Annotated in this window: 50 protein-coding genes (1 of these 50 running past the window's edge); 30 read left to right on the forward strand and 20 right to left on the reverse strand. The window is 69.3% G+C overall.

What is annotated here, in order from left to right; all coding sequences use genetic code 11:
* Positions 1-474 precede the first annotated feature (474 nt).
* On the forward strand, positions 475-2436 hold the full coding sequence (locus tag EIZ44_RS04035) for a S53 family peptidase (RefSeq protein WP_276323722.1): 1962 nt from the start codon (positions 475-477) through the stop codon (positions 2434-2436).
* Between the two features lie 54 nt (positions 2437-2490).
* On the opposite strand, the gene EIZ44_RS04040 is transcribed toward EIZ44_RS04035, so the two are convergent.
* Complete coding sequence (locus EIZ44_RS04040) at positions 2491-3711, reverse strand: MFS transporter (RefSeq protein ID WP_134727771.1); 1221 nt, start codon at positions 3709-3711, stop codon at positions 2491-2493.
* A gap of 101 nt (positions 3712-3812) precedes the next feature.
* Here EIZ44_RS04040 and EIZ44_RS04045 point away from each other — a divergent pair, with 101 nt between their 5' ends.
* The 7 genes from EIZ44_RS04045 to EIZ44_RS04075 all read left to right on the forward strand — a co-directional run bounded on the left by EIZ44_RS04045 (position 3813) and on the right by EIZ44_RS04075 (position 10806).
* A complete protein-coding gene (locus tag EIZ44_RS04045) occupies positions 3813-5186 on the forward strand; it encodes a purine-cytosine permease family protein (protein WP_043839263.1) in 1374 nt (457 codons plus the stop codon).
* Positions 5187-5229: 43 nt separating this feature from the next.
* Entirely contained in the window at positions 5230-5904 is a 675-nt protein-coding gene (locus EIZ44_RS04050) for an SDR family NAD(P)-dependent oxidoreductase (RefSeq protein ID WP_043839261.1), read from the forward strand.
* Complete coding sequence (locus tag EIZ44_RS04055) at positions 5901-6926, forward strand: S-adenosylmethionine:tRNA ribosyltransferase-isomerase (protein ID WP_134727772.1); 1026 nt, start codon at positions 5901-5903, stop codon at positions 6924-6926. The genes EIZ44_RS04050 and EIZ44_RS04055 overlap by 4 nt, the downstream gene beginning before the upstream one ends.
* A 114-nt stretch (positions 6927-7040) precedes the next feature.
* On the forward strand, positions 7041-8096 hold the full coding sequence (locus tag EIZ44_RS04060) for an ABC transporter substrate-binding protein (protein WP_134727773.1): 1056 nt from the start codon (positions 7041-7043) through the stop codon (positions 8094-8096).
* 25 nt (positions 8097-8121) lie between these two features.
* Positions 8122-8898 carry an ABC transporter ATP-binding protein gene (locus EIZ44_RS04065; RefSeq protein ID WP_037811954.1) on the forward strand — a complete coding sequence of 259 codons (777 nt, stop codon included), beginning with the start codon at positions 8122-8124 and terminating at the stop codon, positions 8896-8898.
* Positions 8885-9769 carry an ABC transporter permease gene (locus EIZ44_RS04070; protein WP_134727774.1) on the forward strand — a complete coding sequence of 295 codons (885 nt, stop codon included), beginning with the start codon at positions 8885-8887 and terminating at the stop codon, positions 9767-9769. Before EIZ44_RS04065 ends, EIZ44_RS04070 begins: the two co-directional genes overlap by 14 nt.
* 47 nt (positions 9770-9816) lie before the next feature.
* On the forward strand, positions 9817-10806 hold the full coding sequence (locus EIZ44_RS04075; RefSeq protein ID WP_134663214.1) for a YdcF family protein: 990 nt from the start codon (positions 9817-9819) through the stop codon (positions 10804-10806).
* Here EIZ44_RS04075 and EIZ44_RS04080 read toward each other — a convergent pair whose 3' ends face one another.
* The 3 genes from EIZ44_RS04080 to EIZ44_RS04090 form a co-directional block, all read right to left on the reverse strand.
* Positions 10807-11022, reverse strand: coding sequence for a cold-shock protein (locus EIZ44_RS04080; RefSeq protein ID WP_134727775.1), 216 nt, complete (start codon positions 11020-11022; stop codon positions 10807-10809).
* Between the two features lie 62 nt (positions 11023-11084).
* Positions 11085-12539, reverse strand: coding sequence for a tachylectin-related carbohydrate-binding protein (locus tag EIZ44_RS04085; protein ID WP_134727776.1), 1455 nt, complete (start codon positions 12537-12539; stop codon positions 11085-11087).
* Between the two features lie 127 nt (positions 12540-12666).
* Positions 12667-13203, reverse strand: a complete 537-nt coding sequence (locus EIZ44_RS04090; protein WP_051728879.1) for a hypothetical protein — start codon at positions 13201-13203, stop codon at positions 12667-12669.
* A 347-nt stretch (positions 13204-13550) separates the two neighbouring features.
* Between EIZ44_RS04090 and EIZ44_RS04095 the strand changes: the two genes are divergently transcribed.
* The 4 genes from EIZ44_RS04095 to EIZ44_RS04110 are packed head-to-tail and all read left to right on the forward strand — an operon-like array spanning position 13551 to position 18944.
* Positions 13551-17783: a Hint domain-containing protein gene (locus tag EIZ44_RS04095; protein WP_205673044.1), complete on the forward strand. Its 4233-nt coding sequence runs from the start codon at positions 13551-13553 to the stop codon at positions 17781-17783.
* Positions 17784-17830: 47 nt separating this feature from the next.
* Complete coding sequence (locus EIZ44_RS04100; protein WP_134663211.1) at positions 17831-18232, forward strand: hypothetical protein; 402 nt, start codon at positions 17831-17833, stop codon at positions 18230-18232.
* Positions 18229-18621, forward strand: coding sequence for a hypothetical protein (locus EIZ44_RS04105; RefSeq protein WP_134727778.1), 393 nt, complete (start codon positions 18229-18231; stop codon positions 18619-18621). The genes EIZ44_RS04100 and EIZ44_RS04105 overlap by 4 nt, the downstream gene beginning before the upstream one ends.
* A 41-nt stretch (positions 18622-18662) precedes the next feature.
* On the forward strand, positions 18663-18944 hold the full coding sequence (locus EIZ44_RS04110) for a hypothetical protein (RefSeq protein WP_134663209.1): 282 nt from the start codon (positions 18663-18665) through the stop codon (positions 18942-18944).
* Positions 18945-19011: 67 nt separating this feature from the next.
* Here EIZ44_RS04110 and EIZ44_RS04115 read toward each other — a convergent pair whose 3' ends face one another.
* Complete coding sequence (locus EIZ44_RS04115; protein ID WP_134663208.1) at positions 19012-20544, reverse strand: DEAD/DEAH box helicase; 1533 nt, start codon at positions 20542-20544, stop codon at positions 19012-19014.
* A 278-nt stretch (positions 20545-20822) separates the two neighbouring features.
* On the opposite strand from EIZ44_RS04115, the gene EIZ44_RS04120 reads away from it, so the two are divergent.
* Together EIZ44_RS04120 and EIZ44_RS04125 are read left to right on the forward strand one after the other, a co-directional pair.
* The gene (locus tag EIZ44_RS04120) at positions 20823-22151 is read left to right on the forward strand and encodes a serine hydrolase domain-containing protein (RefSeq protein WP_167753963.1); all 1329 of its coding nucleotides are present in this window, start codon (positions 20823-20825) and stop codon (positions 22149-22151) included.
* A gap of 12 nt (positions 22152-22163) precedes the next feature.
* Entirely contained in the window at positions 22164-23891 is a 1728-nt protein-coding gene (locus EIZ44_RS04125; protein ID WP_134727780.1) for an acyl-CoA dehydrogenase family protein, read from the forward strand.
* 55 nt (positions 23892-23946) lie between these two features.
* Here the strand turns inward: EIZ44_RS04125 and EIZ44_RS04130 are convergent, their stop codons facing one another.
* Positions 23947-26373: a Tex family protein gene (locus tag EIZ44_RS04130; RefSeq protein WP_439098581.1), complete on the reverse strand. Its 2427-nt coding sequence runs from the start codon at positions 26371-26373 to the stop codon at positions 23947-23949.
* Positions 26374-26498: 125 nt separating this feature from the next.
* Between EIZ44_RS04130 and EIZ44_RS04135 the strand changes: the two genes are divergently transcribed.
* Positions 26499-27986, forward strand: coding sequence for a chitinase (locus EIZ44_RS04135; protein ID WP_205673045.1), 1488 nt, complete (start codon positions 26499-26501; stop codon positions 27984-27986).
* Positions 27987-28032: 46 nt separating this feature from the next.
* Here the strand turns inward: EIZ44_RS04135 and EIZ44_RS04140 are convergent, their stop codons facing one another.
* The gene (locus EIZ44_RS04140; protein WP_134727782.1) at positions 28033-29481 is read right to left on the reverse strand and encodes a flavin-containing monooxygenase; all 1449 of its coding nucleotides are present in this window, start codon (positions 29479-29481) and stop codon (positions 28033-28035) included.
* 80 nt (positions 29482-29561) lie between these two features.
* Entirely contained in the window at positions 29562-30653 is a 1092-nt protein-coding gene (locus tag EIZ44_RS04145) for a winged helix DNA-binding domain-containing protein (protein ID WP_134727783.1), read from the reverse strand.
* Positions 30654-30732: 79 nt separating this feature from the next.
* Here EIZ44_RS04145 and EIZ44_RS04150 point away from each other — a divergent pair, with 79 nt between their 5' ends.
* Positions 30733-31749, forward strand: a complete 1017-nt coding sequence (locus EIZ44_RS04150; RefSeq protein WP_134727784.1) for an AraC family transcriptional regulator — start codon at positions 30733-30735, stop codon at positions 31747-31749.
* On the opposite strand, the gene EIZ44_RS04155 is transcribed toward EIZ44_RS04150, so the two are convergent.
* Positions 31746-32348, reverse strand: a complete 603-nt coding sequence (locus tag EIZ44_RS04155) for a TetR/AcrR family transcriptional regulator (protein WP_200864558.1) — start codon at positions 32346-32348, stop codon at positions 31746-31748. The genes EIZ44_RS04150 and EIZ44_RS04155 overlap by 4 nt on opposite strands.
* A 163-nt stretch (positions 32349-32511) precedes the next feature.
* Here EIZ44_RS04155 and EIZ44_RS04160 point away from each other — a divergent pair, with 163 nt between their 5' ends.
* Entirely contained in the window at positions 32512-32802 is a 291-nt protein-coding gene (locus EIZ44_RS04160; protein ID WP_134727785.1) for a hypothetical protein, read from the forward strand.
* 78 nt (positions 32803-32880) lie between these two features.
* Here the strand turns inward: EIZ44_RS04160 and EIZ44_RS04165 are convergent, their stop codons facing one another.
* Positions 32881-34194 carry an MFS transporter gene (locus EIZ44_RS04165; RefSeq protein WP_134727786.1) on the reverse strand — a complete coding sequence of 438 codons (1314 nt, stop codon included), beginning with the start codon at positions 34192-34194 and terminating at the stop codon, positions 32881-32883.
* Positions 34191-35417: a M20 metallopeptidase family protein gene (locus EIZ44_RS04170; protein ID WP_134727787.1), complete on the reverse strand. Its 1227-nt coding sequence runs from the start codon at positions 35415-35417 to the stop codon at positions 34191-34193. Before EIZ44_RS04170 ends, EIZ44_RS04165 begins: the two co-directional genes overlap by 4 nt.
* A gap of 119 nt (positions 35418-35536) precedes the next feature.
* Here EIZ44_RS04170 and EIZ44_RS04175 point away from each other — a divergent pair, with 119 nt between their 5' ends.
* Positions 35537-36568, forward strand: a complete 1032-nt coding sequence (locus EIZ44_RS04175; protein WP_134663200.1) for an Lrp/AsnC family transcriptional regulator — start codon at positions 35537-35539, stop codon at positions 36566-36568.
* Here the strand turns inward: EIZ44_RS04175 and EIZ44_RS04180 are convergent.
* Genes EIZ44_RS04180 through paaI form a run of 4 tightly spaced genes read right to left on the reverse strand, consistent with a single transcriptional unit; the run spans position 36537 to position 40431 of the window.
* A complete protein-coding gene (locus EIZ44_RS04180) occupies positions 36537-38132 on the reverse strand; it encodes an SMI1/KNR4 family protein (protein WP_134727788.1) in 1596 nt (531 codons plus the stop codon). The two genes, EIZ44_RS04175 and EIZ44_RS04180, sit on opposite strands and share 32 nt — an antisense overlap.
* Before the next feature lie 39 nt (positions 38133-38171).
* Entirely contained in the window at positions 38172-38762 is a 591-nt protein-coding gene (locus tag EIZ44_RS04185; RefSeq protein WP_037811921.1) for a TetR/AcrR family transcriptional regulator, read from the reverse strand.
* A complete protein-coding gene (paaK, locus tag EIZ44_RS04190) occupies positions 38759-40039 on the reverse strand; it encodes a phenylacetate--CoA ligase PaaK (protein ID WP_043839224.1) in 1281 nt (426 codons plus the stop codon). Before paaK ends, EIZ44_RS04185 begins: the two co-directional genes overlap by 4 nt.
* Positions 40036-40431, reverse strand: coding sequence for a hydroxyphenylacetyl-CoA thioesterase PaaI (gene paaI, locus EIZ44_RS04195; RefSeq protein WP_043839594.1), 396 nt, complete (start codon positions 40429-40431; stop codon positions 40036-40038). The genes paaK and paaI overlap by 4 nt, the downstream gene beginning before the upstream one ends.
* Before the next feature lie 200 nt (positions 40432-40631).
* Between paaI and paaZ the strand changes: the two genes are divergently transcribed.
* The 6 genes from paaZ to paaE are packed head-to-tail and all read left to right on the forward strand — an operon-like array spanning position 40632 to position 46306.
* Complete coding sequence (paaZ, locus tag EIZ44_RS04200) at positions 40632-42659, forward strand: phenylacetic acid degradation bifunctional protein PaaZ (RefSeq protein WP_134727789.1); 2028 nt, start codon at positions 40632-40634, stop codon at positions 42657-42659.
* On the forward strand, positions 42656-43597 hold the full coding sequence (paaA, locus tag EIZ44_RS04205) for a 1,2-phenylacetyl-CoA epoxidase subunit PaaA (protein WP_043839221.1): 942 nt from the start codon (positions 42656-42658) through the stop codon (positions 43595-43597). The genes paaZ and paaA overlap by 4 nt, the downstream gene beginning before the upstream one ends.
* A complete protein-coding gene (gene paaB / locus EIZ44_RS04210) occupies positions 43594-43878 on the forward strand; it encodes a 1,2-phenylacetyl-CoA epoxidase subunit PaaB (RefSeq protein ID WP_009073848.1) in 285 nt (94 codons plus the stop codon). The genes paaA and paaB overlap by 4 nt, the downstream gene beginning before the upstream one ends.
* Positions 43879-43886: 8 nt before the next feature.
* Positions 43887-44744, forward strand: coding sequence for a 1,2-phenylacetyl-CoA epoxidase subunit PaaC (paaC, locus tag EIZ44_RS04215; protein WP_043839219.1), 858 nt, complete (start codon positions 43887-43889; stop codon positions 44742-44744).
* The gene (gene paaD, locus EIZ44_RS04220; protein WP_037811915.1) at positions 44738-45229 is read left to right on the forward strand and encodes a 1,2-phenylacetyl-CoA epoxidase subunit PaaD; all 492 of its coding nucleotides are present in this window, start codon (positions 44738-44740) and stop codon (positions 45227-45229) included. Before paaC ends, paaD begins: the two co-directional genes overlap by 7 nt.
* Positions 45230-46306, forward strand: a complete 1077-nt coding sequence (gene paaE, locus EIZ44_RS04225; RefSeq protein ID WP_134727790.1) for a 1,2-phenylacetyl-CoA epoxidase subunit PaaE — start codon at positions 45230-45232, stop codon at positions 46304-46306.
* Between the two features lie 520 nt (positions 46307-46826).
* Here paaE and EIZ44_RS04235 read toward each other — a convergent pair.
* The 4 genes from EIZ44_RS04235 to ccrA all read right to left on the reverse strand — a co-directional run bounded on the left by EIZ44_RS04235 (position 46827) and on the right by ccrA (position 51204).
* Complete coding sequence (locus EIZ44_RS04235; RefSeq protein WP_134727792.1) at positions 46827-47942, reverse strand: adenylate/guanylate cyclase domain-containing protein; 1116 nt, start codon at positions 47940-47942, stop codon at positions 46827-46829.
* A 4-nt stretch (positions 47943-47946) separates the two neighbouring features.
* The gene (locus tag EIZ44_RS04240) at positions 47947-48396 is read right to left on the reverse strand and encodes a universal stress protein (protein ID WP_037811913.1); all 450 of its coding nucleotides are present in this window, start codon (positions 48394-48396) and stop codon (positions 47947-47949) included.
* Between the two features lie 57 nt (positions 48397-48453).
* On the reverse strand, positions 48454-49734 hold the full coding sequence (locus EIZ44_RS04245) for a chromosome segregation protein (protein ID WP_134663402.1): 1281 nt from the start codon (positions 49732-49734) through the stop codon (positions 48454-48456).
* A gap of 129 nt (positions 49735-49863) precedes the next feature.
* Positions 49864-51204, reverse strand: a complete 1341-nt coding sequence (gene ccrA, locus EIZ44_RS04250; RefSeq protein ID WP_037811912.1) for a crotonyl-CoA carboxylase/reductase — start codon at positions 51202-51204, stop codon at positions 49864-49866.
* Positions 51205-51403: 199 nt separating this feature from the next.
* On the opposite strand from ccrA, the gene EIZ44_RS04255 reads away from it, so the two are divergent.
* Complete coding sequence (locus EIZ44_RS04255; protein ID WP_051173160.1) at positions 51404-51772, forward strand: SPW repeat domain-containing protein; 369 nt, start codon at positions 51404-51406, stop codon at positions 51770-51772.
* Positions 51773-51806: 34 nt separating this feature from the next.
* Positions 51807-52400: a TetR/AcrR family transcriptional regulator gene (locus EIZ44_RS04260; protein ID WP_037811911.1), complete on the forward strand. Its 594-nt coding sequence runs from the start codon at positions 51807-51809 to the stop codon at positions 52398-52400.
* A 554-nt stretch (positions 52401-52954) separates the two neighbouring features.
* Here the strand turns inward: EIZ44_RS04260 and mce are convergent.
* Positions 52955-53416: a methylmalonyl-CoA epimerase gene (gene mce, locus EIZ44_RS04265; RefSeq protein WP_037811910.1), complete on the reverse strand. Its 462-nt coding sequence runs from the start codon at positions 53414-53416 to the stop codon at positions 52955-52957.
* Positions 53417-53556: 140 nt separating this feature from the next.
* Here mce and EIZ44_RS04270 point away from each other — a divergent pair, with 140 nt between their 5' ends.
* The 4 genes from EIZ44_RS04270 to EIZ44_RS04285 form a co-directional block, all read left to right on the forward strand.
* On the forward strand, positions 53557-54744 hold the full coding sequence (locus tag EIZ44_RS04270) for an acetyl-CoA C-acetyltransferase (protein ID WP_037812139.1): 1188 nt from the start codon (positions 53557-53559) through the stop codon (positions 54742-54744).
* A 1-nt stretch (position 54745) separates the two neighbouring features.
* Complete coding sequence (gene meaB, locus EIZ44_RS04275; RefSeq protein WP_043839213.1) at positions 54746-55708, forward strand: methylmalonyl Co-A mutase-associated GTPase MeaB; 963 nt, start codon at positions 54746-54748, stop codon at positions 55706-55708.
* Between the two features lie 110 nt (positions 55709-55818).
* Positions 55819-56556, forward strand: coding sequence for a peptidylprolyl isomerase (locus EIZ44_RS04280; protein ID WP_043839211.1), 738 nt, complete (start codon positions 55819-55821; stop codon positions 56554-56556).
* Between the two features lie 366 nt (positions 56557-56922).
* Positions 56923-57002 carry the 5' end (the start) of a carboxymuconolactone decarboxylase family protein gene (locus EIZ44_RS04285; RefSeq protein WP_043839588.1) on the forward strand. 379 nt of this gene lie beyond the right edge of the window, so the window shows 80 of its 459 coding nt (coding positions 1-80); its start codon is at positions 56923-56925; its stop codon lies off the right edge, out of view.

A 57002-nucleotide genomic window follows, 5' to 3' on the forward strand; every position in this document is an offset into this window, starting at 1 on the left:
ACCCGCCCGAACACAACCCATTAGGGCTCCTTGAGGGAATCCAGGTCCGGGAAGGGGCCCCTCACGGACCGCGGAAGGGTCGTGAGGGGAACCCTCACGGAATCAGAGTCAATGAGGGTGGCCCTCACGGACGCGTCGGGGCATGCGCTCGGCAGATGGGTGAGGTTCTGGTGTTGCTGAATGGGATTGTGCGACCTTCGTAGGTGGTGTTGCTGGCCGTCTAGTGCTGGGAGGGGGTTGTGGGGGAACGGGCATTCTTCTGATTTCTGGACATTCCGCTGTGGACAGTGCGGATGAAACGGACTTTGGTCGCAGTTGTCCCTTTGGTCGCGATGAGGGGAGCAGATAACGGTTCCGCACCGGGGAGCCGGACGCTTCCCTGGCGGGCCGGGCAGTCCTAATCTCGTTCCGGCGGCAGGCGGGGGTCGAGGGGCCGCGCAACACGAGGGAGTTGCTGTGCGTAGAAGCGTCACCATGTTTCTTTCGCTTGCGGTGGTGGGCGGTTTAGCCGCTTCGCCTGCCGTGGCGTCGGCTCAGGGGCGGGCGGACATTCCGCAATCGCACCCGGTTTGGGCCAATCCGCAGTCCAAGGTGGCCGACACGGCCGGGTCGTCCACTATGGACTTTCGGGTTTACTTGAACCTCAAGGACCAGGGCGCGGCCGAGGCCGCCGCGCAGTCGGTGTCCGATCCGAACAGTCGCAACTACCGGCACTACCTGTCGCCGGACCAGGTGCGGGACCGGTTCGCGGCTACCGACCAGACCGTGTCCGCCGTGAAGAACTGGCTGTCCGCAAGCGGATTCGGCATCGGCGAGGTGCCGTCCAACCGGGCGTACGTCGAGGCGACCGGTACCGCCGATCAGGTGCAGCGCGCGTTCGCCGTCACCCTGGGCAAGTACCAGGTCAAGGGGCAGACGTTGCGGGCGGCGGACAAGGACCTGTCCGTCCCGGCTTCGCTGGCGAACGACGTGCTCGGCGTCGTCGGCGTCGACCAGGCGACGAACCTCTTCAAGCCGGACCACACCGACGGTGCGGACCCGACCGCGAAGAAGCAGTCCCGGGCGCAGGCCAGCCCGTCGACCGCGCCGCCAAGCAACGGGTTCCGCAATTCGGGTCCGTGCAGCGCCTACTACGGCGAGAAGACCGACACGACTGACCCGGCGTACAACGGCAAGCAGCTTCCGTACGCGCCGTGCGGCTACACGCCCGCGCAGTTGCGTTCGGCGTACGGGCTGGACCAGGTCGCGAAGTTCGGTGCGGACGGCCGCGGCACCACGATCGCCATCGTGGACGCCTTCGCGTCGCCGACGATCTACGCCGACGCCTCGGAGTACGCCAAGCGCAACGACCCGGCGCACCCGCTTACCCAGCAGCAGTTCAAGCAGCACATCTTCCCGCCGAACCCGGTGCTCGAGCCGCCGGACCAGTGCGACGCTTCCGGCTGGTACGGCGAGGAAACCCTGGACGTCGAGGCCGCGCACGGGCTCGCGCCGGGCGCGAACATCCTGTACGTCGGCGGGCAGGACTGCGAGGACCTCTCGCTCGACACCGCGCTGAACTACGTCGTCGCGGGCCACAAGGCCGACATCATCTCCAACTCCTACGGCGACACCGGCGAGGACATCCCGGCCGCCGAGGTCAAGGTGTTCAACCACATCTCGCTGCAGGCGGTGCTCGAGGGCATCGGCGTGTACTTCTCCTCCGGCGACAACGGCGACGAGGTCGCGCGCCTCGGCACGCCGTCGCCGGACTTCTCCGCCTCGGCTCCGTGGGTGACCGCGGTCGGCGGCACGTCGCTGGCGGTCGGCAAGGACGGCAAGCGGATCTTCGAAACCGGCTGGGAGACCGGCAAGTCGACGCTGACCGACGGCACGTACACCCCGGCGTTCCCGGGCGCGTTCAACGGCGGCGCGGGCGGCGGCACCAGCCGGCTGTTCGGCCAGCCCTTCTACCAGAAGGGAATCGTGCCGGACGCGCTGTCCACGAAGAACCAGACCGGCGGCGCGAAGGGCCGGGTCGTCCCGGACATCTCCGCGATCGCCGACCCCAACACCGGCTTCCTGGTCGGCCAGACGCAGACCTTCCCGGACGGCGTCTACTACGACCAGTACCGGATCGGCGGCACGAGCCTCGCGTCGCCGGTGTTCGCGGGCGTGATGGCGGTGGCCGACAGCCTCGACCACTACCACCACGGGTTCATCAACCCGGTGCTGTACCAGCTGACGTCGCGCACGTCGGCGATCCACGACGTGCAGCACGTCGACGGCGCGGTGCAGCGCGTGGACTTCGCCAACGGGGTCGACGCCACGGAGGGTCTGAAGACCTCCGCCCGGGTGCTCGACTACCCGAACCTGACGATCCACACGACCAAGGGCTACGACGACGTGACGGGCCTCGGCTCGCCCAACGGAGTGGCGTTCCTGTTGCTGGTGTGACCGAGGGGTGAAGGAAGGGCCTGCCGGGATTCCCTGGCAGGCCCTTCCTTGCGTTCACGGCACGCGGACCGGCGGATGCCGCAGCGCGCGGACCGCGGGCGAGCGCAGCGGGGACAGCGCGGCGACGGCGATGACGATCCCGCCGACCAGCACCACCTGCGGCGCGCCGAACGCCGCGCCGAGCGGTCCGGCCAGCAGTTCGCCGAGCGGGATGCCCGCGTAGGAACCGAAATCGTCGAAGGCGGCCATCCGCGACAGCAGATGCCCGGGGATGTTCTCCTGCATCGTCGTGTCCCAGGCGACGCCCATGACGCCCGCGCAGAACCCGGCGACGAAGGTCGACCCCGCCAGCACCGCGAACCCCGCGTGCAGGCCGAGCGCGAGCAGCGGCAGCACGGTCAGGGCGGCACTCGCGAGCCCCAGCGGCAGCAGCCGGCGCGGCGCGAGCCGGTACATCACCAGGCCCGACAGCAGTGCGCCCACCGCGCGCACGCTCAGCACCACGCCCCAGCCGGCCGCGCCGATCGTGTCCTGCGCGATTCCCGGCCCGAGCACCAGCCAGCCGCCGGTGAACACGATGTTGTAGACGGTGAAGGCACTGACCACCCGCCACAGCCACGGGATCCGCCAGAACTGCCGCCAGCCGGTTCGCACGCTGTGCAAGACGCTGTCCGGCTCGGAGTGCTCCGCCGGGGGCAGCGTGATCGCCTGGTAGAGCAAGGCGGCGAGCACGAACGACACCCCGTCGGCGGCGATCGCCCAGCCGCCGCCGACCGTGCCGACCAGGACCCCCGCGACGGCCGGACCGGCCACCTTGGTGAGGTTCCGCCCGGTGGCCAGCAGCGAGTTCGCCTGCCGCAGCGATTCCGCCGGGACGATCTGCGGCACGATCCCGCGCAGCACCGGCGTGGTGAACGCGGTGCAGACCCCGCCGAGGAACTCGGTGACGGCGAGCGCGGCCAGCGAGTAATTGCCGGTGAGCAGGATGGCCGCGGCGACCAGCTGCGCCGCGCCCGCGCCGAGGTTCGACAGCCGCAGCACCCGGTTGCGCGGGAACCGGTCGCCGACCGCGCCGCCGACGAGCAGGAACGCCAGCCGCGGCACGATCCCGGCGGCGAGCACGACGCCGAGGTCGGTCGGGCTGCGGCTGCTGCCCAGCACCGCGAACGCCAGCGCGACCGGGGTCATGGCGCTGCCCAGCAGCGAGACCAGTCGTCCGGTGTAGAAAACAGCGAATGCGCGATGGCGCAGCGGAGTGCGCGGTCTTTCCCCCACCCCGCGATCTTGGCGAGAACGGGTCGGGAACGCCACAGAGTATTGGCGAGGCTGGGTACTCCGGTTCAGACTCACGGGTCAGCCGGGAGAAAGGGCACGAAATGAGCGGGATCGACGCCGAGGTCTTCGGGGGCCGAATGCCGTCTGGAGCAGGGGATTTCGCGATCGAAACGCACGGAATCACCCCGATCCCGCACGCGAACCGGTTCGGGCGGCCGTGGCGGCTCGCGGGCGTGTGGTTCGCCCCGAACCTCACCATGACCGCCGTCTTCACCGGCACCCTCGGCGCGACGCTCGGGCTCGGTTTCACCACCGGGTTCGTCATCGCGCTGATCGGCACCGTGCTCGGTTCGCTGCCGGTCGCGTGGCTGTCCACCTGGGGGCCGCGCACCGGAACCGGTCAGCTGCCGCTCGCGCGGCTCCCCTTCGGCCGCGGCGTCGTGCTGCCCGGTCTGGTGCAATGGCTCGGCTCGATCGCGTGGGACGCGCTGGTCGGGCTGTTCGGCGGCGAGGCGCTGGCGCAGCTGACCGGGCTGCCGTTCTGGGCGGCGGTGCTGGTGGTGCTGGTGTTGCAGTGCACGCTCGGCGTGTTCGGCTACGCGGTGATCCACCGGGTCCAGGCCGTGATGAGTGTGGTGCTGGTTGTCGCATTTGTCGCGCTCGCGGTAAAGGTGGTGCTTGATCATCCGATCACGTTCGCCGATTCCGCGACGGGCGGCGATTTCGCCGGAGCCGTCGTGCTGTTTTCCACCATTACGCTCAGCCTCGCTATTTCGTGGGCTCCTTATGCGTCGGATTTCAGCCGTTACTTGCCCGCCACGACCCGGTCGAGCGGCGTCTTTTGGTACACGCTGCTGGGGCTGACCGCGTCGTACGCGATCGGCGAGGGCATCGGTCTCGCCCTCGGCACGGCATTGGGCGACCAGACCGCCGCCGGCGTGTCGACGCTGCTCGGCGGCGGCGTGCTGGGTGCGGTGGCGCTGCTGGTGATCGCGCTGGCGGCGGTGTCGTCCAACGCGATGAACGACTACAGCGGCTCGCTCGCGTTGCAGACTGTCGGCGTGCGGGTGCGTCGTCCGGTGTCGGCGGTGGTCGTGACGGTGCTGGCGTTCGCGTTGATCCTCTGGATGCACAGCGGCGATCTGGCGGCGAAATTCCAGAACGTGCTGCTGGTGGTGAGTTACTGGATCCCGCCGTTCCTCGGTGTCGTCGTGCCGGACTGGCTGCGGCGCACGCGTCGCGGCCGGGAGGTCGACGTGCTGGCTGAGCTGCGCCGACCGGTCCGGGGCTGGGCCGCGCTGGTGGCGTTCGTGGTGGGCTTCGCGGCGGCGGTGCCGTTCATGAACACGACTGTCTACACCGGACCGGTCGCCGCGGCGCTGCACGGGGCGGATCTGGCCTACTACGCCGGGTTCGTGGTTTCGCTCGTGGCGTATCTGGCGCTCCGCGGCCGCCGACCGGTTGACCTCCAGTAAGGTAGAGGTCGCACGCTGGCAGGTGCCTACTTCTGGAGGGACCATGCCAGTAGCTGTTGTCACCGGCGCTTCCGCCGGTCTGGGCCGGGCGCTCGCCTCGGCTCTCGTCCGTCGCGATTGGACAGTGCTGGGCACCGGACGCGACCCGGGGACGCTGCGTGCGGCCGCCGCGGACCTCGGGTTCACCCCGGTGCCCGGCGACGTCACCGATCCCGCGCACCGCGCCCAGCTCGCCGAAGCCGCCGGACCCCGGCTCGACCTGCTCGTCAACAACGCCAGCACGCTCGGCGCCAGCCCGCTGCCGCCGCTGGCCGAGTATCCGCCGGACGAGCTGGAAACTGTCTTCCGCACCAACGTTTTCGCGCCGCTCGCGCTCGCCCGGCTGCTGTTGCCCGCGCTCGCCGCGGCAAAGGGAGTGCTGGTGAACATCAGCTCCGACGCCGCCGTGGAGGCGTACGAGGGCTGGGGCGGCTACGGTTCGGCGAAAGCCGCGTTGGACCACGTGAGCGCGGTGCTGGGCGTGGAAAACCCGGACATCGCGGTGTATGCCGTCGATCCCGGGGATCTGCGCACCGCCATGCACCAGGCCGCTTTCCCCGGCGAGGACATCTCGGACCGGCCGTTGCCGGAGACCGCGGTACCGGCTTTCCTGCGACTGCTGGAGGAACGTCCGGCGAGCGGCCGCTTCCGGGCAGCGGATCTGCAGGTGCAGTCATGACCGCACCGCGCACCAGGTTCGACCTGGCCGAGGACCGCAGCGCGTCCGCGCCGCCCGAAGCGCGCGGCCTCGCCCGGGACGAAGTGCGGCTGCTCGCAGCCGGTCCGGAAGGCGTGCAGCATGCCGTTTTCCGTGAACTGGCAGCGTTCTTGAATCCCGGCGATCTGCTGTTGGTCAACACTTCCGGCACGCTGGCCGCCGCAGTCGACGCTGTCCGGGACGACCACGTCATCACCATCCATTTCTCCACCGAGCTGGATGACGGCACCTGGGTGGTCGAGCTTCGCGCTCCCGGCGGCCCGCTCCTCGACGGACGCGCGGGGGAGCGGCTCAGGCTGCCCGCCGGCGCCGTCGTCACCTTGCGCGAGCCGCACGTCGCCGGGGCGCAGCGGTTGTGGCGCGCGAAGATCGAATTAGAAGGCGAGGTCCCGCGGTATCTCGCGAAGGTCGGGCGGCCGATCCGCTACGGCTATGTCCCGCGCGCGTGGCCGTTGCCGAATTACCAGACGGTGTTCGCGCTCGATCCGGGTTCGGCGGAGATGCCGAGCGCGGCGCGGCCGTTCACTGCGGAATTGGTCACACAACTCGTCTCGCGCGGTGTGCTGTTCGCACCGATCTTGTTGCACACCGGCGTCTCGTCGCCGGAAGCCGGGGAACCGCCGTACGGTGAGCGATTTCGCGTTCCGGCCACGACTGCGGCGTTGGTCAATTGGGTGCGTGACCAGGGTGGACGCGTTATCGCAGTAGGGACAACGGCGGTGCGCGCGATCGAATCCGCCGCGAATCCCGGGGGACTCGTCACCGCGGCGGCGGGCTGGACCGAACTGGTTCTCGGCCCGGACCGGCCGGCGCGTGCCGTCGACGGTTTGCTCACCGGCCTGCACACGCCGGAGGCTTCCCACCTGCTGCTTCTCGAAGCGGTGGTGGGTCCGGAGCTGGTGCAGCGGGCTTACGACTCGGCGGTGCGTCGGGAGTATCTGTGGCACGAGTTCGGCGATGTCTCGCTCCTGACAAGCAGGTGAGGCCCAGGCCTGTCAAGTAATCCCGCACAATTTCCCGGGATGCGGATGCATATGCAGTCTCGCGGGTGAACGTGTCATTCTCGCCCCGTTCCGCTGACCGCGAAAGGGCCATTTGTGCGTACATTTCCGCGAACCCGATTGCTCGCTTCCGCACTCGCCGCTGTGACGGTGCTCGGGGCGCTCGCCGGGTGCACCCGCGCGGACCGCACCGAGGCCGCGACCAACCAGGGCGCCGCCGGGGAGGTGCGCGTCGGCTTCTTCCCGAACGTGACGCACATGCCCGCGCTGATCGGGGTCAAGAAGAACTTCTTCGCGCAGAACCTCGGCGGCACCAAGCTCACGACACAGACGTTCAACGCCGGTCCGTCCGAAGTGAACGCGTTGCTCGGCGGTTCGCTCGACGTCGCGTTCATCGGCTCCGGGCCGGCGATCAACGCCTTCACCAAGTCCAAGGGCGCGATCCAGCTGGTGTCCGGCGCGGTCACCGGCGGCGCGCAGCTGGTGGTCAAGCCCGGGATCACCTCGGTCGACCAGCTCAAGGGCAAGACGATCGCGACGCCGCAGCTGGCCAACACCCAGGACGTCGCGCTCAAGAAGTTCCTCGCCGAGAAGCACCTGACCGGTCAGGTCAACGTGACCAACCTGGACAACCCGAAGACGCTCGACGCGTTCCGCAAGGGCGAGGTCGACGGCGGCTGGCTGCCCGAACCGTGGTCGTCGCGGCTGATCGCCGACGCGGGCGCGAAGGTGCTGGTCGACGAGAAGTCGCTGTGGCCGCAAGGCCGGTTCCCGACGACAGTCGCGATCGTGCGCAGCGAATTCCTCAAGCAGCACCCGGACACCGTGCGCGCGCTGCTGAAGGGCGAGCTGCAGGCGATCGACTGGGCGAAGAAGAACCCGGCTGAGGCGAAGACCGTGGTCAACGGGGCGCTCAAGGAGCTGTCCGGCAGCTCGCTCAGCCCGGCCGTGCTCGACCGCGCGTTCGCGAACATCGAACTGACCACCGATCCGGTGCCCGCGCAGTTCCCGCAGCTGGCGAAGGACTCGGTGACCGCGGGCGTGGTCGGCCAGGTGGTGGACCTCAAGGGGTTCGCCGACTTCGGCCCGCTCAACGAGGTCCTCAAGGCGCAGCAGCTGCCCGCCGTCAACGCGCCCGAACTGGCCAAGTGACGTCCCGACCGGAAGGCGATCCGCGATGACCACCACCCTGGCCCGGCCAGTGACCGCCGCCGTCCACCTCGACCGCGTGGGCAAGGTGTTCGGCTCCGCCGGCAACGCCGTGACCGCACTCGACGGGGTCGACCTCACCGTCGAACCGGGCGAGTTCGTCTGCCTGCTCGGCGCGTCCGGCTGCGGCAAGAGCACGCTGCTGAACCTCGTCGCGGGCCTCGACCAGCCGTCCGCCGGCGAGATCACTCTCACCACCTCACGGCCTGCGGTGATGTTCCAGGAAGCCGCGCTGATGCCGTGGCTGACCGCGTCCCGGAACGTGGAACTGCCGCTGCGGCTGGCTGGCTTCGGCCGTTCCGAGCGGCGCGAAAAGGCCGCTGAGCTGCTGGACCTGGTGCGGCTGAGCGACGCGGCACGCAAGCGTCCGCACGAGCTGTCGGGCGGGATGCGGCAGCGGGTAGCGCTGGCCCGTGCACTGGCCGCGACCCACCGCGTCGGCGGTGACGACGGCAACGCGCTGCTGCTCATGGACGAACCGTTCGCGGCGCTCGACGCGATCACCCGCGACGTGCTGCAGAGCGAGTTGCTGCGGGTGTGGCGCAGCACCGGTACGTCGGTGCTGTTCGTGACGCACGACGTGCGCGAAGCCGTCCGGCTCGGACAGCGCGTGGTGCTGCTGTCGTCGCGTCCGGGCCGCGTGGTCCGCGAGTGGGACGACGTGCCGTCCGCCGACGCCGAACTGCTGGCCGAGGAGATCACGGCCGATCTGCGAAAGGTGATCAGCACCCATGCCGCAGCCTGATCAGGCGGCCCCCGAGCTCGACGAAGCCGTCGGCGCCGGCCTGGACCGGCTCGACACCCCCACCGGCGCGCGGCCGGCTTCGCTGCGCCGCCGGTTCGTGCGCGGATTCCTGCCGCCCGTGGGCGCACTCGTGCTGCTGGTGATCCTCTGGCAGATCCTGTGGGCCGCCGCGTTCTGGCCGGAGACCACGCTGCCCGCGCCACTGGACGTCTGGGCCGAGTTCTGGAGCACGGTCACCGACGGTTCGGTCTTCGGCTTCATCTGGACCTCCGTGCACCGCGCCGCCTTGGGTTTCGCCGCCGGAGTCGTGCTCGGCACGCCGCTGGGCATCCTGGTGGCGAAGGTCCGCGTGGTGCGCGCCGCGATCGGGCCGCTGCTGAGCGGATTGCAGAGCCTGCCGTCGGTGGCGTGGGTGCCCGCCGCGGTGATCTGGTTCGGCATCAACGACGCGGCGATCTACTTCGTCGTGCTGCTGGGCTCGGTCCCGTCGATCGCGAACGGCCTCGTGTCCGGCATCGACCAGATCCCGCCGATCCTGCCGCGCGTCGGCAAGGTGATGGGCGCCGGCCGCCTCGCCGCGGCCCGGCACATCCTGCTGCCCGCCGCGCTGCCCGGGTTCCTGGCCGGGCTCAAGCAGGGCTGGGCGTTCTCGTGGCGTTCGCTGATGGCCGCGGAACTGATCGCGCGCTCGCCGAGCCTCGGCGTCGGGCTGGGGACGTATCTCAACGACGGGTCCTCGTACAACTCGATGCCCAAGGTGATCGCGGCGATTTTCCTGATTCTGTTCGTCGGGGTGGCGATCGAGCTGATCGTGTTCCGTCCGCTGGAACGGTCGGTGCTGCGTGCGCGGGGCCTGACGACGTCACTCTGAGTACCTGCCCGAGCGCCGCTCGCGGGTGCCAGACAGAATGCTGGACCATGACTTCCGGGCTGTTCGCGCTGGCTTCCGTGCTCGTGTTCGTCGTACGGTTCGCGCGCGAGCCGCGGCGGGTCGGCAACGCGGTGTGGTTCCTGATCGCGCTCGGCTTCACCGGATTGTGGCTGCTGTCGTTTTTCAACCACGTCGAATGGGCGCAGACCGCGATCATCGTGGTGGTGGCGCTCGTCGGCGGGCTCGGCGCTTTGGCACTGCCGTGGGCACTGATCGCGAACGGCGTCGTAATGCTGCGCCGGGAAGGCCGGCGGCTCGCGAACCTGTTGTCGCTGCTGGCCGGGCTCGGTCTGCTCGCGGTGTTCGCTCTCGCGGTGAGCTCGCTCATCTTCGACGATCAGCCGTTGCTGCGCGTGGCCGCGATGGCGGTGCTGCTCGTGACCGGTTATCTGGCGTTCCTGTTCACGGCGCTGCTGCTGTACTCGATCCTCTACAGCCGGGTCACCCGCCGCGCCAGTGCCGGAGCGGTGATCGTCCTCGGCTCCGGGCTGCAGGGCGACCGGGTGCCGCCGCTGCTGGCCAGCAGGCTCGACCGCGCGGTGCAGGTGCAGCAGCGGTCGCCGGGAGCGTTGCTGGTGGTGTCCGGTGGGCAAGGCGCGGACGAACTGACGTCGGAAGCGGACGCGATGGCGCGGTATCTCCTCGCGGCGGGGGTTCCGGCGGAGCAGATCGTGCTGGAGGACCGGGCGACGACCACGAGCGAGAACCTGCGGTTCAGCGTCGCTTTGCTTGCGCAGCGGGGGTTTTCCGGGCCGATCCTGGCGGTGACGAACAACTACCACGTGTTCCGGACCGCGGTGCTGGCGCGGCAGCTGGGATTGCGGCTCAACGTGATCGGCGCGAAGACGGCGTCGTATTTCGTGCCGAGCGCGTTCTTGCGGGAGTTCGTCGCGCTGCTGCTGGAGTACCGGAAGACGAACGCGGCGGCGTTGCTGTTCTTGGGCGTGGGGCCGTTTTTGCTGTACCTGATGAGCTGATCAGACGGTGCGCACCCGGATCGCGCGCCAGTGGCAGCCGTCCTGCTCAGCCCGTTCGACGGTGAACCGCACCTGGTCCCCCGCGGTCAGGAACCGGAACCCCTCCGCCTCGATCATGGAGTAATGCGCCCACACCGGCCCGTCGACGGTCGCCGATTCGAGGATGCCCCAGCCCTCGTCGACTTCCCAGCGCACGACCTTCCCGAGATGTTCCACGACGGCCAGCTTAGGCAAGGACCGCCGTGCCGCACAGGGAATTACGGCACGGCGATCCTGTTCTAACGAACCAAGGTGCAGGAATTGCGTTGCGCCTCGACGTCGGAGAACTGCTGCCACCCGCCGTCGCCGATCACGGTCGGGCCGGGGGACCAGGTATCGCTGTAGGGCAGATAGCGGTACCAGCGCAGTTCGCCCTTGCCGGTGACGGTGTAGAGGACATCCGCGCCCGCGGAGGTGATGCGGGTGAACGCGTTCCAGCCGCCGTTGCCGACGAGCTTCTTTTCCTGTGCCCACTTGTGCCCGGCCTCGTCCCAGGCGTAGCGGTACAGGAAGCCGTCGGTGCTGCGGGCGTAGAGCACGCCGTCGCCGCCGCCGGTGATGAGGTTGTAGGAATTCCAGCCGGTCCCGAGGGTTTCGGACGACCAGGTCTTGGCGGCGTTGTCGTAGCGGCGGCGGGAGAGCGAGCCGTCCGCGTTGACGACGTAGATGTCGCCGCGGCTGTCGATGGTGATGCGGTTGTGGTTGGCCGTGTTGTCGAACCCGGTCCAGCCGGTGGCGACGACGGTGCGCGAGTCGGGCGTCCAGCCGGTGCCGTTCCACTGGTAGCGGTAGACGTCGCCGTGCGCGCGGATGCCGTAGAGCAGCCCGTCGGGTCCGGCGAGGAGCCGGACGTAGCCGTTCCAGCCGCCGGTGCCGATCGTGGACTGGCGGGGATCCATCGGACCGCCGTCAGCCGGGTTCGGATTCGGGTAGAGCTGCAGGTCGCTGGTGACGGCGAAGAGCGGAACCGTTGTCCGGCACTGGATGGCCAGCTCGGGCGCCTGCGCGCGGATCCAGTCGACGAGGTCGTCGGTGCGGGTTTCGACGCTGCCCTGGCGGGTTTCGGTGACGGCGAGGCAGCCGTGCTGCCACGACCGCGAGCTGATCCCGACGAGCTCGGGAGTGTTGTTCGCCGTGGTGCGGATCGCGGGACCGCCCGCGTCGCCGAGGCAGGTGTCGTGCCCGTCGGCGTTGGTGAGGCCGAAGGCGGTGGCAGCGACCGACGAGGTGGTGAACGGCGAGGTCGTGGCTTTGTCCGGAACCCAAGTGTCGGAGGTGCGGCCGAACCCGGCGACGGTGAGCGTTTCGCCCGTTGTCGGCGCGGTCCGTCCCAAGGAGATCGGGGTGACGTTGGCGATCGGGGTGGCGAGCTTGGCCAGCACCAGATCCCGATCCGGTCGCGGAATCAGGGTTGCGACCTTCGCCGTGGCAGCGCCTGCCGTGACGGTGACCGGGCTTGCCGGTGTCCCGGAACCGGCTGGCACGCAACCGCTGGCGGTGACGATCCACTGCGGTCCGAGGAGAACGCCGCTGCAGCCGTGCCCATCGGCAGCGACGCGAACGACGAAGTCGAAAGCCTTGTCGGGGGCGGGAGTTCCGCCGCTGATGGCGTCCGCGGGCGGGACGATCAACAGGCCTGCCGCGACTGCGGCCGAGGCAGCGACGGCCAGCCTGAGGCGTAGGGGAGTAGTCACGGCAACGCTATCGATCTTGGGACCGCGGCATTACCGGATGTGCCGGTGAGCGGGAGTGCTATTCCCGGCTGCCGGGACCGTCGAACGGAAACTGCCGGAGAAACAGTTTCCGCTCGACGGTGCTCAATCACGAGGACGCGTCCAATTGGAGCAAGGTGGTCGGCGCGCCGGGCGGGTTGGTCCCGACTCCGACCTGAGTCGTTCCGCTCGGATTCACGTCGACGGTGCTGTGCTGCCCGCTGTCGGTGGTCAGTTCCGCCCGCACCTTGTGGCCCGCGCCGGAATTGATCCCGTCGCCGCGGATGGAATAGACGGCCGGGATTTTCATCGTGAGATGACCGGTCGGCGCGATCACGTGGAAGCACACGCGCCCGTCGCTGCCCTGCCCGACCGGATCGCTGGTCCGGACCTGGATCAGGCCGACCGTGTCCGGGCCGGAGGGGCAGGCGGCGAACAGGATGTGCCCGTCGCCGGAGAGCAGCTGGACGTGGTAGTCGGCGAGGATCTGGTCCGCACCGGGGTAATGGAAGTCCTCGACGATCGCGGGCTGCTGGTCCTCCGCGGTGGCGGCGGACCCGGTGCCCAGGGTCAAGGTCGTGGCCGCGGCGGCGCAGACCGCTGCCGCGGCGGTGGCCGCGATGCCGGACTTCGTTCGGGTCGACAAGCTCAAAGGTTCCCCCTTGCGGACTAATAAACCGTGGCAAAGCGAGTAGTGAACCCGGTTCGGCGTACTGGTTCCGGCGATCCTGGCGCGCGTTTTTCGGTGGAATCGGTCCCGGTGTTAGCAAGAATGTGATGCGGTTCACTTCTATTATTTTGGAAAAGGAATCGTAAAGTGTTCTTGACCGGGTTTCGGTTGGTAACTTTATGAATTCGAAATCGCTCGCGGGTGCTCGCGGCTGGCTAGTCTCGGGCGGAGACGCGTGGTGATCGGACGGTCACCGGGGATCGCGTGGCATTTCACAGGGGGAATCGATGCGTACGGCGAAAGCCCGCTTTCGTGCTGCTCTGATGACGTTCTTGACCGCCTCCTTGGCCGCGGGAACGGTGCAGGCCCCGGCCGTCGCGGCCGAGGCGCCGCGAGCAGCGGCTTCCGCCGCGCCGGCGGGCAGCACGGATACCGATCGGGCCAAGACCTGGCGGTTGTGGCAGTTCGGCGGTCCGGCGACCAAACGGGACGCGGCGGTCGCGCTGGTCGGTTCCGACGCGGACGTCACGCGATTCCTCACCGCGCAAAAGGATGTCGACGCGTCCATCGACCGGAGCATCCACGTCAACCAGCTGATGTCCTCCGGCGGTGTCGCGACCCGGACGGCCGCGCAGAAGGCACTGGACGCCAACAGCGACGACGCACTCGAAACCTTCCTCGACACCGGCTGGGAAGGCGCGCACGAGAACGACCTCGCGCTGCGCGTCAACCAGATGATGGCCGCGGGCGGGCCGCAGCTGAAGCAGGCCGCTCAGAAAGCCTTGGACGCCAACAGCGAAGAGGCGTTGCGGACCTTCCTCTCCACCGGCTGGAAGGTTCCGTTCGGGACCGATCAGGCGGTCCAGGTCAACCAGGAAATGGCGGCTGGCGGGCCGGAGGTGAAGAAGGCCGCGCAGCAGGCGCTGGACGCCAACACCAACGACGCCCTCACCCAGTTCCTGGCCATCGATCTTCCGGTCGCGCAAGCTCGCGACGCTGAAACAGCGACCATCGCCGACCTCGTCGCCACCGCCAACTCGGCTTCGGCGCAGGCAGCGACCCAAACTGAGCTGGCGAAACAGGAATCCGACCGCGCAGTCGCCGAAGCTGCTGCGGCGGCGAAGGCCGCGCAAGCCGCCAAGGACGCTGCTGCGGCCGCGCAGGGACATGCCGGTCAGGCGACCGAAGCTGCTTCGCAGGCTGCGTACGCCGCAAACCAGGCCGCGATCACCGCTCGAGAGGCGATCGGGGCCGCGAACGCTGCTTCGCGCGCCGCACACACTGCGGCCGCGGCGGCGTCTCGTGCTGCCGCGGCGGCTTCCCGCGCGGGACAAGCTGCGTCGAATGCGTACGACGCAGCTGCGCAGGCATCGCTCGATAAGGAGCACGCGGACGTCGCGCGCAATGCCGCGCAGACCGCGCGCGATGCCGCTGTAGGTGCGGAGAAAGCAGCTGGTGCTGCCCGCGCGGCGCGGACGGCGTCGCAGCAGGCGGAGAACGCGGGTGCCGCTGCACACGATGCTGCACTGCAGTCAAGCAACGCTGCCGCTGCCGCCACGGATGCCGCTAACAACGCTGCTGCCGCAGGCGCGGACGCACGTCAGGCGCAAGCCGCGGCCGCGACGGCTCGCGCGCAGGCGGCCCGCGCCGTCTCGGCGGCGAACGCGAGCCAGTCGTGGGCACACCAGGCGAGCGATGCCGCTGATCAGTCTGCGAACGCAGCGCACGCGGCTGCCCTCGACGCGAACGCCGCTGCGCAAGCGGCCGACGACGCGGCGGCACACGCGGGCGAGGCAGCGGACGCGGCGAAGAAAGCCACCGAGCACGCGAACGCCGCGACAGCCGCCGCGAACTCGGCGGTCACCGCGGCGAACCAGGCCATCCACATCGCGCAAGCCGCGCGCAAGGCGGACGACGACCGGATCGCGCAGGCCAGCCAAACGGCTGACGACGCCGCCAAATCAGCGTTGGCCGCTTACGCCGCACAGCCGAAACCGAAGCGGTGGGACGTCGACCAAGTCAGTACCTGGGACGCGGAAACCACCCGGTTGATCGCCGAAGCGACGGCGGCAGGCGCTCCGCGGGCCACAGTGCTCGCCGACGCGCGCAAGGTCGCGCTGACCCTGGCCGACACCGGAGGACAGTGGACGAAGGCGGCCGCGCAGGCGGCGCTCGCCGCGATCGACGACGAGGCGATCGACTTCGTCACCACCGGTGTGCAGGCCGCCGCCGGACAGGACGACCGGTCGATCCTCCGGCAACTGTGCGAAACAGCGACGACCGGTTTCCAGAACGCGGCGAACACCGCGCTCGCCGGCAGCGACGCTCAGGTGCGCGAATTCCTGCGCAGCCGGGATTACGCGGGCCGGGAGCAGGACGACGCGCTGCAGGTCAACCAGATCATGTCGGGCGCTCGCACGGCCGGGCGCACGATCGTCGTCCAGTACGCGCAGAAGGCGCTGGACGCGAACACCGACAAGGCTCTGCGCGACTTCCTCGATGCCGGCCAGTACACGGCTCTCGGAATCGACGACCAGGTCAAGGTCAACCAGGTCCTCTCCGGTGCCCGGAACGCCGGGCAGCGCGAGGTGGCCGCCGGAGCGCAGGCCGCGCTGGACGGACCGCCGACCCTGGCCCACGAGTTCTTGGCCGTCGGGCAGTACAGCGCGGCGCGGCGCGACCAGAACACTGCCGCGCACAACGCTGCGATCGATTCCTTGCTGGCCCAAGCGTCCCGCGCGGCCGCGAACGCGACTCACGACGCCAATGAAGCGCAGGCCGCAGCCGCCCGCGCCCGCAACGCGGCGGACGACGCGAACAGGTACGCACAAGAGGCCAACGCGGCCGCCGCCCAAGCCGCGGACTACGCGAAGACCGCGCAGGCGGCCGCCGACCGCGCAGCCGCGTCCGCCAAGCAGGCGCAGGATTCCGCGAACGCCGCCGCCCGGGCAGCGGCCTCCGCGGTCGCTTCCGCGGACGCGGCCGGCCGCTCGGCGGCCTGGGCGCAGCATTCCGCGCAGGTAGCCGCGAACTATGCCCGCGAGGCAGCGGATTCAGCCGCGACCGCGCATCAGATGGCGGTCGACGCGGGCAAGGACGCCCACGATGCCGCGGTCGCCGCTCAGCAGGCCTGGGAGGCCGTCGCCACCAAGGCGAAGGCGGAGAAACAGCAAGCGATCCAGGACCGGCAAGCGTCCTGCCGAGACCAGTACCGGTCGCACGACTCGCTGCTCTACCTGAACAACCAGGACTGCAACCTGCTGTTCTCCGGCAGCAAGGCCGACCAGGAGCGCATTCTCGCGCACCTGCAAGAGGTCTGCCGGAACATGAACCCGGCAGGCAGCGCCGACACCGCGCGCTGCCTCGACCCGCACAACCTGCTGAGCTCCAACTTCGCGGCCCGGCCGTTCGACGGCTCCGGTCAGGAACTCTCCGAGTACGGCGGCTTCGTCCTGATGGGCTTGGTCGCACTGGCCTGCCCGGAATGCGACCTGGTCGAACTCCTGGGCGGGGCGGTCGCCGACCTGGCGGACGGGGTCGGACTCGGCGAAATCTTCGCCGGGGACCTGCTCGACGCGGCCATGGGCAGCGCGCTGGACACGGTGACCTCGCGGGCCATCGCCGCGGCCGGCGAGGCCGGTGACCTAGCCGCTGAGGCGGTCGCGGAAGCGGCGCAAATGGCCAGGGTGGCGCAAGAGCTGTCGGAAAACCCGTTGCTGTGCGGGCTGAACAGCTTCACGCCCGAGACGCGGGTCTTGATGGCCGACGGGTCGGCGAAGCCGATCAAGGACGTCCGCGTCGGGGACGCGATCACCAACGCCCGCCCCGACGACGCGACGCGGCAGCAGCACACGGTGGCGCACATCAGCGTCACCGACACGGACACTGATTTCGTCGACCTGCGCATCGACACCCCGGCCGGCCCTCGGACGATCACGTCGACCGCGCACCATCTGATCTGGAACACCGGTGCCCATGCGTGGACCGCCGCGGCCGACCTGCGTCCCGGCGACCAACTCGACACGCCGGGGGACGGCCATGCCCGGCTGATCGACAGCCGCCGGTACACGGCGAACAGCCGGACGTACAACCTGGCGATCAACACCACGCACACGTTCTACGTGCTGGCCGGCGAGACGCCGATTCTGGTGCACAACGGGGCCAAGTGCATCGAAGAAGTCGAACCGGGAATCTTCCGCTACGACGACGGCTCGATCCGGACGTCGGACGGCAAGTTCGCGGGAACCGACGGGACGAACGTCGGGGCGGACGCGGAGAAGGCGGTGTGGGACGCACTCGAGGCGGATGGATTCAAGGTTGTCCGTGGCCGGGTGTACACCAAGGGGAACGGCGACCAAATCCGGGTCTACGACGGTGCGGTCGATCTCGGGAACGGCCGCTATCGCGGGCTGGAAATCAAGAGCGGCAACGCGAAAAAGACTACTGCGCAGAAGCGGTTCGACAATTGGGTCACAGCGGGCAATGTCGCGAGAGGCATCGGAAATTCGATTGGCTTTGCTATCGTCGACGTCGAGTTGAAGCAGGTCGGCGGCTGACCCGGTAGGACCGGGCGGCCGCGGCGGATTCGGGCAAGGTGGGCAGCATGTTTTCGACGAGTCGGGCCCTGGTCTCGAGAGGGTTGGCCGAGTACGGCGAAGAGGCGGTGGCCGAGTGGGTTTCCGGATGCGATGACGACGACTTCCATCGGGTGTGCGGCGTCGCGGACTGGCTCCTGTCAGACCCCTCCGGCTGTCTGCCCGAGGCCGGGTTCACGCCGGTGGCCGCCTCTTCGATCGCCGCGGTTTTCGTGCATGACGGGCATCCGAGGAAGCTCGCCAGGTCCCGGAGGCGGAAGCTCCCGGAGCTGTCCAGGGAGGAAGCTCTGAAACTGTCTTTTTCCGGTTCTCCGAGTTCGCATGACTTGGCGGTAAAAGGCAATTTTTACGGGGTGACCGAGGAATTCAAGTCGTTTTGGCAGCAGGCGCGGCGTCCGGGGCGTGCATGATCTCGGCAACAAGAGGCCTTATTCGACGAGACCTGCTCGAGTACGGCGAGGACGCCGCGGCCGAGTGGGTCGTCTCGTGTACCGACGACGAACTGCTTCGGCTGGGCTGCATCGCTGGCTGGGTCTCGCACAACGGCCCGTCGACGCCTTCCGGCGCGGGAATGATGTTCAGCAAGGCGTTGGCGATCGGCGCGGTGTGCGTGCACGAGGGGAAGCCGCGCAAATTGGCGCGGGCTCGGCGGAAGAAGCTGCCGGAGTTGTCGGAGGAGGAGCGTCGCCGCATTCGTGCGGAAGACTATCCGTACGCTTTGTCGTTGGAAATCCCGCAGGATTACGGCATGACGGACGAAATCAAGGAATTCTGGGCTGATCCCGGGCCCGTGGAGTGAAGGCGACGTTGCGGGCGTCCAACGGCGTCCAGGTGAAAGGCGTGTCCGAGGACAACGTCGTCGCCGTGCTGGAAGCCATGGCACGGGATGGAAACGCGGTCATCTCCAGCGACGCCGATCCGGACAACGTCTTCATCCAGGTGTGGCTTCGCGACAACGGCGTGTACCAGCTGGAATACCGGGACGGAAAGCCGACCAGTCACTACCAGACGCTGACTGTCTCGCGGGACAAGGTCGCCGCCGCCATCGTTGGTTGGCTTGCTGACGACGACTCCTGGAAAGAAGCCTTCCAGTGGAAGGACATCGGCGACTGGTTCGCCTGATTTCCTCCGCACAGCAAGGCGGGCCGGAGACTGAACAAGCTCATCTCCGACCCGCCCGGTGCACATCTCAGGACTCTGACTGACGCCGTCCGCTCGAGCCGTTGCGGCGGTTTCGCGGCGGCTGGCCCGATCCGCGACGGTCAGCGCCAGCAGCGCGACGCCCAGCGCCCTCCGCGCCGCGGCGACCGGCACCCGTACCGCGACGCTGGTCTTCCCGGCGGGCCTGACCTGGCTGCCGCTCCGTGGAACGGGCTTCACTGCCCTGTCGAGGTCCGCCGCGGCCGCCGGAGCGGCGGGGCTGCGAACCAGTCCGCGCGCCGAGTCCGCCGCGGTTTTCCGAGGGGGCGCCGCGGCGGCGGCCGGTGCCCGGTGCGGCACCGGAGGCGGTGACGGTCTTCGGGCGGTTGTCCACCACGGGGCGACGCGGCGAAGCGGTGAACGAGCGGTCCCCGGGGGCGAGCTCGGCCAGCAGCGGGTGTGTCGGCGAGATCCGCGTGGTGGTCGGCGAGATCCCGGCCTTCCGGGTCAGCGCACGGACGTCCGAGACCTGCTCGTCGGTCATCAGGGTCACCACGGTGCCCGACGCGCCCGCCCGTGCGGTGCGGCCGGAGCGGTGCAGGTACGCCTTGTGCTCGACCGGCGGGTCGGCGTGGATTACCAGCGTGACGTCGTCCACGTGGATGCCGCGGGCGGCGATGTCGGTGGCCACCAGGGTTTTCGCGGTGCCCGACGAGAAGGCTTCCAGGTTGCGCGTGCGCGCGTTCTGGCCGAGGTTGCCGTGCAGTTCGACCGCGGGGACGCCGCTCGCGACGAGTTTGCGGGTAAGGGCCTTCGCGCGGTGCTTCGTGCGGGTGAAGACCAGGGTGCGGCCGGGAGCCGCGGTCAGGTCGACCAGTACCGGCAGGCGGTGGGTTTCCTCGAGGTGCAGCACGTGGTGCGTCATCGTCGAGACCGGGGACTGCGCCGAGTCGACGCTGTGCAGCATCGGGTCGTTCATGAAGCGCTTCGCGAGCACGTCGATGCCGTTGTCGAGGGTCGCGGAGAACAGCAGGCGCTGGCCGCGCTCGGGGGTGGCCGCCATGATGCGGCGGACCTCGGGCAGGAAGCCCAGGTCGGCCATGTGGTCGGCCTCGTCGAGGACGGTGATCTCGATCTTGTCCAGCTTCGCTTCGCCGGAGCGCATGTGGTCGGCGAGCCGGCCGGGGCAGGCGACGACGATGTCGACGCCGTCGCGCAGGCGGGTGATCTGCGGGTTCGCGCTCACGCCGCCGAAGATCGTGGTGGCCTTGAGGCCGAGCGGGCGCGCCAGCGGCACGATCGCGGCCTCGATCTGGGTGGCCAGTTCGCGCGTCGGGGCGAGGATCAGCGCCCGCGGACGGCCGGGGCGGCGCCGCGTGGGCCCGGCGGCGAGGCGGGCCAGCACGGGCAGCACGAAGCCGTAGGTCTTGCCGGAGCCGGTGCGGCCGCGGCCGAGCACGTCACGGCCCGCGAGCGTGTGCGGGAGCGTGGCGGCCTGGATCGGGAAGGGCTCGGTGACGCCCTGTGCGGCGAGCGCGTCGACAAGAGTCTTGGGCAGGCCGAGTTCGGTGAAAGTCGTCATGGGTTGGTGCGGACGCGACAGCGTCCCGTATCTCCGTACGTAGCGCGGTTGTCCTGCCCGGCGCGGCCTCGGGTGGCTGCGGCGCGTGGTCGTCGACAACAGTGAAACGCGGTCCGAGGCAGAACTGAGCGGACCGCATCGCCCACTATACCGTCCCAAGATCCAGCGGGCTACGTGATATCGCCCGCAGGCCGCCACGCGCGAACCGACGAAGCGGGCGCGCGATGTTCGTCCGTTTCCACCATCGCCGCCGCGCACGCGGGTGCGAGGCTGGCCGCATGAGCACAGACGAACTCCGGGGACTGCTGGCGGAATGGGCGCGAGAAGCGAAAGTTCCCGGCGTCTCGGCCGGAATTTTCCACGAGGGCACGGAAACCCTGCTGACCGCGGGAGTGTCCAGTGTGGACACGGGAGCGCCGGTCGACGACGGCACCCTGTTCATGATCGGCTCCACCAGCAAGACGTTCGCCGCCGCCGCGGTGCTCGTGCTGGTCGAGGACGGCGTGCTCGAACTGGACCGGCCGGTGGTCGAGTACCTCCCGGAGCTGAGGCTCGCCGACCCGCTCGCCACCAAGACGGTGACGCTGCGCCACCTCCTCACGCATTCGTCCGGCTTCCTCGGCGACATCGAGGTCGACACCGGATGGGGCGACGACGCGCTCGCCCGCGCCGTGGAGCAGTTCGCCGAGCTGCCGCAGGTGTTCCCGGTCGGCGAGGTGTTCTCCTACTGCAACGCTGGCTTCCTGCTGGCCGGCCGCGTCGCCGAGGCGGTGTCTGGGGGCACTTACGAGGACCTGGTCCGCACCCGGCTGCTCGAACCGCTCGGGATGACCGACTCGTACTTCCAGCCCTGGGAGGTGCTGACCCGGCGGCACGCGGTCGGGCACGCGCTGCGCGAGGACGGTCCGGCGGTCGCGCACACCGTCGGCATCTCGCGGGCCGAAGCCGCGGCCGGCGGCCTCTGGTCGACCGCCCGCGACCAGCTGAAATGGGCTCGATTCCAGCTGACCGGCGCGGACGTGCTGAGCGACGAGACCCGCCGCCTCATGCACGCCGCGCAGCGCACGGGCGCGCTGCCGTTCGAGGAGGTCGGGCTGTCCTGGCTGCGGCTGAGCCACGGCGACGCCCAGGTGGTGCGGCACGGCGGCAACATCAGCAACCTGCAGCTGTCGGAGTTCGTGATGGTGCCGAGCGAGAACCTCGCGGTCACCGTCCTCACCAACAGCGCGGGCGGCGGCGCGCTCGGCCCGCGGATCGTCGACTGGTGCCTGGAGAACGTGGCTGACCTGCCGAAACCGGGCGGTCGTCCGACCCGGGCAGTCGACCCGGGCGACTGCCCTGGACGGTATCGGACCGGCTCGCTGATCTTCGAAATCACCGAACGCGACGGCTCGCTCTGGGCGCAGATGATCCTCGACACCGAGGATCCGGACATCCTCTCCGCGCCGCCGTTCGAGGTCGTCTTCGTCGACGACGACGTGCTCGCCCGCGCCGCCGACACCAGCAGGCCGAGCGCCCGTTTCCGGCGCGACGGCCACGGCCGGGTGGACGCGGTGGAGTTCGGCGGCCGCACCGCGCTAAAGTTACCGGGCAGTAATATCGGCTGACCTGGAGATGCGATGAGCGAAACGGCGACAGCGCTGCTGAACCCGCGCGACTACGACGCCCGGAAGTTCGACCCGGAGACCCAGCGGCTGCTGCGGGCGACGATCGACTGGTTCGAAGCGCGCGGCAAACGCCGTCTCGCGCAGGCGTATCACGACCGCGAGTTCTACGCCGACTTCCTGGAGTTCGCGGGCAAGGAAGGCCTGTTCGCCACGTTCCTCACCCCGGCCGCGGATTCCGCGGGCGACCCGGACAAGCGCTGGGACACCAGCCGGATCGCCGCGCTGGCGGAAATCCTCGGCTTCTACGGCCTCAACTACTGGTACCCGTTCCAGGTCACCGTCCTCGGCCTCGGACCGGTGTGGCAGAGCGGGAACGCGGCCGCGCGCAAGCGTGCCGCGGAGGCGCTGGCCGAGGGCGGCGTCGGCGCGTTCGGACTGTCCGAAAAGGAGCACGGCGCGGACATCTACTCGTCCGACCTCGTGCTCACCCCGGACGGTGAGGGCGGCTACCGCGCGAACGGGTCGAAGTACTACATCGGCAACGGGAACTGCGCGCGCACGGTTTCGGTGTTCGGCCGGATCGACGGCGTTGAAGGACCCGAGCAGTACGTGTTCTTCTACGCCGATTCCGAGCACCCGAACTACCACGTCGTGAAGAACATCGTGCCGTCGCAGATGTACGTCGCGGAGTTCCGGCTCGAGGACTACCCGGTGCGCGCCGAGGACATCCTCCACACCGGAGCGGAGGCCTTCAGCGCCGCGCTCAACACGGTCAACATCGGCAAGTTCAACCTGTGCTTCGGCGGCATCGGGATGGCGACGCATTCGCTGTACGAGGCGATCACGCACGCGCAGAACCGGATCCTGTACGGCAACCCGGTCACCGATTTCCCGCACGTGCGCCGCGAATTCGTCGAGGCCTACGCGCGGCTGACCGGGATGAAGCTGTTCTCCGACCGCGCGATCGACTACTTCCGCTCGGCGAACCAGCAGGACCGCCGCTACCTGCTGTACAACCCGATCACCAAGATGAAGGTGACCACCGAGGCGCAGAAGGTGATCGGGCTGGTCGCGGATGTCGTGGCGGCCAAGGGTTTCGAGGCCGACACCTACCTCGCGATGGCCAAGAACGACATCGACGGCCTGCCCAAGCTGGAGGGCACGGTCGCGGTGAACCTCGCGCTGATCGCGAAGTTCATGCCCGCGTACCTGTTCGCGCCGCAGGAATACCCGGCGGTGCCGACCCGCGACGACGCCTCCGACGACGATTTCCTGTTCCGCCAAGGCCCGGCGCGCGGGCTGTCGAAGATCCGGTTCCACGACTGGAAACCGGCGTACGAGAACGCGAAGCACCTGCCGAACGTCGCCCGCTTCACCGAACAGGCCAACGTGCTGGTGCGGCTGCTTTCCGAGGCGACGCCGGACGAGGCGCAGCAGAAGGATCTGGACTTCGGCCTCGCGCTGACCGAACTGTTCACGCTCGTCGTGTACGGGCAGCTGATCCTGGAGCAGGCTGAGCTGACCGGCGTGGCAGACGATGTGCTGGACCAGCTGTTCGCGGTGCTGGTGCAGGACTTCAGCGTCGCCGCGGTCGATCTGCACGGCAAGTCGAGCTCCACGGAGAAGCAGCAGGAGCTGGCGCTGGCCGGGCTGCGGAAGCCGGTTGTGGACGACGAGCGGTTCGGTCGCGTGTGGGAAAAGGTGCGCGAGCTTTCCGGCGCGTACGAGATGAATCCCTGAGCCAAGACAACGAAAACGGCCTCCCGGGCAGTTCGGGAGGCCGTTTTCCGTTGAGCTACTTGCCGAATCCGGCGCGCCGCAGCGCGTCCGCCATCGCGCCGCCGCCTCCGGAGTCACGACGATCCCGGCCGCCGCCGCGCTGCTGCGGCTGGTTCCGGCGCTGACCGCCGCCGCCGCCCTGACCGCCGCCACCGCCGCCCTGGCCGCGATCACGTCCGCCGCCACCGCCGCGGTTGTTGCCCGCACCCGGCTCGTCGTCCAGGCGCAGCGTCAGCGAGATCCGCTTGCGCGGCACGTCGACGTCCAGCACCTTCACCTTGACGATGTCGCCCGGCTTCACGACGTCGCGCGGGTCCTTCACGAAGTTCTTCGACAGCGCGGAAACGTGCGCGAGACCGTCCTGGTGGACACCGACGTCGATGAACGCGCCGAACGCGGCCACGTTCGTCACCACGCCCTCCAGGCGCATGCCCGGCTTGAGGTCGCCGATCTTCTCGACGCCCTCGGCGAAGGTCGCGGTCTTGAACGCCGGACGCGGGTCGCGGCCCGGCTTCTCCAGCTCGGACAGGATGTCGGTGACCGTCGGGAGCCCGAAGGTGTCGTCGACGAACTCCGTGGGCTTCAGCGCCTGCAGGGTCCGCGCGTTGCCGATCAGCTCGCGGATGCCGGTGCCGGTGCGGTCGAGGATCCGCCGCACCACCGGGTACGCCTCCGGGTGCACCGAGGACGCGTCGAGCGGGTCGTCGCCGTCCGGGATCCGGAGGAAGCCCGCGCACTGCTCGAACGCCTTCGGGCCGAGCCGCGCGACGTCCTTGAGCGCGGTCCGCGAGCGGAACGGGCCGTTGGAGTCGCGGTGCGCCACGATGTTCTCCGCGAGCGAGGTCGTGATGCCCGAAACCCGGGTGAGCAGCGGGGCGGACGCGGTGTTCACGTCCACGCCGACCGCGTTCACGCAGTCCTCGACCACTGCGTCCAGCGAACGCGACAGCGACACCTCGGACAGGTCGTGCTGGTACTGGCCGACGCCGATCGACTTCGGGTCGATCTTCACGAGCTCGGCCAGCGGGTCCTGCAGCCGGCGCGCGATCGAGACCGCGCCGCGCAGCGAGACGTCCATGCCCGGCAGTTCCTGCGAAGCGAACGCCGACGCCGAGTACACCGACGCGCCCGCCTCGGAGACGACGGCCTTGGTGAGCTTCAGCTCCGGGTGCTTCTTGATCAGCTCGATCGCCAGCTTGTCGGTCTCGCGCGAGGCGGTGCCGTTGCCGATCGAGATCAGGTCGACGTTGTGCTTCCCGGCCAGCACGGCCAGCTCCGCGATCGACTGGTCCCACTTGTTCGCCGGCTGGTGCGGGTAGATCACGTGGGTGTCGACGACCTTGCCGGTCGCGTCGACCACGGCCACCTTCACGCCGGTGCGGAAGCCGGGGTCGAGGCCCATCGTCGCGCGGGTGCCCGCCGGGGCGGCCAGCAGCAGGTCGCGCAGGTTCGCGGCGAACACGCGCACGGCGTCGTCCTCGGCCGACTGGCGCAGCCGCATCCGCAGGTCGATGCCAAGGTGCAGCAGGATCTTCGTGCGCCAGGCCCAGCGCACGGTGTCGCCGAGCCACTTGTCGGCCGGGCGGTCCTGCTGGCTGATGCCGAACCGCGCGGCGATGCGCTGCTCGTACTCGGTCGGGCCGACGCGGACCGGAGCGTCCTCGGCGACTGGCTCGGAAGGCTCCATCGACAGGTCGAGGATCTCTTCCTTCTCGCCTCGCAGCATCGCGAGGATCCGGTGCGAGGGGAGCTTGGTGTAAGGCTCGGAGAAGTCGAAGTAGTCGGAGAACTTGGCCCCGTCGGTCTCCTTGCCCGCGCGGACCTTCGAAGCCAGATGGCCCTCGGTCCACATCTTCTCGCGCAGCTCGCCGATCAGGTCGGCGTCCTCGGCGAAGCGCTCGACCAGGATGGCGCGCGCGCCGTCGAGGGCGGCCTGCGCGTCCGCGACGCCTTTGTCCGCGTCGACGAACACCGCGGCGGCCGCCTGCGGATCGGTCGACGGGTCGTTCAGCAGGCCGTCGGCCAGCGGCTCCAGACCGGCCTCGCGGGCGATCTGCGCCTTGGTCCGCCGCTTGGGCTTGTAGGGCAGGTAGATGTCCTCCAGCCGCGACTTCGTGTCTGCGGCGAGGATCTGCGCCTCGAGCGCCTCGTCCAGCTTGCCCTGGCTCCGGATGGACTCCAGGACCGCGCCGCGGCGCTCGTCCAGCTCCCGCAGGTAGCGCAGCCGCTCCTCGAGCGTGCGCAGCTGCGCGTCGTCCAGCTCTCCGGTGACTTCCTTGCGGTACCGGGCGATGAACGGCACCGTGGACCCCTCGTCGAGGAGCCCGACGGCGGCCTTGACCTGCCCTTCGCGCACCCCCAGCTCTTCGGCGATCCGCTGCTCGACCGACTGCACGCTCAAAACCAGGCTCCTGCTTCGTCTCGGGTTGCTCCGAGCCTGCATTGTGCCGCTGCCCGCCCGGCGCGGCGCGCATGGCCCGCCGAAGCACCTCCGGAAGTTCCTTGACATCCGTATTGGTCTAGTCCATTTTGAGGTGACCTGGCTCACTGTCGTGCGGAGGTCTGCCCGTGTCCCCACACCCGTCCCCCCGGCGGCTGCCCGCCCTGGTGTCCCTGCTGGCCTCGGTCGCGCTCGCGCTCGGAGTCACGCTGGCCCTCGGCACCACCAGCGCGTCGGCCGCGAACATCCTCGCCAATCCCGGCTTCGAGAGCGGCTCGCTCTCCGGCTGGACCTGCACCGGCACCTCGTCGGTCGTCTCGACCCAGGCACACGACGGCAGCCACTCGCTGAGCGCGGCGCCCTCCGGTTCCGACACCGGGCAGTGCTCCCAGCAGGTCACCGTGCAGCCCAACACCGCGTACAAGCTCTCCGCGTGGGTCCAGGGCAGCTACGTCTACCTCGGCGTCTCCGGTTCGGCCGTGCAGAACACCTGGACGCCCGGAGCGACCGGCTGGCAGCAGCTCAGCCTGAGCTTCACCACCGGCTCGTCCACGAGCCTCACGGTGTACCTGCACGGCTGGTACGGCCAGCCCGCCTACCTCGCCGACGACGTCAGCCTCGACGGCCCGGGCACCCCGCCCACGACCTCCACTTCGCCGACGACGCCCACGACCCCGACCACGCCGCCGACGACCACCACGACCAGCACCCCGCCGCACAACGGCGACCTGCCGAAGCACATCCTCACCGGCTACTGGCAGAACTTCGACAACGGCGCGAAGACCCTGAAACTCGCTGACGTGCCCACGACGTACAACGTCATCGCGATCGCCTTCGCCGACGCGACCACGACACCCGGCGCGGTGAGCTTCACGCTCGACCCGGCGTTGTCGTCGAAGCTCGGCGGCTACACCGACGCGCAGTTCCGCGCGGACATCAAGACCGTGCAGGCACGCGGCCAGAAGGTGATCATCTCGGTCGGCGGCGAGAAGGGCACGATCAGCGTCGGCGACAGCCAGTCGGCGAGCAACTTCGCCAACTCGGTGAAGCAGCTGATCTCGACCTACGGCTTCGACGGCGTCGACATCGACCTGGAGAACGGCATCAACGCCACCTACATGGGCCAGGCGCTGCGCAGCATCCACGACGGCGGCGGCTCGGTGATCACCATGGCGCCGCAGACGATCGACATGCAGTCCACCCAGGGCGGCTACTTCCAGCTGGCGCTGAACGTCAAGGACATCCTCACCGTCGTCAACATGCAGTACTACAACTCGGGCGCGATGAACGGCTGCAACGGGAACGTCTACTCCCAGGGCACCGTCGACTTCCTCACCGCGCTCTCGTGCATCCAGCTGCAGGGCGGACTGCGGGCCGACCAGGTCGCGTTCGGGCTGCCGTCGTCGGGCTCGGCGGCGGGCGGCGGGTACCAGTCGCCGTCGAACGTCGTGTCGGCGATGAACTGCATGGCCAAGGGCACCGGCTGCGCTTCCTTCAAGCCGTCGACGACGTATCCGGAGTTCCGCGGCGCGATGACCTGGTCCATCAACTGGGACGCGTCGAACGGCTACTCCTTCGCCACCACGGTCAGCGCGGGCCTGAAGAACCTGCCCTGAGTGGGAGCTCGTGAGTGTTTATGCCGGTTAGAACCGGCATAAACACTCACGAGCGCACCAGGTAGTCGGCCGGGTCGAGTGCCCTGGTCCGGCGGTCGTATTCGGTGACCAGCCCGGGCCAGTTGGTGCTCACCCGGCCGTTCTCCTGCCGGTACCAGCTGGTGCACCCGCTCCAGACGCTGTGCGAGAGCCGCGCCTGCACCTCGCGGTCGTAGCGCTCCTCGACCTCGGCGCGCACCTCCAGCGACGCCACGTCCGGCCGGGCGAGGTGCTCGACAGCCTGGCGGAGGTAGCGGGCTTGCCGTTCGATCATGTAGATGATCGAACCCGCGCCGAGGTTGGTGTTGGGGCCGTAGACGCAGAACAGGTTCGGGAATCCCGGCACCGTCATGCCGAGGTACGCCCGCGCGCCGCCGCTCCACGCCTCGGCCAGCGACCGTCCGTCGCGGCCGAACACCTTCATCGGACCGAGGAATTCCGTCGCCTTGAACCCGGTGCCGTAGATCAGCACGTCCGCCTCGTGCTCGACGCCGTCCGCGGTGCGCACGCCGCGCGGGGTGATCTCCTTGATCGAGGACGTTTCGACCGACACGTTCGGCTGGGCGAGGGCGGGCAGGTAGTCGTTGGTGAACAAGATCCGCTTGCAGCCCAGCGGATAGTCCGGCTTGACCTTGCGGCGCAGCGTGGGGTCCTTGAGATGACGGCGGCGCAGTTGAGCGGTGCGCAGTTCGAAAGCCTTGGTCAGCACCGGGTGCCGCGTCATGCCGTACGTCGCGTACTCGGCGAGCAGGAAGATCCGCGCGCGGCCGAACAGCTGCGTCTTCGGCAGGCGGCGGAAAAGCCGCTTCTGCCAGGCTTTGTAGCGGCCGTCGTTCTTGGCCATGATGTAGGGCGGCGTGCGCTGGAAGACCGTGACGTGCGCGGCTTCCTTGCGGATCTCCGGCACGAACTGGATCGCGCTCGCGCCGGTGCCGATCACCGCGATCCGCTTGCCCGCCAACGGGATTTCGTGATTCCACTCCGCGGAGTGGAACGCCGCTCCCGCGAAGGTTTCGCGGCCGGGGATCGACGGCAAGGCCGGCCGGGAAAGCTGGCCGACGGCGGGCACGAAGACGTCTGCCTCGAAGGTTTCGCCCTGTGCGGTCTCGACGCGCCAGCGGCCGTTGTCGTAGGTCGCGGACGTGACCTCGCGGCCGTACCGGATGTGCGGTTCGATGCCGTACTTCGCGATCACGCGCTTGAGGTAGGCGTGGATGTCCGGCTGCATCGCGTACCGCTTCGGCCAGTCCGGATTGGGCTCGAAGGAGAACGAGTACAGCGGCGACGGGATGTCGCAGGCCGCGCCGGGGTAGGTGTTCTCGCGCCACACGCCGCCCGGTTCGGCCGCCCGCTCGAGGATCGTGACGTTCGGGAAACCGGCGCGCTTCAGCTCGATCGCGGCGCCGATTCCGCCGAACCCGGTGCCGACGATCAGCACCGACGGGGTGTCGTCCATAGGCCGAAGTTACGCAGGCGGTCGCCGGTGCGGAAGGCACGAACGGCCACTCGATCGAGAATTCCGGCCAGCGGACGCGGCTACCCGGGCACGACCTGGACCACGTGCGTCTTGCCGGGCTCGGCCCACGCGAGCAGCTTCCGCGCGGAGCTCTCCAGCGCGGCGATGTCGCGTTTCGCGAGCCGTTCGAACGGGGTGAGGACCATCGTCGCCGACGCGCGGTTGGCGGTGGTCTCCCAGATTCCCCGGACCCGGCCGTCGACCAGCAGGGTGCCTTTGACCAGGCCGTTGATGGTGATCACGCGTTTGCGGTGCTCGTCGCTGATCATCCGGGTGCGGTCGGCGTAGGACAGCAGCGTCTGGTCGAACGGGCCGAGCAGCCTCGTCGGCGCGGGCGTGTCCTCGTCGGGCAGCGTCGCGTCCGGCAGGTCGTAGATCGTGCGTCCTTCGGGGTCGAGGTACGTGCGCAGGTCCATCTCCTCGACCACCTCGCCGAGCTTCGTGACGCCAGCCCAAGCCTGCACGTCGGCCACCGTCGCCGGGCCGAACGCGGCGAGATAGCGGCGGACCAGTTCGGCGGCGGATTGCGCCGGCGCGTCGACGCCGTCGAGCCAGTGGTCCGCGACTTGATAGGTGGGCTGCCCGGCCTTGCCCCACACGCCGCGCGGCGGGATCTGCACGAGCGGCAGGATGGCGCGGACCAGGAACATCAGCGACCCGGCCGGCGTCTCCGGATAGTGCTCGACCAGCGCTTTGCCGAGCTGATCGCTCGAGTACGGCCGCTCGCGCAGCAGTTCGCTGGTCGTCTTCGCCACCGCGTCGTGGTCGAGTTTGGACAGCGGTTCCCGATGCTGGTTGGCCGCGGTCAGGGCGCGGTCCATGACGATCTGCACCAGCGGCCGCCACGCGAGCGCGTCTGCGGCCGGGACGAGGTGCACCGTGCCGCGCATCAGCACCATCCGCACCACGCTGCGGTCGAGCAGCAGGCTCGCGAGATCGTCCGGCTGGAAGTCCTGCAACCGGCACCACAGCGCGTAGTACGGCGGGAACGGCGCTTGCGCTTGCAGCCCGGCGAGGTGGGTGACGGCGTCGAGCACCGGCATCTTGGCGGGCTTCAGGAGCAGTTGCCGGTGGAGGGTGGCGCGGTTGAGGACGCGGTGGGAAAGGTGCACGGCGGGAGCTTAACGAGCAACCCGGACAGTTTTGGCCCTCGAACGCACGCGGGCGGGCGGTTGATCCATAATTCCGGCCATGGCCGAGCTAGCCGCACCCGCCATCCGCGACTGGGACTACCCGCGCGGCACGGCGAGTGTGCTGCTCATGCACCGCTTCGCCGAGGAACGCGGCGTCTCGCTGCCCGGAGTGCCGGTCGAGGAACTGCGCGCGCCGGATCGGCAGCTCGACGCGCGGCAGGAGCTGGCCGTCGTGCGGGCATTGCTGACCACGGTCGGCTCGGGGGACGACGTCGCGCTCAGCCTCGGCTGCCGGTACCGCGCGACGACGTTCGGCATCTTCGGTTTCGCCTGCATCAGCAGCCCGACGATGCGCGACGCGATGGTGTTCGCGTTGCGCTACCTGGATTTGTCCTTCACCTTCTGTATTCCGCACGTCGAGCTGGACGCCGCCGGACTCCGCCTGGTGCTGGACGATTCGCGGGTGCCGGACGACGTCGCCCGGTTCCTCGCGCTGCGCGACCTGTCCGCGATCTGCACGGTCATGCGGGACCTGCTGCCGGAGATCTCCTTGGAACGCCTGGAGTTCCGCTTCCCATCGTCGTCCTTTGTGGACTCTTATCGGACGGCCTTCGGCGTCGCCCCGATCTTCGGCGCGGCCGAACACCGGGTCACCCTCGATCCGGAGCTGTTGAACCTTCCGCTGCCGCAGGCCAACGAGCAAACCGTCGCGTTGTGCGCCGCGCAGTGCGACGCTCTCGTCGCCCGCCGCCGCACGCGATCGGGCGTCCCGCAGCTGGTGCGCGAACGACTGGTGCGGCTCGGCGGCGCGGACGCCGGGATGGACGAGATCGCCCGTCAGCTCACCCTCAGCACGCGAACCCTGCGACGGCGGCTGACCGAGGCGGGTACCGGCTACCGGCAACTGCTGGACGAAGTCCGGCAGACGCTCGCGGAAGAAATGCTCGACACCGGCGTGCTGTCCGTCGACGACGTCGCCCTGCGCCTGGGCTACGCCGAAGCGTCGAGCTTCATCTACGCCTTCAAACGCTGGACCGGGACGACTCCGGCCGCGTACGCCCGCCGCAACCGTTAGTTCTTTTGCGCCAGTACCGCCGGATAGGTGACTTCCAGCAGCTGCACCAGCGATTCCACCAGGAACGCGCGCAGTTCGGCCCGCTCCAGCGTGCCGCGGACGAGCCATTCCCGGGACGCGGCGCGCAACATCCCGCCGTACGCGCGGATCATCGCCCGCAGCTGCGGATGCCCGTTCTCGGGCAGCTGGGCGGCGGCGAGGACGCGGTCGGCGGCGATCTCGTCCGCCTCGCGCATGATCCGCTCGACCTCCGGGTCGTGCGCCGCGTCGATCACGGTCAGCCAGGCGTCGCGGTTGCGCTCCACGACGTCGATCCACCGGTCGATGCCGACCTCGAGGCGCAACCGGGGCGGGCCGTCCGGCAGCGCGTCGACGACCGGGGCGGGCACGATCGTCATCTGCCGCACCACTTCGAGGTACAGCTCGCGTTTGCCGCCGAAATAGTGGTTGATCAGCGGCCGGGCGACTCCCGCGGCGGCCGCGATGTCCGAAGTGGACACCGAGGAGTAGCTGCCGGCGCCGAAGCATCGCCGGGCCGCGGCGAGGATCTCGGCGCGGCGCTGCGCGGGGTCCAGCCGCCGCCGAGATCCGCTGTTCACCGGGCCAGCCTCGCCGCCGGGCAAGGTCGTTGTCAACACGTTGCGAAGCGCCCGGCGGCGTCGGCGCCGGATGCCGTTACCCAACCGGAACAACCGGCCGGTAACTCCGGCAGCCCCGGGCGCGACCTTCAGCCGGGGGACATGGGGCGAGCGGGAGCGGGCGATGGACGGCACGGACCAGCAGCCGCGGCCGTCCGGCCGATGGGTCGGGGTGCGGTTGCACTACCGGCATGTGCGGATGGACGACCGGCCGTGCGCGACCGGCTGCCCGGAGGACGAGCTGACGGTTTCGTATCCCGGGATACTGATCAGCAGCTACGACGACGGCGATCTGGTGGAGGAACGCTGGGTGCCGCTGGGAGCGGACCCGAGCGAGGAGGACGACGAGGCCCTGATCGAACAGCTGCGCGCGGCGCTGTGGTGGCAGCTGGGCGAGACTCAGGCGGACAGCTGAAGCACGCCGACGGCCGTGCGGGGAACCCCGCACGGCCGGGTGGCGAACTGTCCACAAGAGACGGACGGTGGCTCCGCCCTACGCTCCTGACCCGGTGACCGCCCGGTCGACCGCTTCCGTCTTCTCCCGCAGGTCCACGCCCCGGGTCTCCGGCAGCGTGAACACCACCAGCGCGCTGATCACCATCAGCACGATCCCGTAGACGATGAACAGCGACGGATGTCCGTTGCCCGCGAACAGCGTCTGCAAGTACGGCGCCGTGCCGCCGAACGCCGCGACCGCGATCGAGTACGGGACTCCGACGCCGACCGCGCGGATGCGGGTCGGGAAGATTTCCGCGTAGACCGCCGGGCCGATGGAGGAGAACCCGGCCATGAAGATCAGCGCGATCGACATCGCCACGAACAGCTGCCACGCCTCGTGCCCGACCATCGCGTTCAGCGGGAAGCTCAGCAGGAGCAGGCCCGCGATCGCGATGAACAGCACCGGCTTGCGGCCGATACGGTCGGACACGATTCCCCACAGCGGCAAGGCGATCAGGAAGACCACGTTCGCGAACACGCCCGCCCACAGCGCGCCGGTCGGCGGGACGCCGCGCACGGTGATCGCGTACGACGGTGCGGCGACGGCCCACATGTAGTAGATGACCGTCGCGCCGACCGTCAGGCCGATGACCTGGGCGAGCAGCTTCGGGTTCTGCTTGATCGTCTGCCAGATCTGGCCCTTTTCCTTCTCCGCGTCCTTCTTCGCCGCCTGGAAGACCTCGGTCTCGCGCATGCGGAGCCGCACGTAGAGCGAGTAGATCCCGAAGACGCCGCCGAGGATGAACGGGATCCGCCAGCCGAAGGAGAGCATCTGCTCGTGGGTCAGCACGCCGGAGAGGACCGCGCCGAGCAGGGTGCCGACGAGGACACCGCAGGTGCCGGAGAAGTAGATCAGGCTCGACCACAGTCCGCGGCGGGCCGGCGGGGCGACCTCGGCGATGTAGGTCTGCGCGGACGGCAGCTCGCCGCCGTGCGCGAGGCCCTGCGCCAGCCGTGCGACCACCAGGATCACCGACGCCCACACGCCGATTTGGCCGTACGTCGGGGAAAGGCCGATGACCAGGCTGCCCGCGGCGGCGATCGCGACGGTCAGCGCCATCGCGAGCTGGCGGCCCTTGCGGTCGGCGATCCAGCCGAACACCCAGCCGCCGATCGGCCGCGCGGCGAACCCGACCGCGAATACCGCGAGCGTGCTCAGCAAAGCCGAAACCGCGCTGTGAGCGTTGAAGAACTGCGCGGCGAAGAACGACGCGAACGTGGCGTAGACGTTCCAGTCGAACCACTCCATCGCGTTGCCGGCGCCGAGCCCGAACAGGGTGCGGCGACGGTCTGGGACCACAGAAGTCATCGCAATGCTCCTTCGGCGAACCGGTCGAGACGGCGGACGGCGAGTTCGGCGTAGACGGTGGCGGCGCGGGACAGCACGGACGGGTCGAAACCGGCGTACGGGCTGTGGTTGTTGGGCGCGGTGTCCGGTTCGAGGCCTGGCATCAGCGCGCCGAGGCCGAGGAACGTGCCCGGAACCGCGGCGAGCACGCGGGAGAAGTCCTCGGAACCGGCGACCGGGTTGGGCAGATCGGTGTAGTACTGCTCGCCGATCGTCTCGCGGACGACCTCGGCGCCGAACGCCGTTTCGTCGACATCCGTTACGGTCACTGGATATTCGTTCTCGAACACGACGTCCGCAGTGACGCCGTTCGCCCGCGCGACACCGTCGATCGTCTCGCGGATCGTGGTGTCCAGCAGAGCGGCGGTGTCGTCGGAGAAGCAGCGGACGGTGGCCTCGAACTCGGCGGTCGCGGGGATGACGTTGCGCTTCGTGCCGCCGCGGATGACGCCGACGGTGAGCACCGCCGGGTCGAAGATGTCCAGGCGGCGCGTGATCATCGTCTGCAGCGCGGTGATCATCGCCGCGGCGGCGGAGATCGGGTCCTTGGCACGGTGCGGCATCGACCCGTGGCCGCCTTCGCCGTGCACGGTCACGAGCAGCTTGTGCGAGGCCGACATCAGCGTCCCGGGACGGCTCGCGAACTGGCCGCTGGGCAGCATCGACGAGAAGACGTGGAGCCCGTACGCGGCGTCGACGCGTCGGCCGGCGGCGTCGAGCACGCCTTCCTTCAGCATCACGCCCGCGCCGTCCCAGCCTTCTTCGCCGGGCTGGAACATCAGGACGACGTCGCCGTTGATCCGGTCGCGGTGCGTGTGGAGCAGCCGGGCCGCGCCGACCAGCGACGTGGTGTGCAAATCGTGGCCGCACGCGTGCATCGCGCCGTTGGTAGCGGCGAAATCGAGCCCGGTCGCTTCCTGGACCGGGAGCGCGTCCATGTCGGCGCGCAACAGGACCGTGCGCGGCTGAGCCGAATCCCGGGCGGAGCCTTCGCCGCGGAGCACCGCGGTCACCGACGTCGTGCCGGTGCCGGTGGAGATCTCCAGCCCGAGCCCGTCGAGTTCGCGCAGGACCCGTTCCTGGGTGCGCGGCAGGTCGAGGCCGATCTCGGGCTCGCGGTGCAGTTCCTGGCGCAGCCGCGCCAGATCGTCCTGCTGGCTGCGGGCGTCTTCGTGGAGGTCCACCGGCTCGGCTCCTCTTCGTCGGGGAACGGCGTCTTGGTGGTCGAGTGTGCGAACTCACGCCTGATATCGCGTTAGAGTTGTCGGAATCGCTCGCGAACCGGCCCTCTGGAGAAGAAACAATGATCGACTCACTGGAGGAGGAAGACTTTTCGCTCATCCACGCGCTGCAACTGCGCCCCCGCGCCACCTGGACGCAACTGGCCGCGGCGCTCGACTCCTCCCCGGTGACGCTGGCCCGGCGCTGGGAACGCCTGCGCGACGGGGGAGCGGCGTGGGTGACGGCGTATCCGCACGTGCCCGGGCTGTACCAGGTGCAGGCCGCGTACGTGGAAATCCGCTGCGCGAGCGGCCAGGTACGCGAGCTGATCCGGGAGCTGGCGACGTGGCCTTCGGTGGCCAGCATCGAGGAAGCTTCGCGGGAATACAGCCTGGTGCTGACCGTTTTCGGCCTCGGGCTGCGCGACCTGTCCGCCCTGCTGCTGGACGCGATCCCCAGCCTGCCCGGGGTGCTCAACACCCGCTCGCACCTGGCGTCGCGACTGCACGTCGAAGGCAGCTCCTGGCGAGTAGGCGCTCTGGATCGGCGGCGCGTGCAGGCCCTGTCGCAACTACCGTCCATCGGCGGCGGGCGGATGGCCAAACTGCAGCCGTGGGAAGAGCCTTACGCGCCTTTGACTGTCGCCTTGGGCGAGGACGGTCGACGCAGCGCCGCGGATCTGGCGCGGATCACCGGACGTCCGGTCTCGACCGTGCGCCGCCAGCTCGGACACCTGCTGAACGCCGATGCTTTGACGTTCCGCTGCGAGATCGCGCAGGGACTGACGCCGTCGCCGATCGTCGTGAACTGGTGGTGCCAGGTGCCGGTCGCCCACGTGTCGACGTGCGTGGATCGCTTGCGCGCCAACCCGACCGTGCGGCAGATGGCGAGTTTGCCCGGGCCGGCGAATCTTTTGGTGACCACGTGGATGCGGTCGATCGAGGAATCGATGCGGATGCAGGAACATCTGGAACAGGACCTCGCGCCGCTGTCGGTGGTGGACTCGGCGCTGATCCTGCGGACGGTCAAGCGAATGGGCTGGCTGCTGGACGATTTGGGGCGCAGCACGGGGTTTGTGGTGACTATGCCCGCTCCGGCTCGGGAGGAGCGCTGAGCGAGCCGGTGAACTCTTGCAGGTGGACGTCGGCGCCGCGGAGCTGACGGAGGAACTCGACGGCGTCGGGCAGCAGGACGCGGCCGGAGACGGTCAGGGCGGCCAGCTGGGGGAGACGGTGGCCGGAGGCCAGGAGACGGGTGAGCTGATTCGCGTCGAGGGTGAGTACGCGCAGGGCTGGCAGGTGGGCTAGTTGGTCGATTGCCGGGATGTCGAGTCCGGCGATGGCGAGCCGGGTGAGGTTCGGGAGGGTGGCCAGCGGGGACAGGTCGACTGGGTGGGTGAGGTCGCTGAGGGTGAGGTCCCACAGGGTCGGATGACCGGCGAGCGCCTTGAGGTCGGCCTGTTCGGCTGAGATGGTGAGGGATTCCAGCAGCGGCAGCCCAGCCACATTCGGGACGACGGTCTTCATGCGATGGGCGCCGAGTTCGCGCAGCCCGCCAAGCGGTTCGAGCGCGGCGAGGTCGAGATGGGCTCCATCGCTCAGATGGCACGACTGGACCGCTGCCCGATCCGCAGCGCCGAGTTCGGCGGCCAGGTCTGTTTTCGCGACATCGCGGATGAGAAGCACATGGTTCTCGTCAGGGACGTCGTGGAAGGCCGCCTGGATCTCGAGCCGGGGATTGCCTTCATGGCGGGTGAACCGGCCCGCGCGGAGGGCGGTCACGACGTCGGCGAGCATGGCGGAGACCGAGGGGGCGAGCAGCCGGGCGACCTCCTCGCCGTGTTCGATCACCTGCCCGGACCGGCCGCCTTCGGCGGGATCGAGATCGACGGCGATCCACTGGTCGCTGTGGTTCCCGCCGAACGACACCCACCAGTCGTTGCGCGAAACGCGATTGATCCGTCCTGGCGGCACCGCTTCGAACACCACGCCCGCGCTGTGCGGTGGTTCGTCCCACGCGGCTCCGCGGTAGGCACCGGGCAAGCTGAAGAGGTAGTCCTCGATCACTGTCTCGAGCGAGTCGTGCGCGTAGTAACCGAGCAGCCCGGTTTCGCCGGAGTCCCGGCCCACCAGCCGGTGGAGCGCTCGCAGGTCTTCCGGCAACCGGATCTGGATCCGTGCCTCGGCGGCGGCGATCTCGTCCTCGCTCCGGCCCGGCTCCCAGTCCGGTGCGTGGCCGGTGATCGCGGTGTACCGCTCCGCGAATTCCTCGACTAACGCACGGACTTCGCGCAGCACCGCCGGGTCGGTCGGCGCCCCGGTCGGTTCGGTGCCCGCCGGTCGCCGCATGCCGGGGGCCGGTCGCCGCGGGCAACGGAAATCCGGATCGAACACGCGCCGGACCGGGGACAGCTGGTCGACGTCGGGGCTGGTCGTGAACCGGTAAGTGCCGTCGGCGCGTAACCGCACCTCATAGGCCGCCGGAGGACGGTCCGCCGGGTAGGCGCCGTGCACAGCATTGAGGAGATCACGCCCGCTGGCGTGTTCCGGTCCGTCAGTCCACGCTTCGACCGATCCCGCACTGCCGGTCGACATCTGCAGCACCGCCTCGGACCAGCCGTCGCCCGCCCAGCCGCGAAGCCGTTCTGCCAGAGTCCGCCCGATCTCCCCCAAGTCCACAAGATCAGCCTAGCGAGAAACGCCCGCCGACAGAGGGGATCAAGCACGCAATCCGTCGAACGCCATCTTGCACACCGCGTCCGCCAGTTCCTCCGGGGACGACCCCCGCCGCGGCCGGTACCACTCGATCAGCGAGTTCACCGTGCCGAACAGCAACCGTGCCGCGATCGCCGGGTCGATGTCCGGCCGGACATCGCCTTCCGCCTCGGCCTGCTTGACCAGATCCGTCACCAGATGATCGAACTCGCGCCGCCGCGCCAACGCCGCTCGCTCGGCCTTCGTATTGCCTCGCACCCGCAGCAGCAAAGTTACGAACGGCAGCCGATCCGCCAGCACCAGCACGCTTCCGCGCACCAGGTGTTCCAAGCGGTCGATCGCGCGCCCGTCGAGAGCTTCCGTCGATTCCGCGACCTCGAACAGTCCGTCCAAGGCCCGGCCCACCGCCAGCCGCAGCAGTTCTTCCTTGCTCGGCACGTGGTGGTAGATCGCGGATTTCGTGATGCCGAGCTTGCGCGACAGGTCCTCCATGCTGGTCCCGTCGTAGCCGCGGTCGTTGAAAAGCTTGACCGCGACCTGGAGCAGCGACTCCAGGTCGTAGCCAGGCCGGCCGCGGCGGGCGGGGGCGGTCACGAGCGTTCGTCCAGCACGCGGCGCATTTTACCGAGCGAGCGCTCCAGGGTGTCCGGGTCCACGACCTCCACCGAAACGCTCACGCCGACGCCGTCCTTCACCCCGGCGGACACCAGCGCGGCGGCAGCGTTCCGGGCTTCGGCGGTCGTCTCGGCGCGGGCTTCGACGCGCACCGTCAGGTGGTCCAGGCGGCCGCGGGTCGAGCGGACCAGCTGGAAGTGCGGGCTCAATCCCTCGGTGCGCAGCACGATCTCCTCGATCTGCGTCGGGAAAACGTTCACCCCGCGCAAAATGATCAGGTCGTCGCTGCGTCCGGTCACCTTCTCCATCCGGCGGAACGCGGGACGCGCGGTGCCGGGCAGCAGGCGGGTCAGGTCGCGGGTGCGGTAGCGGATGATCGGCAGCGCCTGTTTGGTCAGCGACGTGAACAGCAGTTCGCCGCGTTCGCCCTCGGGCAGCACCTGCTCGGTGAACGGATCGATCACCTCGGGGAAGAAGTGGTCCTCCCAGATGTGCAGGCCGTCCTTGGTTTCCGCGCATTCCTGCGCGACGCCCGGGCCCATCACCTCGGACAGGCCGTAGATGTCGACCGCGTCCAGCGCGAACCGTTCTTCGATCTCGGACCGCATCTGCTCGGTCCACGGCTCCGCGCCGAAAATGCCCACCTTCAGCGAACTGGCCCGCGGATCCACGCCCTGGCGTTCGAACTCGTCGAGCAGCGTCAGCATGTACGACGGCGTGATCATGATGATTTCCGGCTTGAAGTCCGTGATCAGCTGGACCTGCCGGGCGGTCATGCCGCCGGACGCCGGGATCACCGTGCAGCCGAGCTTTTCCGCGCCGTAGTGCGCGCCGAGCCCGCCGGTGAACAGGCCGTATCCGTACGCGACGTGCACCTTGTGCCCGGGCCGTCCGCCCGCGGCGTGGATCGAGCGCGCCATCACGGTGGCCCACGTGTCGAGGTCCTTTTCGGTGTAGCCGACGACGGTCGGCTTCCCGGTGGTGCCGCTCGACGCGTGCAGCCGGCGGATCTGGTCCTGCGGCACGGCGAACATCCCGAACGGGTAGCTCTCGCGCAGGTCGGCCTTGGTGGTGAAGGGGAACTTCGCCAGGTCGCCCAGTTCGCGGCAGTCGTCGGGGTGCACCCCGGCGTCGTCGAACTTCTTGCGGTACAGCGGGACGTTCTCGTACGCGTGCCGCAGGGTCCACTGCAGCCGTTCAAGCTGAAGTGCGGCCAGCTCGTCGGCGCTGACGGTTTCGGCGAGGGTGGGGGTCACTGTGCTTCCCGGGTCTTCTCGATGACGCGGCTGCGGCCGCGGAATTCGGCGACGACCTCGGGCCCGTCGGGGGTCTCCCGGTGCACCGTGACGTCGTAGATGCCGTTGCGGCCGTAGCGGGTGCGCTCGGCGGCCGTCGCGACGAGGTGGTCGCCCAGTTTTCCGGCGGCGACGAACGAGATCTCCGCGCCCGAGGCGACGGTGACCGGCCCGTGCGTGTTGCAGGCCAGGGCGAAAGCGGTGTCGGCGAGCAGGAACACGTAACCGCCGTGGGCGATGTCGTGCCCGTTGACCATCGTCTCGGTGACCTTCATCGTGGCCACCGCCCTGCCGTCGGCGGCCTCGACGAGTTCGATGCCGAGAGAGCGGGACGCCTCGTCGGTGTCGAACATGGCGTGCGCGGCGTTGCTGGTCACGAACTAGCCCTCCGGGACGGTGACTTACTGACCGAATGGCCGGTAATCCCGGCTGGAGCCCAGTAAAGGCCGCGCCTGGTGCGGTGTCAAGCAATGCGGGGGTTCCGATCAGCAGGGAGAACGGCTATCCTGCGAATTACTGAACGTCCGGTTGGTAATTCGGCGAGAGGGTCGGCATGGTTCTGCTCCGCAGCTACGTCTCCGGGGGATGGCACACAGCGCCGGGCGAGGGCGCCCCGCTGCACGACGCGGCGACCGGGGAGGAAGTGGCCCGGATTTCGTCGGAGGGGATCGACTTCGCCGCGGCGCTCGAGTACGGCCGCGAAGTCGGCGGTCCGGCGCTGCGGAAGTTGACGTTCCATCAGCGGGCCGCGCTGCTGAAGTCGCTCGCTTCGCACCTGCGCGAGCACCGCGAAGAGCTGTACGCGCTGTCGGCGCGCACAGGTGCGACGCTCGGCGACTCGAAGTTCGACATCGACGGCGGCATCGGCGTCCTGTTCAGCTACGGCTCGAAGGGCAAGCGCGAGCTGCCGAACGACACCGTGTACGTCGAGGGCGCGGTCGAGCCGCTGAGCCGCGGCGGCACGTTCGTCGCGCAGCACATCGCGACCCCGCTGCAGGGCGTCGCGATCCAGATCAACGCCTTCAACTTCCCGGTGTGGGGTCCGCTGGAGAAGTTCGCGCCCGCGTTCCTCGCCGGCGTGCCGAGCCTGATCAAACCGGCCAGTCAGACCGCGTACCTGACCGCGCGGCTCGTGGAGCTGATCGTTGAGTCCGGCATCCTGCCCGAGGGCACGGTGCAGTTCGTCGCGGGCAGCGTCGGCGACCTGCTCGACCACGTCACCGCGCAGGACCTGGTGTCGTTCACCGGTTCCGCGTCCACCGCGCAGAAGCTGCGCGCGCACCCGGCGATCGTGCGGAACTCGGTGCGGTTCAACGCCGAGGCCGACTCGCTGAACTGCTCGATCCTCGCCCCGGACGCCCGGCCGTCGACGCCGGAGTTCGATCTCTTCGTCAAGCAGCTGACCACCGAGATGACGGTGAAAGCGGGCCAGAAGTGCACCGCGATCCGCCGCGCGTTCGTTCCGGCCGAGATGCTGGACGACGTCGCTGAAGCGGTCAGCGCCCGGCTCGCCAAGGTGACGGTCGGGAATCCGAACGCCGAGGGTGTCCGGATGGGTGCGCTGGCCAGCCTGGAGCAGCGTGAAGAAGTACGTCGTTCGCTGAAGGCCCTGCTCGACGCGGGCAGCATCGTCTTCGGCGACCCGGAGCACGTCGACGTCGTGGACGGCGACGAGGCGACCGGCGCGTTCATCTCGCCGATCCTGCTCAAGGCCGACCCGGAGCGCGCCGAGCCGCACGAGGTCGAGGCGTTCGGCCCGGTGTCCACGCTAATGCCGTACACGTCGGTCAAGCAGGTCATCGAGTTCGCCGCACGCGGCGGCGGCAGCCTGGCCGGATCGGTCGTGACTGGCGACCCGGTGTTCGCCCGCGAGATCGTGCTGGGCGTCGCGCCGTATCACGGCCGGCTGCTCGTGCTCGACAGCGAAGACGCGAAGGAATCCACCGGGCACGGTTCGCCGATGCCGCAGCTGGTGCACGGCGGCCCCGGCCGCGCGGGCGGCGGCGAGGAGATGGGCGGCATCCGCGGCGTGCTGCACCACATGCAGCGCACGGCCGTGCAGGCCAGCCCGAGGGTGCTCGGCGCCGTCACCGGCCGGTGGGTCGAGGGCGGTCCGCGCGTCGAAGGCGAGCACCCGTTCCGCAAGTCGCTGGCGGAGCTGAGCATCGGCGACACCGTGGTGGCCGGCCCGCGCACCGTCACCCGCGCCGACATCGACCACTTCGCCGAGTTCACCGGCGACACCTTCTACGCGCACACCGACGAGGCGGCAGCCGCGGCGAACCCGCTGTTCGGCGGCATCGTGGCGCACGGCTACCTGGTCGTGTCGTTCGCGGCGGGCCTGTTCGTCTCGCCCGAACCGGGTCCGGTGCTGGCCAACTACGGTTTGGAGAACCTGCGCTTCCTCACTCCGGTCAAGGAGGGTGACGCGTTGACGGTCACCCTGACGGCCAAGCAGATCACGCCGCGGATCGACCAGGAGTACGGCGAAGTCCGCTGGGACGCCGACGTCACCAATCAGGACGGCGACTCGGTCGCGAAGTACGACGTGCTCACCCTCGTCTCGAAGGAGCAGCCGTGACCGCTGTGGCAGAGCCGGAATTGGAAGCCCTGTTCGAGCACACCATCGAACGGGACCAGCGCATCGAACCGCGCGACTGGATCCCCGAGGGCTACCGCAAGACGATGATCCGCCAGATCGCGCAGCACGCGCACTCGGAGATCATCGGCATGCAGCCGGAGGGCAACTGGATCACCCGCGCGCCCTCGTTGCGGCGCAAGGCGATCCTGCTCGCGAAGGTGCAGGACGAAGCGGGCCACGGGCTGTACCTGTACTCCGCGGCGGCGACGCTCGGGGCGGACCGCGCGGACCTCACCGACAAGCTCATCACCGGCAGGCAGAAGTACTCGTCGATCTTCAACTACCCGACGCTGACCTTCGCCGACGTCGGCGTGATCGGCTGGCTGGTGGACGGTGCGGCGATCTGCAACCAGGTGCCGCTGTGCCGGTCGTCGTACGGGCCCTACGCGCGGGCGATGATCCGGATCTGCAAGGAGGAGTCCTTCCACCAGCGGCAGGGCTACGAGCTGCTGATGACGATGATGAAGGGCACCCAGCAGCAGCGGGACATGGTGCAGGAGGCGGTGAACCGCTGGTGGTGGCCGTCGCTGATGATGTTCGGCCCGCCGGACGCGGATTCGCCGAACACCGCGCAGTCGATGGCGTGGAAGATCAAGCGGCACACCAACGACGAGCTGCGGCAGCGGTTTGTCGACATGTCCGTGCCGCAGGCCGAGGCGCTCGGCGTGACCTTCCCGGACCCGGAGCTCAAGTGGAACGCCGACCGGGAGCACTACGACTTCGGCGCGGTCGACTGGGACGAGTTCAAGAACGTGCTCAAGGGCAACGGCCCGTGCAACGCCGACCGGATCGCGCACCGCAAGCGCGCACACGACGAAGGCGCCTGGGTCCGGGAAGCCGCGGCGGCGCACGCGGCCAAGAAAGAGGTTTCGGCATGAAGCACGACTGGCCGCTGTACGAGGTTTTCGTCCGCGGGAAGCGGGGACTGAACCACGTCCACGTGGGTTCGCTGCACGCGGCGGACGACGAGATGGCGCTGCACCACGCGCGCGATCTCTACACGCGCCGCAATGAGGGAGTGTCCATCTGGGTCGTTCGCGCCTCGGACATCACCGCGTCGTCGCCGGACGAGAAGGACCCGTTCTTCGCGCCCAGCGGGGACAAGGTGTACCGGCACCCGACGTTCTACGACATTCCCGACAACGTTCCCCACATGTGAGGCCTGGGATGTCTTTCGACAACGTCTACGAAGCGATCACCGAGGACAACGACGCCCGGTGGGCCTTCGGCACCGGGTTCGCCGATCCTTTGTCCGGAGTGGACACCTCCGTTCCGTCCGGAGTGGACGGTGCGCAGCTCGCCGCCTATTGCCTGATGCTGGGCGACGACGCGTTGATCTTCTCGCACCGGTTGCAAGAGTGGGTGAGCAACGCGCCGGAGCTGGAGGACGAGGTCGCGATCGCGAACATCGGCCTCGACCTGCTCGGCCAGGCGCGGTTGCTGCTGGCTCGTTCCGGCAAGGCCGACGGCACGGACCGGTCCGAGGACACGTTCGCGTTCTTGCGCGCGGAGAACGAGTTCCGGAACGTCCGGCTGGCCGAGCTGGGCGGCGGGCACTTCGGGCACCTGATCGCGCAGCTGTTCGTGTTCTCGACTTGGCGGCTCGCGCTGTTCCAGCAGCTGGAGTCCAGTGTGGACCCGGTGCTGGCGGCTATCGCGGCCAAGGGCGTGAAGGAATTGGCCTACCACCGGGATTACGCCGCGCAGTGGCTGGTGCGGCTGGGTGACGGGACGCCGTTGTCGCACGAGCGGATGGCCGAGGGACTGGCCGCGGTGTGGCCGTATGTCGAGGAGCTGTTCTCCACGCATCCGTCCGAGATGGTCGACGCGGCTTCGCTGCGGCCGGAGTTCGACGCTGTGCTGGATCAGGCGTTGGCGGCGGCTACGTTGGAGCGGCCGGAGATCGGGGCTATCGCCGGGGTTTCCGGGCGGATGGGACGCGACGGCGTGCATACCGAGCAGATGGGGTTCCTGCTGGCCGAGCTGCAAAGTGTGGCTCGGGCGATGCCGGGAGCGTCGTGGTGACCGCGGTCGCGGTGGCTTCGACGGTCACCGATCCGGAGCTGCCGATGCTGACGCTCGCGGATCTCGGTGTGCTGCGCGAAGTGTCCGAAGAGGACGGTCGGGTGACGGTGTCTATTACGCCGACGTACACCGGTTGTCCGGCGATGGACACGATGCGGGACGACCTGGAGCACGCGTTGCGGGGTGCCGGGTACACCTCGGTTGAGATCCGTACGGTGCTGGAACCGGCTTGGACGTCGGATTGGATCAGCGCGGACGGGCGGCGGAAGCTGGCGGAGGCCGGGATCGCGCCGCCGGGGTCCGCGCCGCGGCGGGCTGCCGGGCCGATTCCGTTGACGTTGGGGCCTTCGGTGCGGCGGGTGGCTTGTCCGCATTGCGGGTCGATGGACACGGAGGAGCAGTCCCGGTTCAGCGCGACTGCGTGCAAAGCGTTGCGGCGGTGCCGGTCTTGCTGGGAGCCGTTCGAACACGTCAAGGAGATTTGAGTGACTGCCACCGTTTCCCGCCGTGCCGGGTTCCATCCGTTGCGGGTGGCTGAGGTCGAACGGCTTTGTGACGATGCCGTGGCCGTGACGTTCGACGTGCCGGAGGAGTTGGCTTCGGTCTACGCGTTCGCGCCTGGGCAGTCGCTGACCTTGCGGCGTCTTGTCGACGGGCGGGACGAGCGGCGGTCGTATTCGATTTGCGCTCCGGCGGGGGAGCGGCCTCGGGTCGGGGTGCGGTTGGTGCCGGACGGGGTGTTCTCGTCATGGCTGGTCAATGAGGTTCGTGCCGGGGATACCGTTGAGGTCTCCGCGCCGACTGGGTCGTTCACGCCGGATCTCGCTGCTGGTGGGCATCATGTGCTGATCGCTGCCGGGTCCGGGATTACGCCGGTGTTGTCGATTGCGGCCTCGTTGCTGGCTACGCCGGATGCTTCGGTGACTGTGCTGTATGGCAATCGGCGTACTGACACGGTGATGTTCGCGGACGATCTGGCTGATTTGAAGGATCGGTACCCGGCTCGGCTGGAACTTGTGCATGTGTTGTCCCGGGAGCCGCGCGAGGCTGAGTTGTTCACCGGGCGGCTGGATGCGGACAAGCTGCGTGCGTTGTTCGAATCGATTGTGCCGGTTGAGGATGTGGACCATTTCTGGCTGTGCGGGCCGTTCGGGATGGTGACCTCGGCGCAGGATCTGCTCGGGTCGCTGGGGGTTCCTGAGGAGCGGATTCATCAGGAACTGTTCTATGTGGACGATGTGCCGCCGGAGCCGGTCAAGCATGTCGACCCTGCTGTTGCGGGGGCTTCGTCCGAGGTGACGTTGGTGCTGGACGGTCGGTCCACGACGATGAACCTGCCTCGGGAATCGTCGGTGCTGGACGGGGCGCAGCGGTTTCGGCCGGATTTGCCGTTTGCGTGCAAGGGCGGGGTGTGCGGGACCTGCCGGGCTCGGGTGACCGAGGGGGCGGTCGATATGCGGCGGAATTTCGCGTTGGAGAAGGCTGAGGTGGAGGCTGGGTTTGTGCTGACTTGCCAGTCTCATCCGGTTTCTGAGCGGGTTACCGTTGATTTTGATGCTTGAGGGGGCTTACGCCCCCTTCGGGGGTGGGGGTTGCGTGGGGCACCCCGAAGCTTGATTGTGCTGACGGTCGGTGGGTGCTTGTCAAGGCGGGAAAGATGCCTTGACAAGCACCCACCGACCGCAGGGGAGCTTCGTATCGGGGTGCGGGGGAGGGGCTGGGTGCCTCGCTGTTGGGGTGCATCGGCTGCGGGAAGCGGCTTGGTGCCTCGACGGCTGGGTGCACCGGTGCGGATGCGTGTCTCGATGGTGGGTGCGCTGGCTGCGGTTTCGGTGGGGTGGGGGCTTGCGCCCCAATGTGGCATTGGGTGCGTCAGATGCACCCAATGTGGCGTTCGGTGCGTGGGACGCAACCAATGCCACATTGGGGCGACACCCCGGGCGGCTGCGGACCGGGCGGGTGGTCCGTGAAGGGCTCCTTGAGGGAATCCAGGTCCGGGAAGGAGACCCTCACGGACCGGTGAAGGGCCGTGAGGGCCACCCTGAGGGAATCAGAGTCAATGAGGGTTCCCCTCACGACCGGTCAGCGGCGTCGGCGGCGTTTTCGCGGAGCGGTTGGGGTTGGGAAGTCGTCTGGTTCTGGGGTTTCTGACGTTGGCTGGTCGCCTAGGCCTAGCATTTCCGCGGCCAGTTGCTGGGACGAGGCGAAGCGGCCGGTGGGTTTGTCTTTCGCCCTCCGCAGGGCAGAGGGGCGTAGGCGGTTGTAGCCGCGTACTGCGATGGGGCGGCGGGTGCGGAGATCGAACTGCGGCAAGGGTTCCAGTTCCCCGGCCAGTTCTCGGTCGACCAGTACGGTTCCTGGCCTTGCGGCTGAGGTGAGTCGCGCGGCCAGGTTCACTACGGAGCCGTAGACGTCGCCGAAGCGGGACAGGACTCGGCCCGAGGCCATTCCGGCTCGGACTGCGGGGAGGCCGCCGTCTTCGCCGGTGCGTTCGGCTAGCGTCAGGGCGATTTCCGCGCCGTCGGCGGGGGTGTCGGTGACGAACAGGACTTCGTCGCCGATCATTTTCACGACCCGGCCGTGGTGTTCCGCGATGACTTCGGTGGCCAGGGATTCGAAGCCGTCCAGGACTTGGGTCAGCTCTTCCTCATCCGCTTCTCTCGTGAAGCGCGTGTAGCCGACCATGTCGACGAAGCCGACTACCAGGGCGCGCGTTTCCAGGTCCTCGTCGGGGCTGGCGAAGGCGCGGCCGGCGAACGCGGCCAGGTGGCGGCGCCAGACGTAATTCTGCACTTGCTCCAGTTCGGGGAGCAGGCGTTCCACCAGGCGGGTGACCTGCCGGTCGCTGCGGGCCAGTTCCGGGTTTTCGGTGATCAGCGACCACAGCATGTGGACCTGCCACTCGGCCAGCCGGGACAGATGCTGGCCGAGGGCACGGGTCACCGCGACTTCCATGCCGGGCGCGACCAGGCCGGAACTCACCAGGCCGTCGGCGATGCGCATGGCTTCGACGTCGGCGTCGGTGAACACCACCTCGTCGTCTTCGACGGTGGCGAAACCCAGCGCCCGCCACAGCCGCCGCGAGCGTTCTTCGGGTACTCCGGCCCGTTTCGCTACTTCGAGCCGGGTGTAGCGGCGAGGGCCGCCCAGCAGGGCGCGTTCCAGCCGCTGCTGCAGGTCCCGGGAAGGATCGGCCACGGCCTCAGGTGGTGTGCACGATCAGCACGTCGACGCCCGACTTCCGGGCCACCTCCGACGGCACCGAGCCGAGGATCCGCCCAGTCAGGGTGTTGAGGCCGCGGTTGCCGACCACCAGAAGGTCGGCCTCGCGGTCCTTCACGACCTTGCGCAGCATGTCGACCGGCTGACCTTCCAGCGCGACCGTTTCGATGTTCGCGGCGCCGGCCTTCGCCGCGCGGTCCCGTGCGGACTGCAGCGTGTCCTCCGCGGGCGCGGACCCGACTACCTGATAGGCCTCGTCGCCCAGCTCGTCCTGCGCGCGTTCCACGTCTTGGCGGCTGGCCGGGTGGTACGCGCAGACGACGACCAGCGTCGCCCCCGCGTCGGCAGCCACCCCGGCGGCCTTGTCCACCGCGGCGAAGGACGAGTCGGACCCGTCCGTGCCCACCACCACAGTCCGATAGACAGCCATCCACAACCTCCCGGCGAATCGGTCAGCGGGGCGGCGCGGCCCCTTCGCGGGGGAAGGTTACTCGCCAGTCGGTTTTCCCGCCGGGCGCGGTTGCGGCTGCGGCTTGGGCACGTCGGACGTGCGCAGCCGGACGGTCTGCTCGACGTCGCCGCTCGCCGCGGGCTTTCCGCTGTTCGCCGGGGCGTTCTTGCTGCCCTGACCAGCGGATTTCTGCCCGGCCGGAGTGCTGGGCTTGCTGTTCTGCGCACCCGCGTTGCCGCTCGGCTGGGCGCTGCTCGCCTTCGCGCCGCCAGCCGGGGATCCATTCGTGGACTTCGGCCCGGAGCCGTTGGCCGTCTCGGCGGCGGCCTTGATGTCCGCGGGCACCTCGCCGTCCATCTCGCCGAGCACGTGCTGCGCCTCGGCCAGCACGGTGCGCGCCGACCGGACCTGCTCGGCCAGGCTCGCCCGGACCGCGCGCAGGGCCTCGACCCGCTCGTTGGCCTGGGTGATCCGGCGGTTGGACTCGTCGGTGGCGGTGCGGACGCGGCGGCGGGCCTCGTCGGCCGCTTCCGCGAGCCGCGCGTTGGCCTCGGTGATCGAGTCCTGGCGGCGCTTGTTCGCGTCGGCGACCGATTCGCGCTGGCGGCGGTCGATGTCGGCCTTGGCGGCCGTCTCCTCCTCCAGCACCTTCGCCCGGATCGCGGCCGCGTCCTCGGCGGCCTCGCGGACCCGGCGCTCGGCTTCGGCCTTGCTGGCCGCCTCCTGCTCGGCCAGCACGCGCATCGCCTCGGCGCGCCGGGTCGCCATCGCGATCTCGAAGTCTTCCTCGACCTGCGTGCGGCGGGCCTCGGACTCCGCGTCGAGCTTCTTGCGCTCCGCCTCGGCCTCGTCGGTGATCCGCTTGGCCTCGGCGCGCGCGTCCTCGAGCACCTTGCGGTGCTCGGCTTCCATTTCCTTGCGGCGCAGGTCGAGTTCGGTGAGCAGCTGCTCGTACCGGGCGCGCATGGCGCTGGCGTCGGTCTCCGCCTTGGCCCGGATGTGCCCTGCCTCGGCCTCGGCGCGGGCCCGCGTGTCCGCGGCCTCGTCCTGCGCCAGCCGCAGCATCCGCTGGAGGCGTTCGGACAGGCCCTCGACGCTCGTCGGCGGCTGCGCGAGCCGGTCGACCTGACCGCGCAGATCGGCGATCTCGCCGCGCGCGACCTCAAGCTGCCGGGCCAGGTCGCCGGCTTGGGCGATGGCGGCGTCGCGGTCGGCGGTGAGCATCTTCAGGTCGCCGTCGAGCCGTTCCAGGTGCTCGTCGACCTGGGCCCGGCTGTACCCCCGCTTCGCTACGTCGAAGCCGGCTCCCAGCGGCACGAGTTCGCGTTCATCGCCAAGACTCATGACACCACCGTAGTCGCTCCGCGGTCACGGACGGGTGAGCACCCACGGGGTCCGGCCGCTCGTGCGGCGAGCGGCCGGACCGAAGAGGCAGGTGGTCTGCCCTCACGCGCCGCGGAAGGCGTTGATGCCGTCGAGGTGCTTCGCGCGCAGCTCCTCGTCGCGCACGCCGAGTCCTTCTTCCGGGGCGAGCGCGAGCACGCCGACCTTGCCCTGGTGCGCGTTGCGGTGCACGTCAAGGGCGGCCTGGCCGGTTTCCTCGAGCGAGTAGGTCTTCGACAGCGTCGGGTGGATGAGGCCCTTCGCGATCAGCCGGTTCGCCTCCCACGATTCGCGGTAGTTCGCGAAGTGCGAGCCGATGATCCGCTTCAGGTTCATCCACAGGTACCGGTTGTCGTACTGGTGCATGTAGCCCGACGTGGACGCGCAGGTGACGATGGTGCCGCCCTTGCGCGCGGCGTAGACGGACGCGCCGAAGGTCTCGCGGCCCGGGTGCTCGAACACGATGTCCGGGTCCTCGCCGCCGGTCAGCTCGCGGATCTTCGCGCCGAACCGCTGCCATTCCTTCGGGTCCTGCTCGTTCTCGTTCTTCCAGAACTGGTAGCCCTCGGCGGTGCGGTCGATGATCAGCTCCGCGCCCAGCTTCCGGCAGATCTCGGCCTTCTCGGGGCTGGACACGACGCACACCGGGATCGCGCCGCCGTTGAGCGCGTACTGCGTCGCGTACGAGCCGAGGCCGCCGGACGCGCCCCAGATCAGCACGACGTCGCCCTGCTTCATGTCCGCGCCGTTGCGCGACACCAGCTGCCGGTACGCGGTCGAGTTGACCAGCCCGGGGGAGGCGGATTCCTCCCAGGTCAGGTGCGCCGGCTTCGGCATCAGCTGGTTCGCCTTGACCAGCGCGACCTCGGCGAGCCCGCCGAAGTTGGTCTCGAAGCCCCAGATCCGCTGCTCGGTGTCGAGCATCGTGTCGTTGTGCCCGTCCGGGCCTTCCAGCTCGACGTTCAGGCAGTGCGCGACGACCTCGTCGCCGGGCTTCCAGTTGTGCACGCCCGCGCCGGTGCGCAGCACGACGCCGGACAGGTCCGAGCCGACCACGTGGTACGGCAGGTCGTGGCGCTTGGCCAGCGGCGAGAGCTTCCCGTACTTGCGCAGGAACTTGAACGTCGGGATCGGCTCGAAGATCGACGTCCAGACGGTGTTGTAGTTGATCGCGCTGGCCATCACCGCGACCAGCGCCTCGCCGGGGCCGAGTTCAGGCGTCGGGACCTCGTCCACGTGCAGCGAGCGGCGCGGGTCCTTGTCGCGGCTTTCGAGGCCTTCGAACATGTCGACCTCGTCGGCGTGCACGGTGACGCCCCGGTAGCTCTCGGGCACGGGCAGCTCGGCGATCGCGTCGAGGCGGCCGTCGAGGATCGCCTGCTGGATCTCGTCGAGGTGCGTCATCGGGAACCTCCAGGGGTCGGTCGCGGCGCGACTGGACGAAATTACTCGTCGGTAACCGGGGGCCTCACTGTACGAGACAGACACCCCGTACACGAGTCGAAGTGTGACGCACGAATCTTGACCGGCTGGCCAGTCAAGGAGCATAGTCGGCAGTGGGAAATCTCCCTGAACGGCTCTTTTCCGGCGGAGGTGAGCACGAATGAGTGAAGTCTCGACGCGCGCCTGGACGCGGCCCTATGACTGGGCCGAGGTCGTGATTGGTGTTGTCGCCGCTCTTTCACCCCTTTGGCTGAGCACGAACACCACGATGGTGTGGACGATGGTGGTCCTCGGTGCGCTGATCGCGATCGACGGCTTGGTGTCGCTCGCGTCGCCGAGCATGGTTTACGGCGAGGGCGTGCAGATCGTCCTCGGCGCGTTGCTGTTCATCGCGCCGTGGGTGATGGGGTATACGCAATTCAACGGGGCGTCGTGGACGTCCTGGGTCGGCGGTGCGCTGACGATCATCGCCGGCGCGGCCGCGATGCCGGAGGCCAACGCCGCCCACCGGATGGCGGGCCAGCACTGATCGGGGCAGCGGAGCCCTGACGAGGAAGGCGGACATGACCGACGACTCGGCGAAGGAACGGATCCTGTGCGCGGCGGAGGAACTGTTCGCCGAGTCCGGCTTCGAAGCGACCCCGACGTCCCGCATCGCGGAGCGCGCCGGGGTCCCGAAGGGCCTGGTCCACTATTACTTCCGCCGCAAGTCCGACCTGCTGGCCGCCCTGGTCGACCGGCTGCCGGACGAACGCATCGAACCCGCCGCAGTCGTCGTTCCGGGCGACCTGGCGGGTTCGCTGCGCAGGCTGGTCGGCGAACTCGACCGCCGGTTCACCGGTTCGCTGGGGCTGTCGCACCTGCTGTGGCGCGAGGCCGACACCCATCACGTGGTCCGCGACGCGCTGTCCGAACGATTCCAGCAACTGGTCCGCCTGATGCGGTCGGTGATCGTGGCCGCCACCGGCGGACGGCTCCCCGGAGCGGACATCGACAACGCGTCCGGCCTGCTGGCCCGCGCGATCACCCACCGGCACGCGACGGCCCGCCACACCGGCGACGACCGCCCGGCGGAGTTCGACGGCGAGCTGACGTTCGTGGCGAACGCGCTGTCCGCCCGGGCGGCCAAGGGCAAGCCGCCCGCTTCGGCGGTGTGAGGGCGCTCGTGGGTGTTTCTGCCGGTGAGAACCCGGCATCGCCGCTCACGACCAGGACGCCACCGACTTCTCCCGGCCACGACTCGCCCGGCTCGCTTCGCCTTGGCCCGCGGTGGTCCTGTCGCTGAAAGGCGCTCCGGCCGAGCCCCAATGCCGCATTGGGGTTTTCTCAGTGGCGCGGCGGGCGGCGTTGGTACGGCGAGACGCAGCGCCGGCGGGGCCGCGTTGCTTCTCCGCTCCGGTTGACGTCCGTGAGGGGCACCCTGAGGGAATCAGATTCCGTCAGGGTTCCCCTCACGACCTCCGCACTAGCCCGACCGCGCTCCTTGACCGAGGGCAGCGTCACGCGCCGCGCTCGCGGATGGCTGCGTCCCTCTGGCGGCGGGTGGGTGCGCGGACCTCGGCGGGAGAGGAGCCGCCCGGCGCGCCTAGTCGGCCGACGCCCGCAGCGTCCTGACCAGCATCGCTGCCACGAACCCACCGCATACCGCGCGCTACTGAGAAAACCTCATTGGGTGCGTCGCATGCACCCAATGCCGCATTGGGTACGCGGCTCAGTGCGAGGCGGCGGGCTCCACCAGTTCGACCAAAACCCCGCCAGCGTCCTTCGGGTGCACGAAGTTGACCCGGCTGTTCGACGTCCCGCGCTTGGCCGCGTCGTACAGCAACCGCAGCCCCTGTGCGCGCAGTGCCTCCGCGGCAGCGTCCACATCGGACACTCGCAGTGCGAGCTGCTGCAGGCCCGGGCCGTTGCGGCCGATGAACTTGGCGATCGTCGAATCGTCCCGGGACGGGGCGAGCAGCTGGATCATCGTCTCGGTGCCCGCGGTACCCGGGGCGCGCAGCATCGCCTCGCGCACGCCCTGCTCGTCGTTCACCTCCTCGTGCGCGACCTCCAGGCCGAAGTGGTCGCGGTGGAAGGCGATGGCCGCGTCGAGGTCGGGCACGGCGATGCCGACGTGGTCGATCGCGGTCACGAACGGCTTGAGCACGGATGCGCTGGGCTCGGTGTCCATACCGGGGAGGATAAGCCCCGGCGGGCCTCGCGGAACCCCGCGTGCGCCCCCTCACACTGGCTCCATCAAGACGCGCCGGGAACCCCGCGCAGGCCGTATCGTGGGAACACTGCCAGTGCACCGATGCTTTGGAGGACGTCGTGTCCGGTTCCGTGATCCTGGGCGCTGCCCGTACCCCGATCGGGCGGCTGCTCGGCTCGTTGAAGGACTTCTCGGGAGCCCAGCTGGGCGGGATCGCGATCAAGGCCGCGCTCGAACGCGCCGGCGTCTCCCCGGACCAGGTCCAGTACACGATCATGGGCCAGGTGCTCACCGCGGGCGCGGGCCAGATCCCGGCGCGCCAGGCGGCGGTCGCCGCGGGCATTCCGATGGACGTTCCGGCGCTGACCATCAACAAGGTCTGCCTGTCCGGCCTCGACGCGATCGCGCTCGCCGACCAGCTGATCCGCGCGGGCGAGTTCGACCTCGTCGTCGCGGGCGGCCAGGAGTCGATGACGCAGGCGCCGCACCTGCTGCCGAAGTCGCGCGCCGGGTTCAAGTACGGCGACACCACGCTGGTCGACCACATGGCCTACGACGGCCTGTTCTGCGCGTTCGACCAGGTCGCGATGGGTGTTTCGACGGAGAAGCACAACGGCCGCTACAGCGTCACCCGCGAGCAGCAGGACGCGTTCTCCGCGCGTTCGCACCAGCGGGCCGCGGCGGCGATCGAGGCCGGGTTCTTCCGCGAGGAGATCGCGCCGGTGTCGATTCCGCAGCGCAAGGGCGACCCGGTCGTGTTCTCCACCGACGAGGGCGTGCGCGCCGACACCACCGGCGAGAGCCTCGCGAAGCTGCGTCCGGCGTTCGCCTCGGACGGCACCATCACCGCGGGTTCGGCGTCGCAGATTTCCGACGGCGCGGCCGCGGTGATCGTGGCCAGCCCCGAGAAGGCAGCCGAACTCGGCATCACGCCGCTGGCCGAGATCGGCGCGCACGGCGTCGTAGCCGGTCCGGACGCGAGCCTGCACGAGCAGCCGTCGAACGCGATCCGCGCCGCGCTGAAGAAGGCGAAGCTGGACGTCGGCGACCTGGACCTGGTGGAGATCAACGAGGCGTTCGCCGCGGTCGGCCTGGTGTCGAGCGAGAAGCTCGGGCTGGACGAGTCGAAGGTGAACGTCAACGGCGGCGCGATCGCGCTCGGCCACCCGATCGGCGCTTCCGGTGCGCGGCTGGCCGTGCACCTGGTGCACGAGCTGCGCCGCCGCGGCGGCGGTCTCGGCGCGGCCGCGCTCTGCGGTGGCGGCGGACAGGGCGACGCGCTGCTGATCCGCGTCCCGTCGGCGTAAGTTGGCCGGCCCGGACCTCGATGAGCTGGTCGGCCGCGCGCGGGAAGGACAACCGCGCGCGGTCGCCCGGCTCATTTCTCTTGTCGAGGACTCTTCGCCGCGAGTGGCGGACATTGCCCGTGCGTTGACGCCCTACACCGGGCGCGCTCGCGTCGTCGGCCTCACCGGCCCGCCCGGGGTCGGCAAGTCGACGTCGACGTCCGCGCTGCTCACCGCGTTGCGCGGCGAGGGACTGCGGGTCGGGGTGCTGGCGATCGACCCGTCGTCGCCGTTCTCCGGCGGCGCGTTGCTCGGCGACCGGATCCGGATGACCGAGCACGCCACGGACCCCGGCGTGTTCATCCGCTCGATGGCGACCCGGGGCCACCTCGGCGGCCTTTCGTGGGCGACCCCGCAGGCGGTGCGGGTGCTCGACGCCGCCGGGTTCGACGTGGTGCTGATCGAGACTGTCGGGGTTGGACAGTCCGAAGTGGACGTTGTGAAACTGGCCGACACCACGGTGGTGCTGCTGGCCCCGGGAATGGGCGACGGCATCCAGGCGGCGAAAGCCGGGGTGCTGGAGATCGCGGACGTGTTCGTGGTCAACAAGGCCGATCGCGACGGCGCCGACGCGACGGTGCACGACCTCAAGCAGATGATCAGCCTCGCGCGGCGCGAAGTGCGCGGACCGAGTTGGCGGCAGCCGATCGTCCGCACGGTGGCAGCGAAGGGCGAGGGCGTCGACGAGGTGGTGTCGGCGTTGCGGACGCACCATGAATGGCTTGTGGCGCACGGGGAATTGGACCGCCGCCGCGCCGCCCGCGCCCGGGAGGAGGTCGCCGCGATCGCGTTGCGGAGGTTGCACGCGGAACTGGCGGACCTCCGGGACGGCGACCGGCTGGGCGACTTGGCGGCACGAGTGGTGGCCCGGGAACTGGACCCGTTCGCGGCGGCGGACCGGTTGATCGCGGAGCTGAAGGGCTAGCTCGGCAGCGCTGCCAGCAGTCGCGGGATCCAGGATGCGACTTTCGCCGGAAGCGCGGGCGGTTTCCCGTCCCTATACTGCGATCCTCCGTGCACTGGGAGGGAACCGGAATGAAGAGACTGCTCGTGTCCGTGCTGACCGCGTTGTCGCTGGTCGCCGTCGCTGCACCGGCTTCGGCGGCGTCGGCGCCGCCGAAGGTCACCTCGGGGCCGTGCCAGTACACCTCGACTCCGGACGATCCCGCGGTGCGCCCGGTTTCCCTGCCGCGCGACCCGAAGCACACGCCGGACCACGGCAGTGTCGACGTCGCCGTGTTCTCCAACCAGGGCCTGCTCCCGCTGCGGCTCGACCGCGCGCAGGCGCCGTGCACCGTGCAGAGCTTCCTGCACCTGGCCGCGCACGGCTTCTACAACCAGACGACCTGCCACCGGCTCACCGCGTACCCGACGCTGAAGGTCCTGCAGTGCGGCGACCCGTCCGGCACCGGCGAGGGCGGCCCAGGCTACAAGTTCCGCGACGAACTCCCGACGACGCTCCCGCCCGCCCCGTCCGACCCGACCGGCAAGCGCCGCACGTACGCGCGCGGCCTGCTGGCCATGGCGAACGCCGGCCCGGACACGAACGGATCGCAGTTCTTCGTGGTGTACGGGGATTCCAGCCTGCTGCCGAACTACACGGTCTTCGGCACGGTCGGCTCGGCCGGTTTGCGCACCCTGGACCGCGTCGCGGCGGGCGGCATCCAGCCGGACGCGGACACCCCGCCGGGGAAGACGCCGGTGGACGGGAAACCGGTGCGGAAGACGGACCTGGAGCTGGTTCTGCCGTTGTGCCTGTTCTGCGGTCGCTGACGCCGGGCCTGGCCGTCGCGGCGATCGCCCGGCGGCCGCAACCCTGCGGCTGAACGCTCGACGCGGCCCGGATTACTGGTTTCCCCGGCATTGCCCGCGGGCGATGCCGTAGACCGGGTCCATGCCGTCGAATATCGCTGGCTGGACGCTCTCTGGGCGGTGAAATCGTTCGTCTGTCGGCTTCTTGTGGCCAGGTTCCGGCCGTTCGGCGAGCCCCTCTCGAGCGGCTGCGTCGTCACGGATCGGCTCGGGCCGCATAATCCGTCGGCGATCGCCTGCAACGCGCGACCGCGACCCTGACTGGCCCACGCCACCCAGGCCGAACTGGACCACCCAGCTAGGCCAATCCCCATTAGCGTGGGCGGCATGACGAAGCGAATCGCGCTCGCCACCGGCGAGTTGTATCGAGCGATGTCCCAGCTGCAAGGCGAGGTGAAGAAGGCCAG

It is taken from the genome of Amycolatopsis nivea, from assembly GCF_004522235.1.
Taxonomy (GTDB): Bacteria; Actinomycetota; Actinomycetes; order Mycobacteriales; family Pseudonocardiaceae; genus Amycolatopsis; species Amycolatopsis nivea.

What these genes read in the sequence shown, in the direction of transcription:
- EIZ44_RS04035 (WP_276323722.1), top strand. Translation starts at nt 475, where the DNA reads ATGTTTCTTTCGCTTGCGGTGGTGGGCGGTTTAGCCGCTTCGCCTGCC.
- EIZ44_RS04045 (WP_043839263.1), top strand. Translation starts at nt 3,813, where the DNA reads ATGAGCGGGATCGACGCCGAGGTCTTCGGGGGCCGAATGCCGTCTGGA.
- EIZ44_RS04050 (WP_043839261.1), top strand. Translation starts at nt 5,230, where the DNA reads ATGCCAGTAGCTGTTGTCACCGGCGCTTCCGCCGGTCTGGGCCGGGCG.
- EIZ44_RS04055 (WP_134727772.1), top strand. Translation starts at nt 5,901, where the DNA reads ATGACCGCACCGCGCACCAGGTTCGACCTGGCCGAGGACCGCAGCGCG.
- EIZ44_RS04065 (WP_037811954.1), top strand. Translation starts at nt 8,122, where the DNA reads ATGACCACCACCCTGGCCCGGCCAGTGACCGCCGCCGTCCACCTCGAC.
- EIZ44_RS04070 (WP_134727774.1), top strand. Translation starts at nt 8,885, where the DNA reads ATGCCGCAGCCTGATCAGGCGGCCCCCGAGCTCGACGAAGCCGTCGGC.
- EIZ44_RS04075 (WP_134663214.1), top strand. Translation starts at nt 9,817, where the DNA reads ATGACTTCCGGGCTGTTCGCGCTGGCTTCCGTGCTCGTGTTCGTCGTA.
- EIZ44_RS04095 (WP_205673044.1), top strand. Translation starts at nt 13,551, where the DNA reads ATGACGTTCTTGACCGCCTCCTTGGCCGCGGGAACGGTGCAGGCCCCG.
- EIZ44_RS04100 (WP_134663211.1), top strand. Translation starts at nt 17,831, where the DNA reads ATGTTTTCGACGAGTCGGGCCCTGGTCTCGAGAGGGTTGGCCGAGTAC.
- EIZ44_RS04105 (WP_134727778.1), top strand. Translation starts at nt 18,229, where the DNA reads ATGATCTCGGCAACAAGAGGCCTTATTCGACGAGACCTGCTCGAGTAC.
- EIZ44_RS04115 (WP_134663208.1), bottom strand. Translation starts at nt 20,544, where the DNA reads ATGACGACTTTCACCGAACTCGGCCTGCCCAAGACTCTTGTCGACGCG.
- EIZ44_RS04120 (WP_167753963.1), top strand. Translation starts at nt 20,823, where the DNA reads ATGAGCACAGACGAACTCCGGGGACTGCTGGCGGAATGGGCGCGAGAA.
- EIZ44_RS04125 (WP_134727780.1), top strand. Translation starts at nt 22,164, where the DNA reads ATGAGCGAAACGGCGACAGCGCTGCTGAACCCGCGCGACTACGACGCC.
- EIZ44_RS04130 (WP_439098581.1), bottom strand. Translation starts at nt 26,373, where the DNA reads ATGCAGGCTCGGAGCAACCCGAGACGAAGCAGGAGCCTGGTTTTGAGC.
- EIZ44_RS04140 (WP_134727782.1), bottom strand. Translation starts at nt 29,481, where the DNA reads ATGGACGACACCCCGTCGGTGCTGATCGTCGGCACCGGGTTCGGCGGA.
- EIZ44_RS04150 (WP_134727784.1), top strand. Translation starts at nt 30,733, where the DNA reads ATGGCCGAGCTAGCCGCACCCGCCATCCGCGACTGGGACTACCCGCGC.
- EIZ44_RS04160 (WP_134727785.1), top strand. Translation starts at nt 32,512, where the DNA reads ATGGACGGCACGGACCAGCAGCCGCGGCCGTCCGGCCGATGGGTCGGG.
- EIZ44_RS04165 (WP_134727786.1), bottom strand. Translation starts at nt 34,194, where the DNA reads ATGACTTCTGTGGTCCCAGACCGTCGCCGCACCCTGTTCGGGCTCGGC.
- EIZ44_RS04175 (WP_134663200.1), top strand. Translation starts at nt 35,537, where the DNA reads ATGATCGACTCACTGGAGGAGGAAGACTTTTCGCTCATCCACGCGCTG.
- paaI (WP_043839594.1), bottom strand. Translation starts at nt 40,431, where the DNA reads ATGTTCGACACCGACGAGGCGTCCCGCTCTCTCGGCATCGAACTCGTC.
- paaZ (WP_134727789.1), top strand. Translation starts at nt 40,632, where the DNA reads ATGGTTCTGCTCCGCAGCTACGTCTCCGGGGGATGGCACACAGCGCCG.
- paaB (WP_009073848.1), top strand. Translation starts at nt 43,594, where the DNA reads ATGAAGCACGACTGGCCGCTGTACGAGGTTTTCGTCCGCGGGAAGCGG.
- paaC (WP_043839219.1), top strand. Translation starts at nt 43,887, where the DNA reads ATGTCTTTCGACAACGTCTACGAAGCGATCACCGAGGACAACGACGCC.
- EIZ44_RS04240 (WP_037811913.1), bottom strand. Translation starts at nt 48,396, where the DNA reads ATGGCTGTCTATCGGACTGTGGTGGTGGGCACGGACGGGTCCGACTCG.
- ccrA (WP_037811912.1), bottom strand. Translation starts at nt 51,204, where the DNA reads ATGACGCACCTCGACGAGATCCAGCAGGCGATCCTCGACGGCCGCCTC.
- EIZ44_RS04255 (WP_051173160.1), top strand. Translation starts at nt 51,404, where the DNA reads ATGAGTGAAGTCTCGACGCGCGCCTGGACGCGGCCCTATGACTGGGCC.
- EIZ44_RS04260 (WP_037811911.1), top strand. Translation starts at nt 51,807, where the DNA reads ATGACCGACGACTCGGCGAAGGAACGGATCCTGTGCGCGGCGGAGGAA.
- mce (WP_037811910.1), bottom strand. Translation starts at nt 53,416, where the DNA reads ATGGACACCGAGCCCAGCGCATCCGTGCTCAAGCCGTTCGTGACCGCG.
- EIZ44_RS04280 (WP_043839211.1), top strand. Translation starts at nt 55,819, where the DNA reads ATGAAGAGACTGCTCGTGTCCGTGCTGACCGCGTTGTCGCTGGTCGCC.